This window comes from Streptomyces sp. NPDC096013 (assembly GCF_044763565.1).
Classification (GTDB): Bacteria; Actinomycetota; Actinomycetes; order Streptomycetales; family Streptomycetaceae; genus Streptomyces.
In genome coordinates, this window is record NZ_JBIWGK010000006.1 from 166,624 (window position 1) to 222,738 (window position 56,115).

Here is a 56,115-nt window from a genome sequence, read left to right on the forward strand (position 1 = left end):
CTGTGACGCGGCGTACGCGCTGGCCGACAAGTACGGCTCCGGCTCGACCCGGGCCGCACGCGTCAAGTCGTTCATCGGCAAGATGAACTCCACGGCGAGGACGCTCGGCCTGACGAACACGAAGTTCGACTCGTTCGACGGCATCGGCAACGGCAACAACTACTCGACGCCGCGCGACCTGACGAAGCTCGCCAGCAACGTGATGAAGAACGCCACGTTCAGGACGGTCGTCAAGACCAAGTCGTACAAGGCGAAGACGATCACCAAGACCGGCAGCACCCGCACCATGGCTGCCTGGACCAACACCAACACCCTGCTCAGCAGCTACAGCGGCGCCATCGGCGTGAAGACCGGCTCCGGCCCCGAGGCGAAGTACTGCCTCGTCTTCGCCGCCACGCGCCACGGCAAGACGGTCATCGGCACGGTCCTCGCGTCGACGTCGGTCACCCAGCGCTCGACAGACGCGACCAAGCTGCTCAACTACGGCTTCGCGCGCCTTGGCTGACATCCAGTCAGCTTCCTGACCAGCACAGGCACAGAGGGGCCCGCCGCATCACAGCGGCGGGCCCCTCTGCCGTCCGCCCTTCGCCGCCGTACGGCAATCTCCAGTCGGTGGCTTCTCTAGTCGGTGTCCGTCGCCGCCAGCACAGCGATCCGGCGGTGGTCGGGGGAGAGGGCGACTATGCCGTAGTCGGAGTCGATGTCGCCATGGAACCAGTCCGTGTCGGTCTCGAAGTGGAACCAGTTGGTCTGCCGGGCACGATGCTCCACCTCCTCCGCGCTCGCGCCCGCCGGAGCACCGCTGAGCCCCGCGATCGAACGCCATGCCCACAGACGGCCGTACGCGCCGTGCACGCCCGAGTCGTACATGCCGCCCATCGACGCCGTGGCGAAGAGGAGCCGCCAGATCTCGTCCAGCGGACGGACGGCGATCTCGAAGCGGTCCGTGGGGCCGAGCCCGTCGAGGCAGCCCATGGGCAGGGTCGGCAGCAGAGCCGGCACGCGCTCGGGCGGTACGGCCTCGTCCAGCGGGAACACCCAGGCGCCGAAGTCAGCCCATTCGCCCGCCTGCGGGGCGGCGACGATGCTCTCACGTACGTCCGTCGTGGCCGTGTCGCGCAGGGCGGACCGCTCGGACGTACGGGGTGTCGGCAGGTCCACGCGCCCCTCGGCGGGCAACTGGCTCGGTACACCGTAGGAGGAGCCGTTGAGCGAACGGGTCGGGAAGTCGGCGCCTGACTCCACGTCGATGCGGTGCGTCGGAAGCCAGGACAGCGGATGCCACGGGGGTAGCACGTGCGCCGCGGAACGCAGCGCCGGGTACGTGTCGGTCCGCACGCCACGGAGCACCAACTCGTGCAGAAGGCAGGCCCTCAGCTCGTTCAGGTACTCCCGCCCGCGAGGTTCGAAGACGACGGCCGCGAGGTCGGCGACATGGTGGCGCTCCGCGAGGACCGAGGCGACGAAGGGCAGCAGGGGGCGCGGGCTGCCTGTGGACGGCCGCTTCTCGTCGAGGAACCGGAGGAGGTTGACCAGGCTGTCCCGACCCGGTGTGAAGGCCAGCACCCTTACCACGTTGGCCAGTTGACGCTCGTACTCTCGTACCTGCCGTACGGCGACCACGTGCCGGTCGACCAACTGCTCCCCCAGCTCACGCACATACGATGCGTCCCCCTGCACGGCACGCTGCTCGGCCTGACCCCACTGGAGGTCGCCGGAATCACTCACCCTCGTCGTTCCCTCGCGTGCGCGGTGAACGCGGTCCAAGTGGCGGGGGTGACCTGGAGTATCGGTCCGTCGGGCGCCTTGGAGTCCCGGACGGCGATGGTGGTGGGGATGTTGCGGGCGACCTCGACGCACTCCTGACCGGCATTTCCGCCGCTGTAGCTGGACTTGACGAACTCGAATGCGGGCACGCCGGCTACGTCTCCTTCAGGATCGCGTCGATCAGTCTGACCGAGTTCTGCCCCGCCAGGCCCAACCGCGTGATCCGGTCGAAGAGCCCGTTGTGGTGGTCGGCATCAGTATCGCTCTCCAGCCAGACGGTCGACGAGGTGGTATCCACGTGAACCACGTCCAGGGCACCGGGTTCGGCGAACGACACGATGGTGAAGGCACTCGTCATCCCCGGATGCGCGCCAGCCAGGTAAGGCAGCACCTGGAGCTTCACGTTCGGTCGGCGCGTCATGTCCAGCAGATGCCCGAGCTGGGCTCGCATGACCTCACGCCCGCCTACGAGTTGACGCAGGGCGGCCTCATGCACGACCGCCCACAGTTCCAGCGGGGCCTCCCCATGCAGCCGAGCCTGGCGCGCCATTCGGGACTCGACAAAGGGCTCGATCTCATCCGGGTCCTCCCAGTGGCCGTTGCCGACCGCCAATGCCCGCGCGTAATCCGGCGTCTGCAACAACCCCGGGACGACAGCCAGTTGCCATGTTCGGATGTTGGTGGCGATGTCCTCCAGCGCCACGTACTCGACCATCGCCTCCAGTTGGGGGTACTGGTTCCACCAGCCGTGGGCTTTGCGCCGCTCACGGTCCGCCTTGGCGAGGGCCAGCAGCTTCCCGATCACCACCTCGTCGCTCTCGCCGTACAGGTGGCACAGCGCCCTGACATCGGGATCGCGCATCGGCACCTGACCGCGCTCGATCTTCGCGACCTTGGTCACGGACGCCGTCAGCGCTTCGGCGGCATGTGCCTGCCTCAGGTCACGCGCCTCCCGCATCCGAAGCAGTTCGCCACCAAGCCTGCGGCCCAACACGGTGGTCACCGTCCGCCCGCGGTCAGGGTTGTTGCCCATACAGCGTTCCTTCCCCATGAGTCGGCCCAGTCTGTAGCCCTCTCGAAGCAACCCACAACCGAGGCAGGAATTTTTCTGCCGAGAACTAGTTGCTGCCAATCATCCCGGAACGCTACCGTCAGTAGGCAACAAGCCACCCAGCGACACCAGTTGGCGGAAGTGCACCGCGCTGCCCTCACACAGCACGGCAGAGCCACCCCACCTGGCCCCGTCCCCCATGGAGGTGCCTCCCGGTGACCGACTCCTGTCCTCCAGGACTCCCCAAGCCCCACGACCGCCGCTACGACCACTACGACGCCGTCACCTACACCCCGTACCCGATCAACATCCCCCGCGCCCGCAGACACGTCGCCCACCTCACCGCCACCTGGGGACACCCCCGATCCGCTGGCGACGCGGCGCTACTGGCAAGCGAGTTGTGCACGAACGCCTTACTGCACGGGTGCCTGCGGGACCGTCTGTTCCGCGTGGAGACGTCCCTGACCGGCAACGCCCTGCGCGTCGCGGTGACGGACCCGAGGGGCGAACGGCTCCCGTTCCCTCAAACCTCCACCCCCGATGACCAGTTCGGCCGCGGCCTGCTCATCGTCCGGGCGCTCGCTGCCCGTTGGGCCGTCGAGAGGCTCACCGTCGGGAAGACCGTGTGGGCGGAGCTGAACATCGCGGGGCGCCACGAGACGTAACTCCGCGACACGGCAAGGTCATCCGCCGGCCTGACCGCCTCGCTTCGAGGTCACTGCGAACCGTAGGATTATTGCAACAGCAAGTGACGTGTGATGTCGACGCGACGGGGGCGGAGATACGGCATGGCAGTGCCCGGAACCGGAGCGGGCCAGGGCGGCAACCCTGACCTGCACGTCACATCCGCCGATCTCACCAAGCTCGCCGGTGACCTCGACCACATGCAGGACCACCTCGACAAGCAGGTCAGACGGATGGACGCGGTCGTCGACCGCATCGAGGCCGGCTGGCGCGGGCCGGCGGCGACGGCGTACCGCGAGTTCCACCGCGCGGCGACCGAGGACGCCGTACGCATCCGCGAAGTCATGAAGCTGCTGGAGCAGGCCGTGCGGATGAGCCGGGACGGCTTCTCCGCGCACGACATGGAGGTGCTGGAGCAGATGCGGAGCATCCAGGTGGACGTCGGCAGCGAGGTCGACAAGCTGTCGACGCCCAACACGGAGGCGGGGACGGGAGCCGACGCGGCGCCCCCGCGCAGCAGCCTCGACTCCTTCTGACCCGGCTGACCGCCCTTCTGGCCCTTCTCAACGCGTGCTGCCAAGTGCCGCTCAGCCAGCCATAGTTACCGACCGATATCCAGGGGGATCATGTCGACCGGGGCTTCCGCCGACGACCACATAGCCGTCTCCTTCGCCACGCTCCACGACCTCGCCACCGAGCTGGAGGACATCCTCAAGCAGCTCAACGGCAAACTCGACGACCTCTACGACCGCGCCGAACCGGTCGTCCTGTCCTGGAAGGGCGAGGCCCGCGAGGTCTTCGTAGAGAAGCTCGACGAGTGGGACCGCTCGGCCCAGGATCTGCAGGCCGCGCAGAAGTGGCTGCACGCGTATGTCACCACCGGTCACGCAAATTACGCAGCGGCTCATCGGGCGGTGCTGCGCGGCTGGGGAGGGGTCTGATGAGCACCCCGACGCCTCCGGGGACCACGAAGATCGATGTCACTCCGACCGTCCTGTACGGCGTCTCAACCGGCATAGCAGGCCAGCAGGACCCCCTTGACCGTGGCATCAAGTCGTTCCTCGACGAGCTGGCCCGGTACCCGGACGGCGGCGGGAGGGGTACGGCGATGAAGGAATTCACCACCGCCTATCTGAAAGTCGCCGAGCGCTTCCTGGAGGTCTGGGCGAAGGCCGTGGTGAGTGTGGGAGGAGCCGCTGTCGGCTTCACGTCTACCGCCAACAATTACGCGGCGGCCGACGCGGCAACCCACCCTTCGCCAACGGGACAGCCGACACACCGGCCCAACCCGCCCGTCATCGACAAGGCCCCCACGTACGGTCCCGTCACCGATTTCAAGTGGGGGGACATCGATGCGGGCCAGGACTTGATGCAGGAGGCCCTCGAAGGTCTGGAAGCCGTGGTCCTGGCTGTCATGCGCCCCTTGCTGGAACACGAGTGCCGCTGGGGCAAAGCGGCAACGATCCTCCCGTTGCCCAATCACCTGCGCCTGTACTCGATCTCTCAGGCATGGCGCATGCCGCAGACCACCCTCGGCATGGTGGACGGAACGCTGACGGGCCTCGTCGGCAGCATCACCGACCAGACCGATCAGGACTGGTACAACGCGATGCGGACATTCTGCAGCACGCTGTGGGGAACTTCAGCCTGGGGCAAGAACCGGGAGGGCTACGACTGGGCCAACGACGACGCGAAGAAGAGAGGGAGCAGCCACCCAGTCTTCGCCGTTCTCTTCGACACCTGCGACGCCATGGTCGAGGCGATCTACAACGTCGCCAAGGCGGCGGAGGACGTCCGGGACGATCTGCACCGGATCTACCGCCAGGCCGTTGTCGACAGTCTCAAGCAACTGGATCCCAGAGATCTGGACATCACGGATGCCAAGAGCCTGGTGAAAGGGCTGTGGGAAGCAGGAAAGGGCTTGGTCGCGGACGTCTCTGTCGGGATCGTGCTGAACATCGACGAAGGCGCCCTGAACGACGCGGTGTCGGCCTACAACAACCGAATTCACCGGCAGGTCAGCGAAATCAATACGCTGCTACCGGCCCTGGACGAGGCATACACGAGCGCACCGACCTTCAATGCCGAAACCGCCAGAGCCGAGGCGTTCGGCGCTCGGGCGCTGACGGACTTCAAAGGGGACCCTCTCTACACCGTTCCGGGAGATGACGAGTCCAAGCACCGCTTCCCCGTCGATCTCGCCAATCAAGAAGGACTGGCAGGTTCGCACGTCATCGACAAGCATGTAGGAAAGACGGACGTACAACTGGAGCAAAGGCTTCGCGACCAGGCCAAGGTGCGTCCGGACGGTACGGTCGCGCCCATCGCCGCATCGACTTTCACCGACCTGACATCGGCCCAGCGCTACACGCAGGGCGTCCTCGACGACCCGGGCAACCAGCAGAAGATCGCGAACTGGCTTGCGAGCAACCCGAACCCGGATCGTTCCAAGCGAACTGTGGGACTCACCTTCAACGACACCGTGGGCAGGACCTGGACGCGCGGTGACTCCGCTGCCCACGACTCGCATATCGTCAATGTGACCTTGAAACCCCGTCCTGGCGGACATCCGCCCTATGTAGTCCTCACTTCGATGCCTAGCGACACGGTTCAGTCATGAGGGACAACAAGCCATGAGAGAGCAACAGGTGATCGATTCCGCTTCCTGGAAATCGGCTCTGCTGGAACTGTTCGGCGGGGCATGGACCTTCGCGGCGGCGGGTCCCCGGAGCCATGACGACTGGCGCCGAGACGTGCAGGCCGTCATGACGCTGAAAGCCGAAGACCCGCGAAATTGGGGGTCCTTGAATTTCCCACCACCAGGACCTAACGGCGATAATAGTCAAGAATCACCTTTCGCCGATCTACGTCTCGACGAATTCGACTCTCTCCTCTATCGAGTGGGAAAGAAATCCGCATCCCAACTACTGACGGCTCTGCAAGGAAAATACTACCAATCGTCAAACATCCCCGATTTTGAGAGCCGCAAGGAGCATCTCTTCAAGTGCGCCGATGCGGTTCTCTCAAGATTTTCTGCAGGAGCCGCCTATTACACGAACCTCGCCGCCGCCCGAGTAGACCCGGATGTGGAACTACTGAATCCCGATGCTGAATGGAACTGTATTTCCAAATTCACCACCGACTGTGGCCTGATTGTTGTATCGGACTCCGAAGTAGGAGTTTTCTGGGCCTTCGACGAAGACTGAGAGCCGTCAATAAATGCGCACCCGCACCGCCACCTACCCCGACCACGAAACCGCCCAATGGGCCACCCAACAGACCGTCACCGCCAACGAACAGGCCATCCACCGCTGGCTCGCCCAGTCCACCCGCCCCCGTCTGACCATCGAGGCATCCTGGCCCTCCCGCCCCGAACCGGTCGGACGCGTCCTGCTCCAGGCGATGATGCTGGCCGGACGAGACCCGGTGGACGTCCGCGCGGCCCGAGTGATCCTGAAGCGGGACGCGTCCCGGCCGCACGGGTTCACCGTGCACGCCACGTTCCCCGTCTACCTCTAACCCGCACCCCGCACCCCGCACCCCGCAAACCATGACGACCCACCCGTAGCGACCCGACCCGTAACGACCCGCCCCGTAGCGACCCGATCCGTAGAGGCTGATCCCCGTGCCCCTGAGCCCCCTCGAACACGACCGCCGCTACGGCGAGTTGGACCAGGTGATCCGCGCCTACGCCGGTCAGCCGGCCGACGACACCCCGGACAAGCCGAGCGCCGCACTGGTCGCCTACCTGCGCCACACCTGGCACACCCGCCCCTGGGCCCTCGCCGTCGCGGAGCGGCAGCTGCGGGAGTACGCGGACCATCCGCCGGGCCGACTCCGGCTGCGGCTCGGCGAGTTCTACGCGATCCCGGACGTGGGGCTCCCCGAGGGCGAGATCCAGCAGTGGCTGTACTGCCTCGCCGATCACATCAGGCACAGCGTCGAGGAGGGGGAGGTCCCGCCCCCGGCGACCCCCGCCACCCACTGGGAATGGCACGCCCGCTTCCCGGAACTCGGGCAGTTCCTCGGCGGATGGTTCTCCCAGGACATGCCGGACGAGTTCGACGACCACGACGCGGCGATCGACGACTACCGCACCGCGACCGACCCGCACCTCGTCGCCCGCCTCACCGGCGAACTCCACGAACTCCTCGCCCTGGACCTCGACGAGTCCGACTACGCCCTCGCCGTCGCCGAGCTGGGGATGGAGGTCGACCCGCCCGCGCCGTATTCACCGAGCGGCTGGCTCGCGTCGGCCGCCGACCGGCTGGGCACACCTCGCGCCGACTACCGGCCCCCGACGCAGGCACCGCGGGGCTGAGCCGCGCGTCCCCGGCCCACGGAGATGCGCGGCTCCTCGACCGCTACGCCCAGGTGATCAACCGCTTCGGCTGCTCCAGCACCGCCGCCACGTCCGCCAGCACCTTCGACCCCAGCTCCCCGTCCACCAGACGGTGGTCGAAGGACAACGCCAGCGTGGTGACCTGGCGCGGCTTCACCTTGCCCTTGTGGACCCAGGGCTGGAGTTTGATCGCGCCGACCGCGAGGATCGCGGACTCGCCGGGGTTGAGGATCGGGGTGCCGGTGTCGATGCCGAAGACGCCGACGTTGGTGATGGTGACCGTGCCGCCCTGCATCGCCGCGGGGGACGTCTTGCCCTCGCGAGCCGTGGCGACCAACTCGCTCAAGGACTGGGCCAGTTCCGGCAGGGTCTTCGCGTGGGCGTCCTTGATGTTCGGGACGATCAGGCCGCGCGGGGTGGCCGCCGCGATGCCGAGGTTGACGTAGTGCTTGAGGACGATCTCCTGGGCGGCCTCGTCCCAGGACGCGTTGATGTCGGGGTTGCGCTTGATCGCGACCAGCAGGGCCTTGGCGATCAGCAGGAGCGGGTTGACCCGCAGGCCCGCCATGTCCTTGTCCTGCTTCAGCTCCTCGACCAGCTTCATCGTGCGCGTCACGTCCACCGTCACGAACTCCGTGACATGCGGTGCCGTGAACGCCGAGCCGACCATCGCCGCCGCCGTCGCCTTGCGGACGCCCTTGACCGGGACACGGGTCTCCCGGGACGTGTCGTACGTCGCGGAAGGTGCCGAGGGTGCGACCGCCGCCGCGGGCGCCACCGGGACCGCAGGCGCGGCTGCCTGCGCCGGAGCCGCCGCCGCGTGCACGTCCTCGCGGGTGATCACGCCGTCCGGGCCCGACGGGGTCACCGTCGCCAGGTCGACGCCCAGGTCCTTCGCCAGCTTGCGCACCGGCGGCTTCGCCAGCGGGCGCTGTCCCACGACGTCGGGCGCCGCCGCATGGCCGTTCAGCTCCGCCTGTACGGCCTTCACCGCCGCCTGCACGGTCTCCTGGGCCGGGATCTCCGCCCCCTTGCGCGGGCGGCGCTTGGTGGCGGACGTGGACACTCCGTAGCCCACCAGGACCGGTGTGCGGGCCGCCGGCTTCTCCTCCGTGGCCGGAGCCTCGGGGGCGGCCTCGGCCGGGGCCTCCGCCGGAGCGGCGCCACCCGACACGTCCACCGCGATGATGGACGTGCCGACGTCCACCGTCGTCCCCTCGGGGAAGTGGAGTTCGCGGACCACGCCGTCGTACGGGATGGGCAGTTCCACGGCGGCCTTCGCCGTCTCCACCTCGCAGACGACCTGGCCGTCGGTGACGGTGTCGCCGGGCTGGACGTACCACTTGAGGATCTCGGCCTCGGTGAGGCCCTCGCCCACGTCCGGCATCTTGAACTCGCGTACGGACGCTTCTGTCATCGTCGTCACGACCCTCTCCTCAGTACGCCAGAGCGCGGTCGACGGCGTCGAGCACCCGGTCCAGGCTCGGCAGGTACTCCTCCTCCAGGCGGGCCGGCGGGTACGGGGCGTGATAGCCGCCGACCCTGAGCACCGGGGCCTCCAGGTGGTAGAAGCAGCGCTCCGTGATGCGGGCCGCGATCTCGCCGCCGGAGCCGAAGAACACGGGCGCCTCGTGGACCACGACCAGACGGCGGGTCTTCTCGACCGAGGTCTGGATCGCGTCGAAGTCCAGCGGGGACACCGAGCGCAGGTCCAGGACCTCCAGGGACCTGCCCTCCTCGGCGGCCGCGTCGGCGACCTCCTGGCAGAGCTTCACCATCGGGCCGTAGGCGGCGAGGGTCAGGTCGGTGCCCTCGCGGACCACGCGGGCCTTGTGCAGCGGGCCGGGGATCGCCTCGGTGTTGACGTCGCCCTTGTCCCAGTAGCGTCGCTTGGGCTCGAAGAAGATCACCGGGTCGTCGCTGAGGATGGCCTGCTGCATCATCCAGTAGGCGTCCGACGAGTTCGACGGGCTGACGATCTTCAGGCCGGACACGTGCGCGAAGAGCGCCTCGGGGGACTCGGAGTGGTGCTCTACCGCGCCGATGCCGCCGCCGTAGGGGATGCGGACGACGACCGGGAGCTTGACCTTGCCCAGGGAGCGGGCGTGCATCTTGGCGAGCTGGGTGACGATCTGGTCGTAGGCGGGGAAGACGAAGCCGTCGAACTGGATCTCCACGACCGGGCGGTAGCCGCGGAGGGCCAGGCCGATGGCCGTGCCCACGATGCCCGATTCCGCGAGCGGGGTGTCCACCACCCTGCGCTCGCCGAAGTCCTTCTGGAGGCCGTCCGTGACGCGGAAGACGCCGCCGAGCTTGCCGACGTCCTCGCCCATGATGAGGACCTTGGGGTCGGACTCCAGGGCGGCGCGCAGCGATTCGTTGATCGCCTTGGCCAACGGCAGGTTCTTGAACGTCGCGGTGTCCGCCATGTCACTTACCCCCTTCTTCGTCCGCGAACGACGCCTGGTAGGCGGCGAACTGGGCCCTCTCCTCGTCGACGAGCGCGTGCCCGTCCGCGTACACGTGCTCGAAGATGGCGAACCGGTCCGGGTCCGGCATGGCACGGACCGCTTCGCGCACTCGCCTGCCCAACGCTTCGCTCTCCGTTTCGAGTTCCGCGAAAAATCCCTCGTCCGCGTGGTTTGAGGCCTCGAGATACGTGCGCAGGCGCAGGATCGGGTCCTTCGCCTCCCACGACTCGCGCTCCTCGTCGGCCCGGTACTTCGTCGGGTCGTCGGAGGTGGTGTGCGCGCCCATGCGGTACGTGTACGCCTCGACGAGCGTCGGGCCCTCGCCGTTGCGGGCCCGCTCCAGCGCCCACTTGGTGACCGCGAGGCAGGCCAGGACGTCGTTGCCGTCGACGCGGACGCCCGGGAAGCCGTAGCCCTGTGCGCGCTGGTAGAGCGGGACGCGGGTCTGCTTCTCGGTGGGCTCGGAGATGGCCCACTGGTTGTTCTGGCAGAAGAACACGACCGGGGCGTTGTAGACCGCGGAGAACGTGAACGACTCGGCGACGTCGCCCTGGCTGGAGGCGCCGTCCCCGAAGTACGCGATCACGGCGCTGTCGGCGCCGTCCATGGTGACGCCCATCGCGTAGCCCGTGGCGTGCAGCGTCTGGGAGCCGATGACGATCGTGTACAGGTGGAAGTTGTTCGTGTTCGGGTCCCAGCCGCCGTGGTTGACGCCCCGGAACATGCCGAGCAGGTTGGTCGGGTCGACCCCGCGGCACCAGGCGACGCCGTGCTCGCGGTAGGTCGGGAAGACGTAGTCGTCCTCCCGGGTGGCCCGCCCGGAGCCGATCTGGGCGGCCTCCTGGCCGAGCAGCGACGCCCACAGGCCCAGCTCGCCCTGGCGCTGGAGGGCGGTGGCCTCGGCGTCGAAGCGGCGGGTGAGCACCATGTCGCGGTACAGGCCGCGGAGCTCATCGGGGGTGATGCCGGCGACGTACTTGTCGTACGGGGCGGTCTTCGCGTTCTTGACTCGCTTGCCCTCGGGCGTCAGCAGCTGGACGAGGTCCGGGTCGGCGCCCTTGGCCTTGCTTCCGGCGCTGCGTCGCGGCTTGCGCGTGGCAGTGCTCTCCACGGTCACGTGTGCTCCTCCGTCGGTCCGGCTCCCCGGGTTCGCCGGGTGCCAGTGCGGCTCACCTGCGCCCCACGGACGCACAGGGTGGGTGCGGTTCGTCGGGAGCAGGCGTGACAGGTGCCCCGGCGAGCGCCCTGCACAATGCACGTTACCCAGTGCTCCACATTTCTGTGAAACCCCTCCTGACCTGCGATTTTGCTTGGATTTCCAAGTAAATCGCGAAAGTCGGGAACAAGTCCTGGTCACAGCCTTGCAGGGGGCCGGAACAACGGCACGTTATCCCGCTCACCTCAGGCACGGGAAGAGGCCGTATGTGAGACTTACCGCGTGTCCGGAGACGGAAAAATCAGCGTATTTCTCCTCGATGACCACGAAGTGGTCCGCCGGGGTGTCCACGAACTGCTCTCGGTGGAGGACGACGTCGAGGTGGTCGGCGAGGCCGGGACGGCCGCCGACGCGCTGGCGCGCATCCCGGCTACGCACCCCGATGTGGCGATCCTGGACGTACGGCTCCCGGACGGCAGCGGGGTGGAGGTGTGCCGCGAGATCCGGGCCCTGGACGAGTCCGTGAAGTGCCTGATGCTGACCTCCTTCGCGGACGACGAGGCCCTCTTCGACGCGATCATGGCGGGTGCCTCCGGGTACGTCCTGAAGGCCATCCGGGGCAACGAACTGCTGTCCGCCGTACGGGACGTGGCGGCCGGCAAGTCCCTGCTGGACCCGGTGGCGACCGCCCGGGTCCTGGAGCGGCTGCGCAACGGCGGGCCCAAGCAGGACGACACGCTGGACCGGCTCACCGACCAGGAGCGCAGAATCCTCGACCTGATCGGGGAGGGGCTCACCAACCGGGCGATCGGCGAGCGGCTGCACCTCGCGGAGAAGACGATCAAGAACTACGTGTCGAGTCTGCTGTCCAAGCTCGGCATGGAGCGGCGCTCGCAGGCGGCGGCCTTCGTGGCGCGGAGACAGGCCGAGCAGCAGCGTCAATAGAGATCCCTCCGGGGACCGACAAGCACCCCTCCGGGGACCGGCAAACACCCTTCCAGGGACCGATGCGGCGCCATTGGGGACCAAAGACCCCTCCCCCGGAGGCGTCGCCCACCCGACAGTAAGTGCATGCCCACCGACCGACAGCTGGCCGTCGATCTGCTCGCGCGCACCGACCACGGCCGGGTGGCCACCACCCTGGGGGCGCTGCCCTTCCTGGCGCCCGCCCGTCACATCGTGGCGGACGGGCGGCTGCTGCTGCGGATGCCCCGGAGCCACGGCCATCACCACGCGTGCGTGGACCGTGTCGTCGCGTACGGCGCCGACAACCTGGACTCGGCCGGGCCGGACGACGACCTGTGGTCCGTGCAGGTGATCGGGACGTGCGAGCCGCATGAGCCGACGGCGGAGCAGGTCGAGCGTTTCGGGCCGGCCCGGGGCGCGATGGTGTATCTGCGGATCGAACCGCGGCTCAGCACCCTGCACGCGGCGGACGGCGGCCCGGAACGGCATTTCGGGCCCACCCTGTGACCGAAAGCGACCATCGTCGACCGACCGGTGACTTTCTGTGACAAACCGCAGGTCAACGGCGCACTCCGTGCTCTAGCATCTGCCGCGTGCCGCGCTTACGTGTACCACCCCCCGTGCCCCACGCGCCCCCGCTGGGCGCCCTCCTCCGCCAGTACGCCGCCGGGTCCGCCGTCACCTGCGAACCCGTCGAGCAGGGCCTCCTGAACCGCGGCTACCGGCTCCGCACGACCCGGGGCCGCTACTTCCTCAAGCACCACTTCGACCCCGAGACCGCGGACCCTGCGGCGATCGCCCGCCAGCACACCGCGACCCGGCGCCTGGCCGACCTCGGCGTCCCCGTGGCCCCGCCGCTGCCGGGCCGCGACGGCCGTACCGTCGCCGTCGTCGGCGGCCACGCCTATGCCCTGCACCCCTGGATCGACGGACGGCACCGCCACGGCGGCCAGTTGACCACCGACCAGTGCGGACGCCTCGGAGCGCTGCTGGGGGTCGTCCACGCGTGCCTGGAGCGGGTCATGCCGGGGCGCCGGGAGGAGTGCGCGCCGGGGGCCGACCCCGCCGACACCTTCGCCCTCATCGACGACCTCCTGGGGCACGTCCACCGGCACCGGCCCGCCGACGCCTTCGACGAACTCGCCCGGTACCGGCTCCTGGAGCGGCGCGAGCTGCTGGAGCGGCACGCGGACCGGCGCCCGCCGCGCGGGGGCCTGGTGGGGTGGGTGCACGGCGACTTCCACCCGTTCAACCTGCTCTACAAGGGCGACGCCCCCGCCGCGATCGTCGACTGGGACCGCCTCGGCGTGCAGCCCCGCGCCGAGGAGGCCGTACGCGCCGCCGCGATCTTCTTCGTACGGCCCGACGGGGCGCTGGACCTGCCGAAGGTGCGGGCGTACGCGCACGCGTACCGGCGCACGGCGCGCGCCGAGCCCGCCGAACTGGCCGCCGCCGTGCACCGGGTGTGGTGGGAGCGGCTCAACGACTTCTGGATGCTGCGCTGGCACTACGAGCGCGGCGACACCCGCGCGGACCCCCAGTTCCCGGCGGCGTCCGCGCTCGCCGTGTGGTGGACGCGGGAGTACGACGCGGTGCGCGAGGCGTTCGCGGAGGACACCGACCCGTAGGACACCGCCCTGTAGGAGACCCGTAGCAGGACAGTCGTAGGCCGTGAACGGCACGCGCGCGTGGACCCCCTTTTTCGATGCCCCTCCCGGGAGCCCGTTTCAGGGGCGCACGCGCGCGTGAATTCTCTTCGGTGCCGGGGGCGTTGACCCGCCGGCACCGAGCTGTCAGCCGCCGCCCAGGGCACCGGCGACGGTGCCACTGCTGCCGCCGTTGTCCCCGCCGGCGTCACCCGTGCCGCTGGTGCCGGTCGGGTCCGCCGAGGTCGTCGCGCTCGGGGTGTTCGAGGGCTCCCGGGTGGCCGACGGGGTCGGCGTGTTCGAGGGCTTCTCGCTGGCCGTCTCGGTCGGGGTGTACGAGGGCGTGTCCGACGGCGTGTACTGCGAACCGGACGTCGTGCCGCTGTCGTCGGTGGCCGTCTCGGACGTGGACGCGGTCGCGTTGTCGCTCGGCGACTCCGTCGCCGTGTCGTCGGTCTTGGTCTGCGAGGTGGTCGGCGAGGGCGTGGTGCCCGAACCGCCGCTGCCGTTACCGGTGTTGTTCATGGCCAGCGCGACGCCCGCCGCGATGGCGATCACCGCGAGCACCGCGAGGATCCACAGCTTGCCCCGGCCGCTGCCGTGGTTGCCGTGCCCCTCGAAGCCGCCGTCGTCGCCGTTGCCGTAGCCGCCGGGCAGGATCGGCTGCGGGATCTGCGTGGTCCCGGAGGCGTCGCCCTGGGGCATCACGGTCGTCCCGGCGAAGCCGCCGGGCGGGGTCCCCTGGCCGTTGGCCACGGTCACCGGGCCGGTGTTCCAGGTGCCGGTGTGGCCGCCCTGGTCGTAGAGCATCTGAAGGCCGTACTGGACCAGCCCGCGCATCTCCTCGGCCGTCTGGAAGCGGTCGTCCGGGTCCTTCGCGAGGGAGCGCATGACGAGGCCGTCGAGCTCCGGCGGGCAGACGCCGTTCGACGTCTGGGACGGCGGGACCGGGATGTCCTGGACGTGCTGGTAGACCACCGACAGCGGTGTCTCGCCGGTGAACGGGGGCCGCAGCGCGAGGAGTTCGTAGAGGAGGCAGCCCGTCGCGTACAGGTCGGAGCGGTGGTCGACGGCCTTGCCGAGCGCCTGCTCCGGGGAGAGGTACTGGGGCGTGCCCATGACCATGCCAGTCTGCGTCATCGTCGTCGACGCCCCGTGCAGGGCGCGCGCGATGCCGAAGTCCATGACCTTGACGGCGCCGTTGTGCGTGATGATCACGTTCGCGGGCTTGATGTCGCGGTGCACGATGCCGTGCTGGTGCGAGTAGGCGAGCGCCTCCAGGACGCCCGAGACGATGATCAGGGCCTGCTCGGGCCCGGGCGCCTCGGCGTTGAGGAGGAGGTCGCGGATCGTGCGCCCCTCGACGATCTCCATCACGATGTACGGCACCGACATGCCGCCCACGTAGTCCTCGCCGGAGTCGTACACGGCGACGATCGCATGGTGGTTGAGGCCGGCCACCGACTGGGCCTCGCGCGTGAAGCGCGCCTTGGACGTCGGGTCCTCCGCCAGGTCGGAACGGAGCAGCTTGACCGCGACCGTGCGCCCGAGCCGTACGTCCTCGGCCGCGAAAACCTCGGCCATACCGCCCCGACCCAGTCTGTGGGTCAGCCGGTACCGGCCGTCGCCGACCAGTCCGCCGTTACCCAACAGCTCCGGTGCGTCCGCCATTCCGCCGCCAGCCGCCTCGGGGTCGGACGGGCCCTGAGCGTGCTGCTGTGCCATCAGTCCTCGCCGTCGTTTCTGCCCGCGGTGCGCGCGGTGTTGTTACGGTCTCCGTCGGCCACGCTACAGGCTCGGCGCAAGCCGCCGGTCCGGGATCAGTGCCGGGATCGTCCGGAGACGGACCGGCCATCAAATCGGTATCACGCGTCGTCGTGCAAATTCTGTGTACCGCCGGTACAGCACCTGTAACGCTTCCACGACTCTTCTTTCGCGTACGGTCACGGAACGGGCACCGCGCTTGACGTGTCAGTGCCCTCCGGCAGACTTGGCCGGGAATGGCACTCGATCACTGAGCCGGCGCCGATGGGGGACACGGAAGATGAGCCAGGACGGCGCACAGGGCCGGTACGCGGGGCGCGCGCTCGCGGGCGGCCGCTATCAACTGCGCGACCTGCTCGGCGAGGGCGGCATGGCCTCGGTGCACCTCGCGTACGACTCGGTGCTCGACCGCCAGGTCGCGATCAAGACACTGCACACCGAACTCGGCCGGGAACAGGCCTTCCGCGAGCGCTTCCGCCGCGAGGCCCAGGCCGTGGCCAAGCTCACCCACACCAACATCGTCTCGGTCTTCGACACCGGCGAGGACGCGCTGGACGGCACGACGATGCCGTACATCGTCATGGAGTACGTCGAGGGCCGCCCGCTCGGCTCCGTACTCGACGAGGACGTACGGCAGTTCGGCGCGATGCCCGCCGACAAGGCGCTGAAGATCACCGCGGACGTGCTCGCGGCGCTCGACATCAGCCACGAGATGGGCCTGGTCCACCGGGACATCAAGCCGGGCAACGTGATGATGACCAAGCGCGGCGTCGTCAAGGTCATGGACTTCGGCATCGCCCGCGCCATGCAGTCCGGTGTCACCTCGATGACGCAGACCGGCATGGTCGTCGGCACCCCGCAGTACCTCTCCCCGGAGCAGGCGCTCGGCCGGGGCGTGGACGCGCGCAGCGACCTGTACTCGGTCGGCATCATGCTGTTCCAACTGGTCACCGGGCGGCTGCCGTTCGACGCGGACTCGCCGCTGGCCATCGCGTACGCGCATGTGCAGGAGGAGCCGGTCGCGCCCTCCTCGATCAACCGTTCGCTGCCGCCGGCCGTGGACGCGCTGGTCGCCCGCGCGCTGAAGAAGAACCCGAACGAGCGCTTCCCGAACGCCGAGTCCATGCGCGACGAGTGCCTGCGGGTCGCCTCCTCGCTGCACGCGGCACCGCCGAGCATCGTGCCCGGCGCGCCCGCGCAGAGCGGCGCGGGCGTCGGCTCCGCGGTCTTCCCGCCGGTGGACCAGGCGGCCCCGGCACCCACCGGCCCCGTCCACACGCCGTACCAGCCGGGTCCCTACGGCGGCACGCCCGCGCCGGCCCCGTCCTACGGCTATCCGCAGCAGGCGGGCTACCAGCCGCAGCCCTCCGTCGGGTTCGGGCAGCAAGGCATCTCGACCCCGCCGCCGTACAACCTGACCCCGCAGCACCCGACCCCGGCCTCCGGCGGCGGCAAGAACAGCAAGCCGGTGATCATCGGCTCCGTGGTCGTCGCCCTGGTCGCGGTCGGCGCGCTGATCGCCGCCCTGTCGCTGAACAACGGCGGCGGAAACGACGCGAAGGGCGGCGGCAGCGCGAGCGCGAGCACCTCGGCGAAGGCGGTGGAGGGTCACCGCGACGGCGACACGTCCAAGACGATCGCGACGACGGCGTGCACGGAGCCTGAGGAGTCGTACAACGACCCCAGCAAGATCCAGGTCCCGGACTTCCAGTTCAAATACATCAGCTCGGTCAAGTCCTGTCTCCAGGCCGCGGGCTGGAAGATCAAGATCAAGTCCGAGGACGAGAACACCTACGGCCAGGGCACGGTCATGGACCAGTTCCCCTCGGCCGGCACGGACGCCGACCCCAAGAACATGCCCGAGATCGAACTGGGCGTCTCGACGGGCAACCCGTCCTGAACCCGTGACGCGGAAGGGCCCGGCAGCAGCCGCTGCCGGGCCCTTTGAGCGAGTGGGGATTCCTACAGGTACGGGCCGCCCACGCGACCGGCGCCCGGCTGACCCTCCTCGGCGCCGTCACCGACGCCCGGCGGCAGGGCCCGGCGCATCTGCTCCAGCTGCGCCCGCGCGGCCATCTGCTGGGCGAACAGCGTGGTCTGGATCCCGTGGAAGAGACCCTCCAGCCAGCCCACCAACTGAGCCTGCGAGATCCGCAGTTCCGCGTCGCTCGGCGTCACGTCGTCCGTGAACGGCAGCGACAGCCGCTCCAGCTCCTCCACCAGCTCGGGCGCCAGACCGTCCTCCAGCTCCTTCACGGAGCTGCGGTGGATCTCCTTGAGCCGGGCCCGGCTGGCTTCGTCGAGGGGAGCCGCACGCACCTCCTCGAGAAGCTGCTTGATCATGCTGCCGATCCGCATGACCTTGGCCGGCTGCTCCACCATCTCCGTCACCGGGATCTCGCGGGAGTCCTCGTCCCCGGTGCCACCGAGAGCCATCCCGTCCTGTCCCACGACCAGGATCTGTGGCTTCTCCGGCGACCTTTCGTTCCTCGGCATCTCCATGCGCCCATTCTCTCGCACTCGTCCACCTCGGCACCGTGGCGCCCCCCTCGAAAGGTGATCCACCGTTTCCGCATGGCCGAATCCGGAATGCCGGACAGTCCGCCGGATGTGACGCTTGTCCCGTCGATCTTGCCGCCTCGGCCCGGGAGGGGGTCACGGACGTGACTCCATGGCTGCGTACATGGCCGTCGCTGCGCGCGACGGGACTGCTGCTCGTGCTGGGCACGGGGGCGGTGGTGAACCCGCCCGGGGGTGTGCCGGCGTACGGCGTGGAGGCGGGAAGCGGTGCGGGCACCTCCGGTGGTGCCGGGGACGGTCGCGTCGCTGGTATCGGGGGCGTCGGCGGTGCCGGGGACGGTCGCGTCGCTGGTACCCGGGGTGGTGCCGGGGAGGGTCGCGTCGCGGTCACGGCCTCCGCGTCCGGCTCGGCCGCCGCCTCGGCTTCGCCCTCCGCCGTGCGACCTGTTTCCGGGCCCGACCGCGCCCCCGCCCGTGCCTCCGCCGAACCGTCCAGGGCGGGCAGCGCGGCGGGCGAGGGGCGGGAGCGGCCGGGCCGTACGGCGGAACCGAGCGCAGATGAGGACGAGGACGAAAGCGGGGGCGCGGACGGGGGCGGCGACGGCGGTGACACCGCCGGGCTGAAGGCCGACGGGAACGATGACGGTGGCGCCTCGGACAGTCCCGCGCCCGACGACTCCGCGACCCCCCAGCAGGCGGAACCCACCCCGTCCTCGCCCCAGACCGTCGCTCGCGCCACCGGCTCCGCCGAGCCCGTACTGCGAATCCTGCCGCTGGGCAGCGGCCTGATCCTCATCGGGCTCGGCCTGGGCCTCGCCTTCATCGCCCTCCGGGTCCGCCGGAGCTAGGGCCCGGCGGTTCTACGGTTCTACGGTTCTACGGCGCTACGAGCAGCACCTTTCCGATGTGCCCGCTGTCCTCCACCACCTGGTGCGCGGTGGCCGCCTCGCTCATCGGCAGTTCCCGGTCGACGACCGGCCGGATCTGCCCGGCCTCGATCAGCGGCCACACATGCTCGCGTACGGCGGCGACGATGGCCGCCTTCTCGGCGAGCGGGCGGGCCCGCAGCGAGGTCGCGCTGATCGCGGCCCGCTTGGCGAGGAGCGCGGCGATGTTCAGCTCGGCCTTGATGCCGCCCTGCATCCCGATGATCGCGAGCCTGCCGTTGACGGCGAGGGCCTGGACGTTGCGGTTCAGGTACTTGGCGCCCATGTTGTCGAGGATGACGTCGGCGCCCGCACCGTCCGTGGCCCGCTCGATCTCCGCGACGAAGTCCTGCTCGCGGTAGTTGATCAGGATGTCGGCGCCCAGCTCGGCGCAGTAGTCGAGCTTGTCCTTGCTGCCGGCGGTGACGGCGACCTTCGCGCCCACGGCCTTGGCCAGCTGGATCGCCATGGTGCCGATGCCGCTGGAGCCGCCGTGCACGAGGAGCGTCTCGGCGGGGCGGAGGTGGGCGACCATGAAGACGTTCGACCAGACCGTGCAGACCACCTCGGGCAGCGCCGCCGCCTGCTTCAGGTCGAGACCGGCGGGCACGGGCAGCAGCTGCCCGGCCGGGACGGCGACCTTCTGGGCGTAACCGCCGCCCGCGAGGAGCGCGCACACCTCGTCGCCGACCGACCAGCCGGAGACCCCGGCGCCGATGCCGACGATCCGGCCGGAGCACTCCAGGCCGGGGTAGGAGGGTGCGCCGGGCGGCGGGTCGTAGAAGCCCTGGCGCTGCATGATGTCGGCGCGGTTGACGGCGCTGGCCACCACCTCGACCAGGACCTCGCCCTCGCCGGGTACCGGATCCGGGACCTCGCCCCACACCAGCGCTTCGGGTCCACCAGGTTCGGGAATCGTGATCGCATACATGAGGCCGACGCTACTCCTCGTCCTACGGCCGACCGCCGAAGGCGGGTCACTGTCCTACGGCCGACCGTCGAACGCGGGTCACTCAGGCAGCGGCCGGGTGTCCGGCGCGACCTGCGAACCCGGCGAGACCCGCACGATCGTGATGAGCCGGTCGGTCAGCTGAAGGGTCCCGATGGCCGGGTCGTCGTAGCCGAGCACCCGGTGTCCGCGGACGACGCTCACCACGAGGTCGTCCGTCTCGCGCGGGGTCCTGCCCACCTCGGCCTTTATGACCGGGCGTTCGGTCATGTCGAGGCCGCTGCCCTGCTGGATGAGGTCCTCCATGACCATGCCGGCGGCGGGGCTGAGCACGGACAGGCCGAGCAGCCGGCCGGCCGCGCTGGCGCTGGTGATGACGGCGTCGGCGCCGGACTGCTTGAGCAGCGGCGCGTTCTCCTCCTCGCGGACGGCTGCCACGATCTTCGCGGCGCGGTTGAGCTGCCGGGCCGTGAGGGTGACCAGGACGGCCGTGTCGTCGCGCTGGGTGGCGATGATGATCTGCCGTGCCTTGTGCACCTCGGCACGCTTGAGGACATCGCTGCGGGTGGCGTCCCCGACGACCCCGACGTAGCCCTGGCTGCTCGCCGCCTCGATCGCCTTGCCGCTGGGGTCGACCACGACGACCTGTTCCTTCTTCAGTCCGGTCGCGCACACGGTCTGGATCGCGGACCGCCCCTTCGTCCCGAAGCCGATGACGACGGTGTGATCCCGCAACGTGGACCTCCAGCGGTTGAGACGCCATTCCTCCCGCGTGCGTTCGGTGAGGACTTCGAGGGTGGTGCCGACCAGGACGATCAGGAACAGCACACGCAGCGGGGTGACGACCAGGATGTTGGTGAGCCGGGCGCTGTCGCTGACCGGGGTGATGTCGCCGTAGCCGGTGGTCGAGAGGGTGACCGTGGCGTAGTAGAGGGCGTCGAGGAAGTCGACCGAGCCGTCCGAGTTGTCGTTGTAGCCCTCATGGTCGGCGTAGACGATCAACGCGGTCGCGATCAGCAGGAACAGCGCGATGGACAGCCGTTTCGCGACCTGCTGGAAGGGGTGCTCGACCACTTTCTTCGGGAGTTCCACCCGATGGGTCACGAGATGCTCGTCCGCCTGGCGGGCGATCGCGTCATGGCCCGACTGTTTCACGTGAAACACACCCCGATCCCGGCCACAGCCCAGGGAAGATCGATGAGTTCGGCCCGCTGCCCCTGCCGCGCACCACCCGGCGGTACGACCGCGAGCGCGTCGGCCGCCGCGATCCCGCGCAGCATGGCCGGGCCGTTGAAGTGCAGCGGCACGGCACCCTCGCCGCGCAGCACGGCGGGGATGAGCCGGGTGTCGTACGGGTGCCCCTGCACCGCGTCCTGGAGGGGCAGCGCGTACGGCTCCGGAGCGGGGCGGGCGGACAGGGTGCGCAGCAGCGGTTCGGCGAGGGTGAGCAGGCCGGAGATCGCGGCGAGGGGGTTGCCGGGCAGGCCGACGAGGTGCTGGTCGTCCTTGATGCGGGCCAGCAGCATGGGGTGACCGGGGCGCACCTTGACGCCGTCCACGAGGAGTTCGGCGCCCATGCGGCGCAGGATGGGGTGGACGTGGTCGACCGGGCCGGAGGCGGTGCCCCCGGTGGTGACGATGAGGTCGGCGGTGCTGCCGGTGATGGCCTTGTGCAGCGCCTTCGCGTCGTCGCCGAGCCGGCGGACCGCGGTGACCTCGGCGCCGAGCGCGCGCAGCCAGGACGGCAGCATCGGCCCGAGCGCGTCCCTGATGAGCCCGTCCCGGGGCAGCCCTTCGGTGAGCAACTCATCGCCCAGGACGAGGACTTCGACCCGGGGCCGGGGCACGGCGGTGACCGTGTCGTACCCGGCCGCCGCGGCGAGGCCGAGCACCGCCGGGGTCACGAGGGTGCCGCCGGGCAGCAGCTGGTCGCCGCTGCGGCATTCCTGGCCGCGCGGGCGGATGTCCTGGCCGTGGCCGACGTCCCGGGCCGCGTGGAGGCGGCCCTTGTCGTCGGTGCGGCCGTGCTCGCTGCGGATGACGGCGGTGGCGTCCGCGGGGACCCGCGCGCCGGTCGCGATCCGTACGGCCTCGCCGTCGCTCAGCGGCTCGGCCTCCGCGTGCCCGGCGAGCAACCGCTCCTCGCGTACGGCCCAGGGGCCGGGGCCCGCGACCGCCCAGCCGTCCATGGCCGAGGTGTCGAACGAGGGCAGGTCGCTCAGGGCGACGAGCGGTGCGGCCAGGACGAGGCCGAGGGCAGCGTCGAGGGTCACGGAGACGGGGGCGCGGCGGGTGCCGGACCGGGCGGCGCGGCCGGCGATCTCACGGGCCTCGGGCCAGGGGGTGGCCTTGTGCGGGGCGGTGTCGGGGTGGCGCGCGGTGGTGTGGGTCTGCGGGGTGCCCTGCGGTTGCGGGGAGGGCACGGCGGCTTCCCCGGAGCCGGTGCTGCGTTCGTTCACGAGGGCGAGTACCTCCTCGACGTCGAGGTCCTCGGCGTCGGGGGCGTGCTCACCGGCGTGAACACCGCGCGCGGTCATCCGGCGACGTCCGGACCCGGGGCGGCCTGCCAGGCCTCGGCACCGGACGCGGTACCGGATGCGGTGTCGGGCCCGGCGCCGGGTGTGGCCTCGGACGGGGCTTCCGGTGTGTCCTCGTCGGCCCAGCGCAGCGCGAGGGCGGCGGCCTTGCGGGAGGCCTCCGCGACGGCTTCGGGGCCGCCCTTGGCCTGCGCCGCCGCGTAGCCGACCAGGAAGGTGGTCAGCGGTGCCGCGGGCCTCGCCACCCCGTGGGCGGCGTCGCGGGCGAGGTCGAGCAGGATGCCGGTGTCGACGTCCAGGTCGATGCCCAGTTCGTCCTTGACTGCGGAAATCCATTCATCCAACACGTGCCCATGCTCCCTGATGCGTGCCCTGGCGGTGACGAGGTCGTCCCAGGTGTCGCAGTCGAAGGACGCGACAGGATCGGGGACGCGGGTGAGTGCGAGCGCGGCGGTCAGCCGGCGCAGCGGCAGCCCGGTGAGGCCGCCGCCCGCTGCGGAGCCGCTGGTGGAGGCAGCCGAGGCGAGTGCGGTCAGCTCGCGGCGGAGCGCCGAGGCGAGATACGCGGCCACGAGCGGCTGGTCGCGGCCGTCGGCGTCGGTGAGCAGCGCCCCTTCGGCGCCGCTGGTCCGCAGCGCGGTCAACAGCCGCCGTACGGTGGCCGGTTCGAGGAACGGCAGGTCGGCCGAGAGGACCACGACGGTCTCGGCGGTGGTGCGGCGCAGGCCCGCGTCGAGCGCGGCGACCGGGCCCGCGCCGGGCGGCTCCTCGCGCGCCCAGCGCACCGGCCGGGCGGTCGGCCTCGGGTCCGCCACGACGACGGTGGTCCCGGCGTCCGCGCAGGCGCCGAGCACCCGGTCGAGCAGCGCCCTGCCGCCCACCCGGAGGCCCGGTTTGTCGGCGCCTCCGAGTCGCCGGGCGGCACCACCGGCGAGCACGACGGCGTCGTAGGAGGCGTCGTGAGCGGCGTCGGGGGGCTCGTACGCGGTCACCCCCCGAGTATGCGGCCCCTGTGATCACAGGGAACTCGCCCGCGCCGCCGTGATCACAGGTTGCGCAACAGCACCGCCGGCTGTTCCACGCAGTCCGCCACATACCGCAGGAAACCGCCTGCCGTGCCGCCGTCGCACACCCGGTGGTCGAAGGTGAGCGAGAGCTGTACGACCTGCCGGACCGCCAACTCCCCTTCGTGCACCCAGGGTTTGGCGACTATGCGGCCGACGCCGAGCATGGCCGCCTCGGGGTGGTTGATGATCGGCGTGGAACCGTCCACCCCGAACACCCCGTAGTTGTTGAGCGTGAACGTCCCGCCGGTGAGGTCCCCCGGCGTCAGCGCCCCGGACCTGGCCGCCTCGGTCAGCCGCGCGAACTCCGCGCTCAGCGCCTCCGCGTCCCTCGCCTGCGCGTCCCGCACGACGGGCACGACCAGTCCGCGCTCGGTCTGCGCGGCGAAACCGAGGTGCACCCGGTCGAACCGGACGATCTCCCTCGCCTCCATGTCCACGCTGGAGTTCAGCTCGGGGAACCGGGCCAGCGCGGCCGTGCAGATCCTGGCGAGCAGCGCCAGCACGGAGATCTTGGGGCCCCCGGCGGTGTTCATGGCGGCGCGGGCGCGCATCAGCTCCGTCGCGTCGGCGTCCACCCAGCAGGTCGCGTCGGGGATCTCACGGCGGCTGCGGGAGAGCTTGTCGGCGACGGTGCCGCGGATGCCGCGCAGGGGGGTGCGGGTGACTCCGTCGGTGGGGAGGGTGGGTGCCGTCTCCGGGGCGGGGGCCGTGGGCCGGGCCGTCGGGTCGGGGAGGGTGGCCGGGGGCAGGAGGGTCGCTTCCTGGGCGATCGCCTCCTGGGCCGCCGCCGCGCGGAGCGCCTGTTCGACGTCCGCCCGGAGGATCAGGCCATCGCGTCCGGAGCCGGTCAACTTCCGTAGTTCCAGGCCGTTCTCGCGCGCGAGGCGCCGGACGAGGGGGGAGATCACCGGGACGGGGCCGTCGTCGCGGCCGGGGGTCTCGGCGGCGGGGGCGTCCGCCACCGATGTCACGACGTCCGCCGCCATCCGCCGCACCCTGCGGCGTCGCGCGGGAGGCGCTCCGGTGCCGTAGCCCACCAGCACGTTCCCCGAGCCCTCGGGCTCCGGCCCGTCATCGGACGCCGGTGCGCCCACCGCGACCGTCAACAGGGGCGAGCCGACGGGCAGTTCGGTGCCCTCCTCGCCGAAGCGGGCCGTGACCACGCCGCCGTAGGGGCAGGGGACCTCGACCATCGCCTTGGCCGTCTCGACCTCCACGACCGGCTGGTCGATGGCGACGACGTCACCGACCTCGACCAGCCAGCGCACGATCTCCGCCTCGGTGAGACCCTCGCCGAGGTCGGGGAGCTTGAACTCCAGCACCTGTGCCATCAGTTGTCCGCCTCCCACTGGAGCCGGCCCACGGCGTCCAGGATCCGGTCGACGCCGGGCAGATGGTGCCGCTCCAGCATCGGCGGCGGATACGGGATGTCGAACCCGGCGACGCGCAGCACCGGCGCCTCCAGGTGGTGGAAGCAGCGCTCGGTGACGCGGGCCGCGATCTCGCCGCCCGGGCCGCCGTAGCCGCCCGACTCGTGCACGACGAGGGCGCGGCCGGTGCGCCGTACGGACGCGCAGACCGTCTCGTCGTCGAACGGCACCAGGGAGCGCACGTCGACGACCTCGAGGTCCCAGCCCTCGGCCCGGGCGGCCTCGGCGGCTTCGAGGCAGACGGGCAGGGACGGGCCGTAGGTGATGAGCGTGGCGCTGCGGCCCGGGCGGCGCACGACCGCGCGGCCGATCGGGTCGACGGGGGACGGCTCGTCGAGGTTCCAGGTGTCCTTGGACCAGTACAGGCGCTTGGGCTCCAGGAAGACGACCGGGTCGTCGGAGGCGATGGAGGCGCGCAGCAGGCCATAGGCGTCGGCGACGGTCGCGGGGGTGACGACATGGAGGCCGGGGGTGGCCATGTAGTACGCCTCGGAGGAGTCGCTGTGGTGCTCGACGCCGCCGATGCCTCCCCCGTAGGGGACGCGGATGGTGATCGGGAGGGGCATGGCGCCGCGGGTGCGGTTGCGCATGCGGGAGACGTGGCTGATCAGCTGCTCGAACGCCGGGTAGGCGAAGGCGTCGAACTGCATCTCCACGACCGGGCGCAGGCCGTACATCGCCATGCCGACGGCCGTGCCGAGGATGCCGGCCTCGGCGAGGGGGGTGTCCGTGCAGCGGTCCTCGCCGAACTCCTTGGCGAGGCCGTCGGTGACCCGGAACACGCCGCCGAGGGTGCCGACGTCCTCGCCCATGACGTGCACGGTGGGGTCTTCCGCCATGGCGTCGCGCAGCGCGCGCGTGAGGGCCTGCGCCATGGTGGCCGGTTTGAGGGCGACGGTGGTCATCAGTGGGTCCCCTCCCGCTCGGCCGCCAGCTCCGCCGCCAACTGTTCGCGCTGCTCGCGCAGTTGAGGGGTGGGCTCGGCGTACACGTCGGCGAACAGGTCCATGGGGTCGAGCACCGGGTCCTGGTTCATGTGCGCGCGCAGCTCGGCCGCCATGGCCTCGGCTGCGTCGCGCGCGGCCCTGATGCCGTCCTCGTCGATGAGTCCGCGCTCGGTGAGCTCGTGCTCCAGGAGGGCGATCGGGTCGTGCGCACGCCAGGCCTCGACCTCGGCGTCGCCGCGGTAGCGGGTCGCGTCGTCGGCGTTGGTGTGGGCCTCCATGCGGTACGTGATGGCCTCGACGAGCGTGGGACCACCACCCTCGCGCGCGTGCCGTACGGCGTCGGCGACGACCTCGTGCACGGCGACCGCGTCGTTGCCGTCGACCAGGCGGCCCGGCATGCCGTAGCCGACCGCCTTGTGGGCCAGGGACGGGGCCGCGGTCTGCTTGGCGAGGGGGACCGAGATCGCGAAGCCGTTGTTCTGGACCAGGAAGACGACCGGGGCCTGCCAGACGGCGGCGAAGTTCAGCGCCTCGTGGAAGTCGCCCTCGCTGGTGCCGCCGTCGCCCACCAGGGCGAGCGCGACCACGTCGTCGCCCTTGAGGCGGGCCGCGTGGGCGAGGCCGACCGCGTGCGGGAGCTGCGTGGCGAGAGGGGTGCTCAGGGGGGCGATGCGGTGCTCGCGCGGGTCGTAGCCGGTGTGCCAGTCGCCGCGCAGCAGGGTCAGGGCCTGCACGGGGTCGAGGCCGCGGGCGACGGCGGCGAGCGTGTCCCGGTAACTGGGGAAGAGCCAGTCCTGCTCCTGGAGGACCAGCGCGGCGGCGACCTCGCAGGCCTCCTGGCCGGTGGTGGAGGGGTACACGGCGAGGCGGCCCTGCTTGGTGAGGGCGGTCGCCTGCGCGTTGTACCTGCGGCCGCGCACCAGCTCCGCGTACAGCCGGCGCAGCAGCGCGGGGTCGGCCTGCGCGGCCGCCTCGGTGCCGAGCACGCGGTACGGCGAGGCGTCGGGCAGCAGCGGCGCGGGGTCCGTGCGCGGCTGCCAGGCGGGCGGCGGTGTGGGCCGGTACGCGCCCCGCTGCTCCATGACCGTCATGACGGCACCTCCTCGGGGGAGTGGCTCGGAGAGGCGCGTCGGACGTGCCGCGCCTCCCTACCGATTGTTCGGTCGTCGGCACATTTTGGCTACAGGCACCTCCAGGCTGTGGACAAACGGTTCTCCACAACCTGGAATGAACGCAGTACGTCCATGGTAGGGAGGCGGGGGGACATGGCACCTGAACAAATGGCCGAAGGCCCGGACGACAGCAGCGCCCTGCCGCCGCCGCGCCCGCTCGACGCCATCGATCAGGACATCCTGAAGATGCTCCAGGCGGACGGCCGCGCGTCGATAAGGTCGGTCGCCGAACGGGTGCACGTCTCCCGCGCCAACGCCTACGCGCGGATCAACCGGCTGATCGAGGACGGCGTCATCCGCGGCTTCGGCGCCCGGGTCGACCACGAACGCGCGGGACAGGGCACCTCTGCCTACATCACCCTGAAGATCGTGCAGAACTCCTGGCGCACGGTCCGCGACCAGCTCAGAGCGCTCCCGGGGACGTCGCACATCGCGCAGGTGGGGGGCGACTTCGACGTCCTGCTGCTGGTGCACACCCTGGACAACCGGTCCCTGCGCGAGCTGGTCCTCAACCGGCTCCAGGCGATCCCCGAGGTGCTCAGCACGCGGACGCTGCTCGTGTTCGAGGAAGAGGACCTGGAGCCCCAGGGCTGAGCCGGGAGGTGAGGGCTTGCACGGACCGAGGGGGCTGGGACGGACCCGGAGTCTGGACGGCCCGGAGGCCGCTCAGCCCCGGCTCTGCGCGCGCAGCCCGGAGAAGACCAACTGGGCCACCGCGTCGGTCACTTCGCGCTCACCCATGCCCCGGGCGTCGGGCCGGTACCACTCCACGATGGAGTTGATCATCCCGAAGACGAGCCGGGTCGCGAGCCGCACCTCCACGTCACCGCGCACATCGCCGTCGGCCGCCGCGGCCTTCAGCAGATCGGCCACCCGGTGGTCGAAGTCCCGCCGCCGCTCGAGCGCCCACCGCTCGGTGCCGGTGTTGCCGCGCACCCGCAGCAGCAGCGTCACGTACGGCAGCTCGGAGGTCAGCACCTCGACCATCCGCCGCACGACGTACTCCAGCCGCTCGACGGCGCGCCCCACGCGCGCGTGCTCCTCGTCGAGGATTCCGAAGAGGCCGTCCAGGGCGCGGCTGACCGCGCGGCGCAGCAGCTCCTCCTTGCCGGTGACGTGGTGGTAGATCGACGACTTGGAGATACCGGCCGCCTTGGCAAGGTGCTCCATGGAGGTGCCGTCGTAGCCGCGCTCGATGAAGACCTGGACGGCGACGGAGAGGAGGGTCTCCGGGGTGTACGTGTCGCGCTTGGCGGTGGTCATGGGGTGCCCTCCCGCTTCTCGGTGGCGTACGCGTGGCGGTAGAGCGCCAGGGACGGCGCGTATCGTCCCGACGGATCACGCAGGTGCAGGTCGTCCAGGAGGTCGTAGGCCCAGCTGCGGCCCAGCCTGCGGCTCCATTCGAACGGGCCCAGAGGGTAGTTGACACCCAGGCGCATGGCGGTTTCGATGTCCTCCTCGGTGGCGACGCCCTTGGCGACGGCGTCGTGCGCCAGGTCGACGATCCGGGCGACCGTGCGGGCGACGATCATCCCGGGGGCGTCTCCTACGACGCTGACGTCCTTGCCGAGCGCCTGGAAGAGGCCGATCGCCTCGGTGAGGGTCTGTGACGCGGTGTCCTGGGAGGCGGACAGGGCGATGCGGCCGGCCCTGCGGTAGTCGAGGGCGAGGTCGAAGTAGACGACGTCACGGAACTCGACGGAGGTCTGTCCGTCGGCGAGCGCCAGCTGGCCGCCGCCGGGGAGCACCATCCGGGTGCCGTGGTCCTCTTCCTCCTCGCGGACGACGATGCCGGCCTCTCGGATCAGCGCGACCAGGTCGGCGGCGGGGCCGAGGTCGCCCTCCACGACGACGTAGGCGGGCGCCTGGGCCGGTTCCGCGGTGTGCGGCTCGGGCCGCTCGGCGTCGTCCCCGTGGTCGTACCAGCCCTGTCCGGTCTTGCGGCCGAGGCGTCCCGACTCGATCAGGCGGCGCTGCGCGAGGGAGGGCGTGAACCGCGCGTCCTGGAAGAATGCCTGCCACACGGAGTGGGTGACGGACTCGTTGACGTCCTGCCCGATGAGGTCGGTCAGTTCGAAGGCGCCCATCTTGAACCCGCCGGACTCGCGCAGCACGGCGTCGATGGTGGCCGGGTCGGCGGCCTGTGCCTCGTAGACCGCGAAGGCCTCGGCGTAGAACGGCCGGGCGATGCGGTTGACGATGAACCCGGGGGTGTCCGCGCAGGCCACAGGTGTCTTGCCCCAGGCGCGGGACATCTCGTACGCGCGCGTGGCCGACGTGACGTCGGTGGCGAACCCGGAGACGACCTCGACGAGGGGGAGCAGCGGGGCCGGGTTGAAGAAGTGCAGGCCCACGAAGCGGCCGGGGTTGCGCAGGGCGGCGCCGATGGCCGTCACCGAGAGGGACGAGGTGTTGGTGGCGAGCAGACAGTCCTGGCCGACGACGTCCTCCAGCTCGCGCATCAGCTGCTGTTTGACGTCCAGCCGCTCCAGCACGGCCTCGACGACCAGGGTGCAGTCCGCGAGGTCGGCCAGGGCCTCGGCGGGCAGCAGACGGTCACGTGCGGCGTCCCGGTCGGCGGCGGTGAGCCGGTCCTTCTCGACGAGCCGGTCGAGCCGGGCGACGATCGCGGCGGCCGCGTCCCGGGCCCGCCCGGGGACGGCGTCGTGCAGCCGTACGACGTGGCCCGCGGTCAGCGCGACCTGGGCGATGCCCTGGCCCATGGTGCCGGTGCCGACGACGGCCACGGGGCTGCTGAGGTCCAGTGCTGTCATGTGCGCGATCCTCCCGCACGGGGTTTTCCACAGATGCGGCGGACCCCCTTGTCCCGACCGATCGTTCGGTTACTCTAACTCTGACCGCCTGTTTCCGCCCATGTTCCTGCCCAGGTCATGAGTGTGTAGACGAGTTCTTGAGACGAGGAGTTGGTCCCGCATGGCCGCCGAACTGACCACGCCCGAGCTGATCGCCCGGCACCGGCCCACCCTGGACCAGGCGCTGGAGTCCATCCGCACGCGCGCGTACTGGTCGCCGCACCCCGAGCACCCGAAGGCGTACGGCGAGCACGGCAGCCTGGACGCGGCCGCGGGCAAGGCCGCCTTCGACGCCCTCCTGGGCACCCGCCTCGACCTCGGCCAGCCGGGCACGGACGACTGGGTGGGCGGCGAAGTGTCGCCGTACGGCGTCGAGTTGGGCGTGACGTACCCGCACGCGGACCTCGACGTCCTGCTGCCGGCGATGCGCGCCGGGCAGCGTGCGTGGCGGGACGCGGGCGCGGAGGCGCGTGCCGTGGTCTCCATCGAGATCCTCAAGCGGATCAGCGACCGGACGCACGAATTCGCGCACGCGGTCATGCACACCAGCGGCCAGGCCTTCATGATGGCGTTCCAGGCGGGCGGCCCGCACGCCCAGGACCGCGGCCTGGAGGCGGTGGCGTACGCGTACGCGGAGCAGGTCCGCACGCCCGCCGTCGCGGAGTGGACCAAGCCCCAGGGCAAGCGCGACCCACTGGTGATGAACAAGCGGTTCACGCCCGTGCCGCGCGGCACCGCCCTGGTCATCGGCTGCAACACTTTCCCCACGTGGAACGGCTATCCGGGCCTGTTCGCCTCCCTCGCCACCGGCAACGCGGTCCTGGTGAAGCCCCACCCGCGCGCGGTGCTGCCGCTCGCGCTCACCGTGCGGATCGCGCGCGAGGTGCTCACCGAGGCCGGCTTCGACCCGAACCTGGTGGCGCTGGCCGCCGAGCGCCCCGGCGAGGGCATCGCCAAGACGCTGGCCACCCGCCCCGAGATCCGGATCATCGACTACACGGGGTCGACCAGCTTCGGCGACTGGCTGGAGGCCAACGCCCGCCAGGCGCAGGTCTACACGGAGAAGGCCGGGGTCAACACGGTCGTCGTGGAGTCGACCGACGACTACAAGGGAATGCTGTCCAACCTGGCGTTCTCGCTGTCCCTGTACAGCGGCCAGATGTGCACCACCCCGCAGAACCTGCTCATCCCCCGCGACGGCATCACCACCGACCAGGGCCCCAAGTCCTACGACGAGGTCGTCGCCGACCTCGCGCGCGCGGTGGACGGTCTCCTGGGCGACGACGCCCGTGCGAACGGACTGCTGGGCGCGCTGGTCAACCCGGACGTGAAGGCCCGCCTGGAGGCGGCCGCCGGCCTGGGCGAGGTCGCCCTCGCCTCACGGGAGATCGCCAACCCGGAGTTCCCCGACGCGGTCGTCCGCACCCCGGTGATCGTGAAGCTGGACGGTGCGAAGCCGGATGACGAGGCCGCGTACATGAGCGAGTGCTTCGGGCCGGTCTCCTTCGCCGTCGCGGTCGATTCGGCGAGCGACGCGGTGGAGTTGCTGCGGCGGACCGTGCGGGAGAAGGGGGCGATGACGGTCGGGGCGTACACCACCGACGAGGGGGTCGAGCGGGACGTCGAGGAGGTCTGCCTCGAAGAGGCCGCGCAGTTGTCGTTGAACCTGACGGGTGGGGTGTTCGTCAATCAGACCGCCGCGTTCTCCGACTTCCACGGGTCCGGCGGCAACCCCGCCGCCAACGCGGCTCTGTGTGACGGGGCCTTCGTCGCGAACCGGTTCCGGGTGGTTGAGGTTCGTCGGGACGCCTAGCAGTTCGGGGGCGGGGTCGCTCTGCGAGTAGCGGTTCGTCGTGGCTGGTCGCGCCCACGCGGCGGAGCCGCGAAGTGACACGGCCCCGCGCCCCTTCAGGGCGTTCCGACGCTCCAGTGGTACAAGGCCATCGCCACGCTCGTCGCCAGGTTGTAGCTGGAGACCTGGGGGCGCATCGGCAGGGACACCAAGTGGTCGGTGTGGGCACGCAGTTCGGGGGACAGGCCGGTGCGTTCGGAGCCGAAGGCCAGGACGGCGTCGTCCGGGAGTTCGAGACCCCGGATGTCGTCACCCTCCGGGTCGAGTGCGAACACCGGGCCGGGCGGGAGTTCGGCGACCGTCAGACGCTCCACGGCGGTCGCGTAGTGCAGGCCCGCCCCGGCGCGCACGACCGTGGGATGCCAGGGGTCGAGGGTTCCGGTGGTGACCACTCCGGTCGCCCCGAAACCGGCGGCGAGGCGGATCACGGCGCCGGCGTTGCCCAGGTTGCGCGGGTTGTCGAGGACGATCACGGGTGCGCTGCGAGGCGTGTGAGCGAGCTGCCGGAGATGGGCCTCACGCGCGGGGCGTACGGCCAGGGCGGCGACCCCGGTGGGGTGCGGGCGCGGCACGAAGGAGCGGTACGTGTCCTCCGGGACCTCCGTCAGCAGCGCGTCCAGGGTGTCCCGTACGTCGGGTGCCAGGTCGTCGGCGAGGGCGAGAGCCGCCCGGCGGTCCGTGGCGACCGCCACCGGGACGTCCGCCCCGAAGCGCAGCGCGTGCTTGAGCGCGTGAAAACCGTCGAGCAGCACGGAGGTTCCGGCGAGCCGCCGCCAGGCGGCCACGGCGGAATCGGGGGCGATGGCGGTCATGCCGTGCAGCCTACGTGGCCGCGCTGCTGCCCTCCGGGCCCACGCGGGTGTGCTCGGGGTCGTCCGGCGGCGGGACGGAGTCGCCTCCTCCGGGGAGCGGTTTCGGGGTGCCCGACGAAAACAGCCGTCCACGCGCGTGTGCCGCCCAGCCGCCGAGCCGGAGCAGGAACGACGTCGGCAGGAAGACCGCGTCCGTCGCGATCATCGCCAGGGAGAAGAACGGCAGCCCCAGGACCACGGCGATGACGGCGTGCTCGGTCATCATCGCGGCCAGCAGGACGTTCTTGACGCGCCGGTTGAAGAGGGTGAACGGGAAGGCGACCTGGACGATCACGGTCCCGTAGGTCACGAGCATGACCATCGTGCCGTTGCCGGCCAGCAGGTCGGCGAGGCCGGGCCAGGGGGAGAAGTAGTCCAGGTGGAGCGGGTAGTAGACGGCGGTGCCGTCCTGCCAGCGGGAACCCTGGATCTTGTACCAGCCGGCCGTCGCGTAGATCAGACAGGCCTCGCTCGCGATCACGAACAGGGCGCCGTTGTGGACGACGTTCGCCACGACGTCGAGCAGCACCTGGGGCTCGTACGACCTCGCGTAGCGTCCGATCGCCCACCACAGGGCCTGTGCCAGCCACACGCCCCACAGGAGCGCGGGCACGAACCATGCGCTGTCGAACCGGCCCCCCGAGGTCACCGCGACGAGCACCGCGCCGAGCACGACCCACAGGACGGGCCCGACCCGGTCGGAAACCCACTCCCCACGCGCGCGTGCGTCCCGCGTACGCGCGGCCCTGCGTGCGTCGAGGGACCAGACCTGGCCGCAGCGGGTGAACACCAGGTAAATGGACATCAGGTGCAGGACGTTGTCGCCGCCGTCGCCCATGAAGACGCTGCGGTTCTGGAGCGAGAGCACGCCGACCATGAACAGCACGGACATCGTGCGGGTGCGCCAGCCGAGCAGCAGCAGGACGCTCGCCAGCACGGCCAGCGCGTACACCGCCTCGAACCAGAACTGCCCGTCCGACCACATCAGGGCGGTGAACGCGCCGTTGTCCGCGACCAGTCGGTGGGCGAGGTCCCAGCTCCACGGGCCGTCGGGGCCGTAGAGCTCCTGGCGGTGGGGCAGTTCGCGGAGCAGGAACAGCAGCCAGGTGCCGGCGAAGCCGATGCGGATGACGGCGCTCTGGAAGGGGCCGAGGGCCGACTCGGTGACGCGGGCGATGCCCCGGGAGACCGAGAGTGCGAAACCGTTCACCGGACGCCTCCCGCGGCCTCGTCGGCCGGGACCGGCCACCAGGGCAGCAGGCGGTACTGGGGGGTCGTCGACACCTGCTCGTCACTCCACTCGGGCGGGGGCACGTTGGTGGTGCGGGAGCGGATCTGGACCCGCTGGACCACGCCGCCCTTGCCCGCCGCGTCGTCCCGGCCCAGGCGCAGCACGACGATGCGGCGCAGATACGTCTCCGCGAGTGTGCCGCGCAGGCCGATCGGTCGGTTGGCGTTGTCGTGCGTGGCGGTGAGGAAGTCCCAGGCCCGGCGCAGTTCGTTCTGCTCGGTGTGGCTCGGCAGCAGATTGCCGTCGATGGCAGCGCCGTCCTCGGCCGACAGGTCGTACCAGCCGGTCGTACGGGTCGAGCCGTCCGCGCTCCGGACGTCGGCACGCACCTGGACCTCGATGTTCTGCTGGAGCGGGTTCGGCGCGAAGAGCTTCCAGTTCTGCTCGAACTCCGGGTAGATCCATTCGTCGATCGCCTTGCCGTGCTGCTTCGTCACCGTGTTCGACGGCGCGACATGCAGGAACACCATCCCGAGATGCACGAGCGCGCCCACCGCGACAACGGCGACCGCGAGCGCGGCGGCGACCTGATAGCGCAGGGACAGAGCGGAGACACCAACCCGGGCGTCCGGGTTCGGGGCGGTGAGGGCGTCCGAATACCGGCCGGTGGAGAGGTCCGCGGGAGCGGCGGGATCGTACGACGCCGCCGACTCCGACTGCGACTCCGGCGCCGGTACCGGTTGCTGTCGCGCCGGTGGGCCGGGGGGCGGCGGGTGAGGAAGCTGCTGGGCGGGCACGCGCGGCCATCCGGAGGTGGCTGCCGTGTTCGGGTTCTTCGGGGCGGCGGCGGGCGGGGGCGAGGTCTCCGGGGTGACGGGCGGGGACGGGACCTCCCGGGCGGCGTGCGGAGGAGGCTCTGCCGAAGCGGCGGGCTTGCGTGGTCCGTCAGGTCCGGCTGGAGGCGTGCGGGGCCTCTCAGGTACGGCGGGGGGCGTGTGTGGCTCCTCAGGTACCGCAGGAGGCGTGTGCGGCCCCTCATCGGAGGTGGGCGGGCGTGACCCCTCCGACGAGGCCGGCTCGCGCTCGCCCCTGCCGGAGGCGGGCGTCCGCTCATCCTCGCCGGAGGCGGGAACCCGCGGCCCCTCCTCGGAGGCGGGCGGCTGCTCGCCCTCGTCGGAGGCGACCGTCTGCTCGGTCTTGTCGGAGACAGACGCGGGTGGCTCCCCTACGGAGGCATGCTCGTGCTCACCGCCCTGGGAGGCAGGCGGCTGCTCGCCCCCGTCGGAGGCGGGTGGGCGTGACCGCTCTGCGCGCGCCGACTTCCCCTCGTCCTCGTCGGAGACGGGCGCGTGCTCGCCCCGCTCGGGGGCGTTCGAGCCTCCGTCGTTCGCGTCCATTCCGCCCCGTTTCCGGTCCCGTCCGTCTTCCGGCCAGCTGCCGCCGTCCACCGCGCCGGCCCGGCCGGACGGCCCGCGACGCTCCACACCTACCGCGCCCCGGTGTCGCACGGAACGGTACTCAGGCGCACGCCCCGGGCACAGTCCTGTGCCTCACAGGCCACGCACGTTGTCCACAGCGGCTGCCCGCAGGTTATCCACAGCCGTTGACGCCTCTCCCCGGCGGATCCCACCATGGAGTCCCTGGACCGAACGATCGGTCGACATGTCCGGCGGCGCCCGCGCGGGGGAGCCGCCGGACATGTCGACCGCCAGTACACACCCCGGAGGTGCACCCGTTCCCTTCTTCTAGAACCTGTTCTATCTTGACGCTCCGTCGGATCTGGTCGGACGGACGCCCGGCTGTCGGCCGGTGTGCGCGTGCGGGAGGGCAGGGACCGTGGACTTCACCTTCAGCGAGGAGCAGCAGGCGGCGGCCGAGGCGGCGGCGGGGGTGTTTGCCGATGTCGCGCCGGACGGTGTGCCCAGCCCGGCGGACACCACGGGCGCCGTGGCCGAGGACTTCGACCGCGCGCTGTGGGCCAGGCTCGCCGAGGCGGACCTGCTGAGCCTGCTGATCGACGAGGCGTACGGCGGCGCGAGCCTGGACGCGATCGCACTCTGCCTGGTGCTTCGCGAATCGGCGAAGGTGCTGGCCAGGGTGCCGCTCCTGGAGAGCAGCGCGGCCGCGGCGACCGTACAGGCGTACGGCGGTGAGGAGTTGAGGTCCGCCCTGCTCGCCCGGGCCGGCCGCGGCGACCTCGTGCTGACCGTCGCCGCGAACGGCCGCACCGGCCACGACCCGGCCGAACTCGCCGTGACGGCACGGCGGGACGGTGACCGGTGGGTGCTGGACGGGGTGCAGACGGCGGTGCCGTGGGCGTACGGCGCGGACCTGGTCGTCGTACCGGCGCACACGGACGCCGACCGGACCGTCCTCGCGCTGGTCGCCCCGGACCGCGAAGGCGTCGTCCTCGCCGAGCAGATATCGACCACGGGCGAACGGCTCGCCGAACTACGCCTGGAATCCGTGCCTATCGCCCGGGTCGACGTCATCGACGCCGAGGGGGCCTGGGAGTGGCTGCGGGACCTGCTGACCGCCGGCACCTGCGCGCTGTCCCTCGGCCTCGGCACCGCCGTGCTGCGCATGACGGGCGAGTACACCAGCCGGCGCGAACAGTTCGGGTTCCCCGTGGCGACCTTCCAGGCCGTCGCCGTACAGGCCGCGGACCGCTACATTGACCTGCGCGCGATGGAGGCCACCCTGTGGCAGGCCGCCTGGCGGATCGCCTCGGACGCACCGGGCGCGCTGCCGGCCGCGGCGGACCTGGCCGTGGCGAAGATCTGGGCGGCGGAGGGGGTACGACGGGTCGTGCAGACCGCGCAGCATCTGCACGGCGGATTCGGCGCCGACACCGACTATCCCCTGCACCGGTACCACGCCTGGGCCAAGCACCTGGAACTGTCGCTCGGCCCGGCGGCGGCACACGAGGAGGCGTTGGGGGACCTGCTGGCGGCCCATCCGCTGGGATAGTCCGCGCCGGGACCTACGCTCCTGAACCCCTCAGGAGCGGCCCCGGCCCCCTTAAGTCCTGGAGCAAGAAGCAAGTCCTAGAGCACGAAGCCCGGTTGGCCCTCGTCCGTGACGACGGGGCGGCCCGCGGCGGCCCACACTTGCATGCCGCCGTCGACGTTCACCGCGTCGATGCCCTGCTGGGCCAGGTACATGGTGACCTGCGCCGAACGCCCGCCGGAGCGGCAGATCACATGGACCCGGCCGTCCTGCGGCGCCGCCTCGGTCAACTCGCCGTACCGGGCCACGAATTCACTGATGGGGATGTGCAGCGCTCCCGTGGCGTGACCTGCCTGCCACTCGTCGTCCTCGCGGACGTCCAGCAGGAAGTCGCCGTCCTTGAGGTCCCCGACCTCGACCGTGGGCACACCAGCTCCGAAACTCATGCCCCGACGCTACCCGACGGACCTTCCGGCGCGCCCGGCTCCCCGAGGAGTGCCGCCAGCTCGGCCTCCCGCTCGGCGACCTGGGCCAGCAACTGCTCGGCGATCTCGTCGAGCAGCCGGTCCGGGTCGTCCGGGGCGAGCCGGAGCATGGAGCCGATGGCGCCCTCCTCCAGCTCGCGGGCGACGAGCGTAAGGAGTTCCTTGCGCTGGGCGAGCCATTCGAGGCGGGCGTAGAGCTCCTCGCTGGGGCTCGGGCCGCGCTCCGCCGGGGCCGGTCCCGCCGCCCACTCCTCGGCCAGCTCACGCAGCAGCGGCGCGTCACCGCGGCTGTAGGCGGCGTTGACCCGGGTGATGAACTCCTCGCGCCGCTTGCGCTCGTCGTCGTCCTGCGCGAGGTCGGGGTGGGCCTTGCGGGCCAGCTCGCGGTAGAGCTTGCGGGCTTCCTCGCTGGGGCGCACCCGCTGCGGGGGCCTTACCGGCTGGTCCGTGAGCATCGCCGCGGCCTCCGGGAACAGGCCGTCGCCGTCCATCCAGCCGTGGAACAGTTCCTCGACCGCGGGCATCGGCATCACCCGGGCCCGCGCCTCGTCCGCCTTGCGGATGTCCTCGGGGTCGCCGGTGCGCGCGGCCGTGGCCTCGGCGATCCGGGCGTCCAGCTCGTCGAGTCGGGCGTACATCGGGCCGAGTTTCTGGTGGTGCAGCCGGGAGAAGTTCTCGACCTCGATGCGGAAGGTGTCCACCGCGATCTCGTACTCGATCAGTGCCTGCTCGGCGGCGCGCACGGCCCGCTCCAGGCGTTCCTCGGGGCGGGGCGTCGCGGTGTCCGCGCGGTGGGCACCGGCCGGGCGGGGGTTGGCCGCGTGCGAGTCGGCCGAGGAGGCGCCGGTCTCATCGGCGCCGGTGCCCCGGGTGTCCGGGGTTTCCTCGGTGCCCTCGTGCGCGGAACCGTCGCCCGCCACGGCTCCGGCGGCGGACGGCACCTCGGCACCCGTCTGCTCCGGCGCCGGTTCACCAACGGGCGCGGACTGGGACTGCTCAGCTTCCGGGGTCGTCACCCGCCCAGCCTAGGCCACGGCCCGCCGGGCCACGGGGCATCGGGTGGGCCGGGGCCTTGTGGACTCTGGGTGACCTCGGTGGCGGTGCGGGATGGGGGTGCTGTGGGTGCCTCGGGGGCCGCAGGTGCCTGATGGACCGAGGGGCATGGGTGCCTCACGGACCAAGGGGCATGGGTGCCTCACGGACCAAGGGGCGCGGGTGCCTCACGGACCAAGGGGCAGGTGTGCTTCCGGTTCAACTCCCCCGCCCTCGATCACAGAGGGCATCCACATCCACATCCAGACCCGCTGCCGCTCCGCTCGCCCCTCACCTCGCCCTTCACCTCGCTGCTCGCCGCTCCCCCCTCCGCTCACCCCTCATCTCTCACCGCCACCGCCCCCGCCCCCGCCCCCTACACCCCCATCTCCGCCGGAATCCGCCCCGACCGCACCGCCCCCACCAACTCCGCGTGGTCCGCCTCGGTCCGGTCGGCGTAGGCGACGGCGAACGTCGCTATCGCCTCGTCCAGTTCGTCGTTCTTGCCGCAGTACCCGGCGACCAGGCGGGGGTCGGCACTGTGGGCGTGGGCGCGGGCCAGGAGGGCGCCGGTCATGCGGCCGTAGTCGTCTATCTGGTCGGCGGCGAGGGCGGCGGGGTCGACGCTGCCCTTGCGGTTGCGGAACTGCCGTACCTGGAACGGCAGTCCGTCGACGGTCGTCCAGCCCAGCAGGATGTCGCTGACGACCTGCATCCGCTTCTGCCCGAGCACCACCCGCCTGCCCTCGTGCGGGACCTGCGGGGCGTCGAACCCGGCGGTCAGCAGGTGCGGGACCAGCGCCGAGGGGCGGGCCTCCTTCACCTGGAGGACGAGGGGTTCGCCGCGGTGGTCCAGGAGCAGCACGACGTACGACCGCGTGCCCACGCTGCCGGTGCCGACGACGCGGAAGGCGACGTCGTGGACCGTGTGCCGGGCGAGGAGCGGGAGGCGGTCCTCGGAGAGGGTGTCCAGGTACTCCTCCAGGGAGGCCGCCACCGCCGCGGCCTCCGCGTCCGGAATCCGGCGCAGCACCGGCGAGGCATCGACGAAACGGCGGCCACCGTCCTCGACGGCCTCGGTCGACCTGGCCGCGAACCGTCCGCTGGTGTTGCCCCGTGCCTTCTCGGAGACCCGGTCCAGCGTGCCGAGCAGGTCACGGGCGTCGGCGTGGGAGACCAGCTCCTCATCCGCGATGGCGTTCCACGCGTCCAGCACCGGGAGCTTGGCCAGCAGGCGCATCGTGCGGCGGTAGGAACCCACCGCGCCGTGCGCCGCCTCGCGGCAGGTGTCCTCGTCGGCGCCGGCCTCCCGGCCCGCGAGCACCAGCGAGGCGGCGAGCCGCTTGAGGTCCCACTCCCAGGGGCCGTGCACGGTCTCGTCGAAGTCGTTCAGGTCGATGACCAGGCCGCCGCGGGCGTCGCCGTAGAGCCCGAAGTTGGCCGCGTGGGCGTCGCCGCAGATCTGGGCGCCGATCCGGGTCATGGGGGTGCGGGCGAGGTCGTGGGCCATGAGCCCCGCCGAACCGCGCAGGAACGCGAAGGGGGTGGCCGCCATCCTGCCCACCCGTATCGGCGTGAGCCCCGGGATACGGCCGCGGCCGGACTCCTCGACCGCGGTCACCGCGTCCGGGCGGTCGTCGTCCAGATCGAGAGCGGCGTGCGCGCTGCGCGGGACGCTCGCCCGCAGCGCCTTCCCCTCCTCCTTGGGCGACCCCGCCACGGGCCACGTGGCGAAGCCCCGCACCCCGGGCAGCCTGCGCCCCACACCGATGCCTGCCTCGGCCATGCCGACCGCCTCCCCCGTAACCACATCCACGCTCACACGTGCGCTCGCCCGAACATCAACTCGCGACGACCGTACCGCCGCCGCCGAAGACACATCAGACCCTGTGGACAACTCCGGGCCTGTGGAAAACCGGGGGCGCCGAGTTCGGTGAGGCGGCCGTAGGGCCGGGTCCGGGCTCAGTACGCGACCGGCCGAGCCGCGCGAGCGTGCCCCACCGGCCTCACAACCCGCGTCCGACGGCCCTCAGCACCCGCCCGACTGCCACCCCTCACGCAAGTGCACCTGGGCCCACTCGCCCAGTTCCCGCAGGGCCGGACCCAGGGCCTTCCCCGACTCCGTCAGCCGGTACGAGACGCGCAGCGGCGGCCCCTCGTCGACCTCGCGGACGAGGAGGCCGGCGGCGCCGAGTTCGGTGAGGCGGTCGGAGAGCATGCGTTCGCTGATGCCCGGGATCGCCCGGCGCAGGTCGGCGAAGTGGACGGGCTGTGCCATCAGGACGGCCACGATCGGCCCGGTCCAGCGCTTTCCGAACAGCTGGAAGACACGGGTGATGCCGTCGTCGACCTTCTTGCACTGCCCCATGTCGTGACTCATGTCGTGACTCTGCTCGACCGCCATGCCCTCAGGGTACTGCCCTGCCGTACGGGGATGAAAAAAAGTAAGTACCTGTGTTATTCATAGTCGAGTACGAAAGCTCAGCTACTGAAAACCCAGACGAGACCACCGCGCCCAGCGCGTGCTCGCTTCCCCCTGGAGACCCTCATGGCCACGCTCCTGCACATCGACTCCTCCGTGTTCCCCGCCGGCGCCTCCGCCTCCCGCGCCGTCGCGGACGCCTTCCGCACGTCCTGGGAGGAGCAGCACCCGGAGGGCACGGTGATCCACCGCGACCTCTCCACGAACCCCGTCCCGCACATCACCGTCGACGCCCACACCGCCGGATTCGCGGACCCGGCCACGCACACGCCGGCGCAGGCAGCGGCCTTCGCCGAGCGCGTACGGCTCATAGAGGAGTTGGAGCAGGCGGACGCGGTGCTGATCGGCGCCCCGATGTACAACGCCACGATCCCCTCGACCCTGAAGGCGTGGCTGGACAACGTGATCCTCATGGGCCGCACCGCGGGCACCGAGGACTCGAAGCTGAAGGGCATCCCGACGGTCGTGATCGCCAGCCGCGGCGGCGCGTACGGGCCGGGCACCCCGCGCGAGGGCTACGACTACGTCCAGAACTACCTGAAGGCGATCCTCGTCGACGCCCTCGGCCTGGACGTCGAGTTCATCGTTCCGGAGCTGACCATGGCCCCGCAGAACCCTGCGATGGCCGACCTGGTCCCGCTCTACGAAGCGTCCCGCGAGCGCGCCCTCGACGACGCGGCCACCAAGGCGAAGGAACTGGCCGAACGCCTCGCCGCCTGACCTGACCCCTGCCCCCGGCCTCCGCCTCAGGTAAGGACATCGTGTGATTGTCCTCACCCGAGGCGGGCCTAACCGAGGAGCTTCAGGGAAGCCGACGCCTAGACCGTTCCACGCCCTGCCACGACACCACAGCACCGCGACACCGCGAAACCGCGGGGGACGACCTCACTCACTCCCCCCGCCCCTCTTCCGCATCCACGCCTGGCAGAGCCACCGCGCGAGCGCTCCCACCAGGACGGCGACGACGATCGCCCCCCAGTCGATGACGTGCGGAAGCCCGGGGAAGAAGGCGAAGAAGGCGAGCGCGAGGACGAGGCCCGCCACGAACGCGACGATCCCGGCCGACCGCCGTCGCGTCTCCTCGGGCTGTTCCGGCCCCTGCTGCTGATCGATCATGAACGGCTCACTTCGTGATGTGGTGGCACTGACTCACCCGCCGCACCCCGTTGACGTAGAGGTGCGCACACGCCCTTCCATAACGAGGCAGGGTCTGGGGAGAGTTGTTCCGCATCGGATCGATCTTGCACTCGGGGTGCGTCCGTCCCCGGGACCTCCGATAGGTCCTGTTGTCGGTGTCGCCGTACGTGAAGTCGATGCGCCAGTTGCAGAATCCGCTGCTCAGCGCGCCGACGAAGGCGCAGTCGACGCCCGCGTTCTGATACGTGATCCTTCGCCCGCTGCCCCTGAGGATGTGAGTGAACAGGCAGCCTGTCGGAATCTTCACCGCCATGCCGCCGACGCTGTACTCGAAGGTCCTCACAGGAGTCGTCCCGACGGCTCCGGCCTGAGCCACCGAGGCACTCGTCAGCACGAGCGCACACGTGGCGGCGAGAGCGGTTAACAATCTGGATCGATACAGCGCGACCATGAAAAATCCCCTTCCGGCAGAGCATCTCTTCCGACCGGAAAGAACTCCGTCGCAGCGATCATGTTTCTGGCCGATGGGATGGTTCACCGACTTGAGTGATCAAGAGGTAGTGCGCTGACCTGCTGATTCGTTCCTTCGACCCGCTCGCCGAGCCGTATGTCGGGCACCTTGGACAGAGGCCCCTTGCACACGGTTCAGGCGTGACTCCGCGACCGGATCGCACAGCCCCCCAGCCGAAGCGGCGCAGCCGGGCCCGCTCGGCGTACCAGGTCGCGGCAGCGGTCACGGGTGACACCGGCCACATCAGCGACCATGTCGAAGCCCGGCTCAACCGGAAACACCGGGCAGACCCCGCGGTGATCAGCTGCTGACGAACGATGAAGCTGTTCGCCCGGAGAGTGAGACAGCCCACACTCCACCGCCCTCGAAAATCAACGGCCCCAGACTCCCCGCCCGGCCGCCCACCCGTGTCATCAACCGTGTAATCACGATCACACCGCGCCCGCCCCACCCCGACGCTCCGCCGAAGCCACCTCACCGTGAACACAAAGAAGTCCCCCAGGTCCGAGACCTGGGGGACTTCTGTCTGTGCGCGAGGGGGGAGTTGAACCCCCACGCCCTTTCGGGCACTGGAACCTGAATCCAGCGCGTCTGCCTATTCCGCCACCCGCGCATTGGGTGTGTCCTCGGGCCCTTGCCCCTAGGGGGTTGGCGCCTTCCGACATGCAGAAGATTAGCACGGTGCACGGGGTGGATTCACATCCCTTTCCCCTGAGCAGAAGCCCCACGCGGGACCCTGGCGCGGCCCCGGCGGAGACCCCGGCACCAGCCCCACGCAAGACCTCGCCCAAGCCTCGCCCAAGCCCGGCCCCGGACCCCCGTACAGGCACGAAGCCAGGCCGCGACCGACCCCGACTCACGACCCCGCCCACACCCCGCACCCGCTCCCATCAGCACCCCTGCCCCTCACCACCCCCTCCCCACCGCACCCGGCCCCTCACCCGAACCCCCGCCGAGAACCCCGCCACCACCCCACCCAACGCCCAGCCCAACGCCCAACGCGACAGCCACCCGACACCCGCCGAACACCCAGGAGACCCCCTCCCGCAGCCCCGCCCAAAGGCCGCCAACCACCCGCCCAGCACCCCCGACCCCCCTCTGCAAACCCTCCGCCTCAAACCCCGCCCTACCCCCACAAAACCCCACCATCACGCCGAAAAACCCCAACAGCTCTCCGACGAACACCCCCGACCCCCACCACGTATCAACGTGGACCCCTCCACGTATCAACCTCGTACCGGTAACCGCCATCTCCCCAGGAGGCGGGCAAGGTCCACAGCCAGGTGCGGGACACTTGTCTGCGGCCCCCTCTACGATCCTGGGCAGGAGTAGTGCACAGGTAGTGGTGCAGAAGGAGTTCGACCGGGCCGACAAGGGGGAACCAGCCGATTTACCGGCGCGTGGATACGATCAGTAAGCAGTACCAAGGAAGTCAGCACAGCGGTAAGCACGGCAGTCTGTACGACAACCAGTGCGGCAACGACGGAGGAGGTGCCCCGTGGGAGTCCTGAAGAAGTTCGAGCAGCGCCTCGAAGGTCTGGTCAACGGCACCTTCGCCAAGGTGTTCAAGTCCGAGGTCCAGCCGGTCGAGATCGCCGGCGCGCTCCAGCGTGAGTGCGACAACAACGCGACGATCTGGAACCGCGACCGGACCGTCGTACCCAATGACTTCATCGTGGAGCTGAGCACGCCGGACTTCGAGCGGCTCAGCCCCTACTCCGGCCAGCTCGGTGACGAGCTCGCCGGCATGGTGCGCGACTACGCCAAGCAGCAGCGCTACACATTCATGGGACCCATCAAGGTCCACCTGGAGAAGGCGGACGACCTCGACACCGGTCTGTACCGCGTGCGCAGCCGTACGCTCGCCTCCTCCACCAACCAGCAGGCTCCCGGCACGCCCGCTCCGGCGGCGCCGCCGGCAGCGGGACGGCCCGGCGGGTACGGCTATCCGCCAGCCGCCCCCGCGAGCGCCCCGCCGCCCATGCCGTCCGCACCGCCGCCCGGCGCCCGCGGCTCGGCGCCGTACCTCCAGCCGGCCCCGGCCGCCCCGGCGGCCGGCGCACGCATGCGGTACTGGGTTGAGATCAACGGCGCCCGCCATCAGATCTCCCGCGCGACGTTGGTGATGGGCCGAAGCACCGAAGCCGACGTGCGGATCGACGACCCCGGCGTGTCCCGCCGGCACTGTGAGATCCGGACCGGAACGCCCTCGACGATCCAGGATCTCGGGTCCACCAACGGCATCGTGGTGGACGGGCAGCACACCACCCGCGCTACGCTCCGCGACGGCTCGCGGATCGTCGTGGGCAGCACCACCATCATTTACCGGCAAGCCGAAGGGTGAAGCGGGGGCAATGTCAGAGCTGACCCTCACGGTCATGCGGCTGGGTTTCCTGGCCGTACTGTGGCTGTTCGTGATCGTGGCCGTGCAGGTCATCCGCAGCGACCTGTTCGGAACGCGTGTCACACAGCGCGGCTCGCGACGGGAAGCCGGACGACCGCAGCAGCAGGCCGCCCGGCAGGCGGCACCTCCGCAGCAGCGCCAGCAGCAGCCGAGCGGGGGCGGCCGGCGGGGCCGTAACGCCCCCACCAAACTGGTCGTCAGTGAGGGAATCCTCACGGGCACCACCGTCGCGCTCCAGGGCCAGACCATCACCCTGGGCCGGGCGCACGATTCAACGATCGTGCTGGACGACGACTACGCCTCCAGCCGCCATGCCAGGATCTACCCGGACCGCGACGGCCAGTGGATCGTCGAGGACCTCGGATCCACGAACGGCACGTACCTGGACCGGTCCCGGCTGACGACCCCCACACCGATTCCGCTGGGCGCGCCGATCCGCATCGGCAAGACCGTCATCGAGCTGCGGAAGTAGTACGAAAATGAGCGAGCGGAGCGAGCACGCAGCGGCGGACCGCCTGGCGGACCCCGGCGCGCTCCCGACCGGAGGGTGGGCACCGTGCGGATGTACCCGGAGCCGACGGGCGAGGTGCGCATGAGTCTGTCACTGCGCTTCGCCGCCGGATCGCACAAAGGCATGATCCGCGAGGGCAACGAGGACTCGGGCTACGCCGGTCCACGCCTCCTCGCGATCGCCGACGGGATGGGCGGCCAGGCCGCCGGTGAGGTCGCCTCCTCGGAGGTGATCTCGACCATCGTCTCGCTCGACGACGACGTGCCGGGCTCCGACATCCTCACCTCGCTCGGCACCGCCGTGCAGCGGGCCAACGACCAGCTGCGCATGATGGTCGAGGAGGACCCCCAGCTGGAGGGCATGGGCACCACGCTCACCGCCCTGCTGTGGACCGGGCAGCGGCTCGGCATGGTCCACGTCGGCGACTCCCGCGCCTACCTGCTGCGGGACGGGGTGCTGACCCAGATCACCCAGGACCACACCTGGGTGCAGCGGCTGGTCGACGAGGGCCGGATCACCGAGGAAGAGGCCACCACCCACCCGCAGCGCGCCCTGCTCATGCGCGCGCTCGGCAGCGGTGACCACGTCGAACCGGACCTGTCGATCCGTGAAGTCCGCGCCGGCGACCGGTACTTGATCTGCTCCGACGGGCTGTCGGGCGTCGTCTCCCACCAGACGATGGAAGACACCCTCGCCAGCTACCAGGGCCCCCAGGAGACCGTGCAGGAGCTGATCCAGCTCGCCCTGCGCGGCGGCGGCCCCGACAACATCACGGTGATCATCGCCGACGTCCTGGACCTCGACACGGGTGACACCCTCGCCGCGCAGCTGTCGGACACCCCGGTGATCGTCGGCGCGGTCGCCGAGAACCAGCTCCACCAGCACGACAACGGCATCATGCAGACCCCGGCGGGCCGCGCCTCCGGGCTCGGCCGCCAGGTGCCCGGACAGAACGGCGGGGGCGGCGAGTTCGGCCCGCCCGGCTCCGGCGACACCACCGGCTACGCCCCCGAGGGCAGCTTCGGGGACTACACCGACGACGACTTCGTGAAGCCCTCCAAGGGCCGCAAGTGGTTCAAGAGATCCTTCTACACGGTGCTCGCGCTCGCGGTCATCGGCGGCGGCCTGTACGGCGGCTGGCGCTGGACGCAGACGCAGTACTTCGTGGGCGCCAACGGCGAACACGTCGCGCTGTACCGGGGCATCAGCCAGGACCTCGCGTGGGTCTCGCTGTCGAAGGTGGAGAAGGACCACCCCGACATCGAACTCAAGTACCTCCCGCCCTACCAGCAGAAGCAGGTCAAGGCGACGATCGCCGAGGGTGGTCTCCAGGACGCCCAGAAGAAGATCGACGATCTCGCCGTGCAGGCCTCCGCGTGCAAGAAGGAGGCCGAGCGGAGCAGCGCGACCAAGAAGCCCGCCGGCACCACGGGAACCACCAGCACCTCGCTCACGTCCAAGGCCACGTCGAAGCCGACTCCTTCGGCCACGGCTTCGACGTCACCGACCCCGTCCCCGACCCCGTCTGCGACTCCCAGCCCCGGTCCCAGCCTCTCGGAGGAAGAGCAGCAGGTCGTCTCGCAGTGCAGCAAGTAATAGGCAAGCCGTGAGAGGCCCCGTCACACGATGAGCAGTTCTACCAACACGCCGTCGCACCACACGTCCACGATCGGCTCCATCGGCGCACCGAGCCGGCGTAACACCGAGCTGGCGCTCCTGATCTTCGCCGTCGCCATCCCGGTGTTCGCCTACGCCAACGTGGGCCTGGCCATCAACGACCAGGTGCCGTCCGGGCTGCTGAGCTACGGCCTGGGCCTCGGCCTGCTGGCCGGCGTCGCGCACCTGGCCGTACGCAAGTTCGCGCCGTACGCGGACCCGCTGCTGCTGCCGCTGGCGACGCTGCTGAACGGCATGGGACTCGTCATCATCTGGCGGCTCGACCAGTCGAAGCTGCTCCAGTCGATCAACCAGGCGGGCAACGCGGCGCCGCGGCAGCTGATGTACACCGCGATGGGCATCGGACTGTTCGCCGTCGTCCTGATCTTCCTCAAGGACCACCGCGCCCTCCAGCGCTACACGTACATCTCGATGGTCGGCGCGCTCGTCCTGCTGCTGCTGCCGCTGGTGCCGGGCCTCGGCGCCAACATCTACGGCGCGAAGATCTGGATCTCGGTCGGCGGATTCTCCATCCAGCCCGGTGAGTTCGCGAAGATCGTCCTCGCGATCTTCTTCGCCGGCTACCTGATGGTGAAGCGCGACGCGCTCGCGCTGGCCAGCCGCCGCTTCATGGGCCTCTACCTGCCGCGCGGCCGCGACCTCGGCCCGATCCTGGTCGTCTGGTTCATCTCGATCCTGATCCTGGTCTTCGAGACCGACCTCGGAACCTCGCTGCTGTTCTTCGGCATGTTCATCATCATGCTGTACGTCGCCACCGAGCGGACCAGCTGGATCGTCTTCGGTCTGCTGATGTCCGCGGCCGGCGCGGTCGGCGTGGCCACCTTCGAACCGCACGTCCAGCAGCGTGTCCAGGCGTGGCTCAACCCGATGAAGGAGTACACGCTCAGCAAGACCGTCCCCGGGCACTCCGCGCAGTCGATGGAGGCCCTGTGGGCCTTCGGCTCCGGCGGCACCCTCGGCACCGGTCTCGGCCAGGGCCACTCCGACCTCATCCGGTTCGCCGCCAACTCCGACTTCATCCTCGCCACCTTCGGCGAGGAACTGGGCCTCGCCGGCATCATGGCGATCCTGCTCATCTACGGCCTGATCGTGGAGCGCGGCGTCCGCACCGCCCTCGCCGCGCGCGACCCGTTCGGCAAGCTCCTCGCCGTCGGCCTCTCCGGCGGTATGGCCCTCCAGGTCTTCGTCGTCGCGGGCGGCGTGATGGGCCTCATCCCGCTGACCGGTATGACGATGCCCTTCGTGGCGTACGGCGGCTCGTCCGTCATCGCCAACTGGGCCCTCATCGGCATCCTGATCCGGATCAGCGACACCGCGCGCCGGCCGGCCCCCGCGCCCGCCCCCAGTCCCGACGCCGAGATGACCCAGGTGGTCCGCCCGTCATGAACAAGCCCCTGCGCCGGATCGCGCTCTTCTGCGGCCTCCTGGTCCTCACCCTGCTGCTGCGCGACAACTGGCTCCAGTACGTCAAGGCCGACGGCCTCAGGGACGACCCGAACAACCGCCGTGTCACCATCGCGCGCTACTCCACCCCGCGCGGCGACATCATCGTCGACGGCAATCCGATCACGGGCTCCACCGAGACCAGCACCTCCGGGCTGAACGACCTGAAGTACAAGCGGACGTACAAGAACGGCGCGATGTGGGCGCCGGTCACCGGATACGCCTCGCAGGCCTTCGGCGCCAACCAGCTGGAGTCCATCGAGGACGGCATCCTCACCGGCAACGACGACCGGCTCTTCTTCCGCAACACCCTCGACATGATCACCGGCAAGCCGAAGTCGGGCGGCAACGTCGTCACCACCCTCAACGCGGCCGCGCAGAACGCCGCGTGGAAGGGGCTGAAGAACCAGGGCGGCAAGGGCGCCGTCGTCGCCCTCGACCCGTCCACCGGCAAGATCCTGGCGCTGGCGTCCTACCCGTCGTACGACCCCTCGTCGTTCGCGGGGAACTCGACCTCCACGGACTCCAAGGCCTGGCAGAAGCTCCAGAAGAAGTACGACCCGAACGACCCGATGCTGAACCGCGCGCTGCGCGAGACCTACCCGCCGGGCTCGACCTTCAAGGTGGTCACCGCGTCCGCGGCGCTCCAGAACAACCTGTACTCGTCCGCCGACCAGGCCACCGACTCGCCGCTGCCGTGGACCATGCCGGGCACCACGACCCAGCTGAAGAACGAGGGCAACATCCCCTGCAAGAACGCGACCCTGCGCGTCGCGTTGCAGTACTCCTGCAACACCGTCTTCGGCAAGGTCGGCTCCGACCTCGGCAACGACAAGATGCTGGCCGAGGCGAAGAAGTTCGGCTTCGACGCCGAGCAGTTCACCCCGGTCCGCTCCAGCGCCTCGGTCTTCTCCGACAAGATGAACCAGTCGCAGACCGCGCTCTCCTCGATCGGCCAGTACAACACCGCCGCGACCCCCTTGCAGATGGCCATGGTCGCCTCCGCGGTCGCCAACGACGGCAAGCTGATGAAGCCGTACATGGTCGACAAGCTCCAGTCGTCGAACCTCGACACGATCGCGCAGACCGAGCCCCAGGAGATGAGCCAGCCTCTCTCCTCGAAGAACGCGCAGATCCTCCAGTCGATGATGGAGACGGTGGTCGAGAAGGGCACCGGCACCAGCGCGAAGATCCCCGGCGTCACCGTCGGCGGCAAGACCGGTACCGCTCAGCACGGTGTCGAGAACAGCGAGAACCCGTACGCCTGGTTCCTCTCCTATGCCAAGCTCTCCGACGGCAGCTCGCCGGTCGCCGTGGCGGTGGTCATCGAGGACGACAAGGCCAACCGTGACGACATCTCCGGCGGCGGCCTCGCGGCCCCGATCGCGAAGAGCGTTATGGAGGCGGTCATCAACAGCAAGAAGTGACTCCGCTCACGTCCCCTTCACATCGGTGCACGTTGCGATACCGGTCCTGTATCGGGTGACGGGCTTGGCCAGGTCACACAAAGCCAGCCGGGTACGGTAGGCCCGGACGGCTAGCCTCCGACCGCACATCCGTGCGGGTCGGGACCGACGGAGAGGGCTGGTAGGGAACTATGGAAGAGCCGCGTCGCCTCGGCGGCCGGTACGAGCTGGGCCAAGTGCTCGGCCGTGGTGGCATGGCGGAGGTCTACCTCGCCCATGACACACGCCTCGGCCGCACGGTGGCGGTGAAGACGCTGCGCGTCGACCTTGCGCGCGACCCTTCCTTCCAGGCCCGGTTCCGCCGGGAGGCCCAGTCGGCCGCCTCGCTCAACCATCCCGCGATCGTCGCGGTCTACGACACGGGCGAGGACTACGTCGACGGGGTCTCGATCCCGTACATCGTCATGGAGTACGTCGACGGTTCCACCCTCCGTGAGCTGCTCCACAGCGGTCGCAAGCTGCTGCCGGAGCGGGCCATGGAGATGACCATCGGCATCCTCCAGGCGCTGGAGTACTCACACCGCAACGGCATCGTCCACCGCGACATCAAGCCGGCCAACGTCATGCTGACGCGCACCGGCCAGGTCAAGGTGATGGACTTCGGCATCGCCCGCGCGATGGGCGACTCCGGCATGACGATGACGCAGACGTCCGCGGTCATCGGCACCGCTCAGTACCTCTCGCCGGAGCAGGCGAAGGGCGAGCAGGTCGACGCCCGTTCGGACCTCTACTCGACGGGCTGTCTCCTCTACGAACTGCTGACGGTACGGCCGCCCTTCGTGGGCGACTCCCCGGTCGCGGTGGCGTACCAGCACGTACGCGAGGAGCCGCAGCCGCCGAGCGTCTTCGACGGGGAGATCACGCCGGAGATGGACGCGATCGTCCTGAAGGCGCTCACCAAGGACCCTAACTACCGCTACCAGTCCGCCGACGAGATGCGCATGGACATCGAGGCCTGCCTCGACGGACAGCCGGTCGGCGCGACGGCGGCACTGGGTTCGGTCGGCTACGGCGGTTACGGCGACGACCAGGCCACCACGGCCCTGCGCTCGGACGCCGGCGCCACCACGATGCTTCCCCCGATGAACCCGGACGACGGCGGCTTCGGCTACGACGACCGTCCCGACCGGCGCCGCCAGCAGAAGAAGAAGACGAACACCTCGACGATCCTGCTGGTCGTTGCGGCGGTCCTGGTGCTGGTGGGCGCGATCCTGATCGGGAAGTGGGCGTTCAGCGGGAACGACACGTCGAACGACAACGTCAGCACCCCGAACTTCATCGGCCAGACGCAGACTGCCGCCAGGACCATGGCGGACAACATCGGCCTGAAGCTGTCGTTCACGTCGCAGACCTGCGAGAACCAGACCAAGGGCAAGATCTGCAAGCAGGACCCGAGCCCCACCACCTCGGTCAAGAAGGACTCCACGGTCAACCTGGTCGTCTCGACCGGGGCGCCGAAGGTCGTCGTACCGAGTGTCGTGGGCCAGAGCTTCGACGACGCCTCCTCCACGCTCACCGGTGACAAGTACCAGTTCAAGGTGGAGAAGAAGGAGAAGGTGTCCGGCGAGGACCCGGGGACCGTGCTGGAGCAGGACCCGGCGCTGGGTGCGGAGGTCGAGAAGGGCACCACCATCACCCTGACCGTCGCCAAGGCCCAGGCGAAGTCCACGGTTCCCGACGTCAGCGGGAAGAGCTGTGACGACGCCAAGGCGCAGATGCAGCAGAACGACCTCGTCGGGAACTGCACCGAGGTGGCGACCACCGACACGAACCTGAACGGCAAGGTCGTCGCGACCTCGCCCACGGCCGGGACGCAGGTCGACAAGAACTCGGCGGTCAACATCCAGATCGGCAAGGTCTCCCAGACCCAGGTCCCGAACGTCGTCGGCCAGACGGTGAAGAACGCCAAGCAGATCCTTCAGCAGAACGGCTTCACCAACATCCAGTTCGCCGACAACAGCGACCAGAGCGACAACGCGATCGTGACCCAGCAGGACCCGGGTCAGGGCAACCAGGTCAACGACCCCGGCAGCACGCAGATCACCCTCACCAGCGTGGGCACCGGGAACGGCAACGGCAACAACGGTGGCGGCGGCTTCTTCGGAGGCCTGAACGGCTAGCCCCGGAACGCGAAGAGCCCCGGCGCCCTGTGGAGGGTGCCGGGGCTCTCTCGTATCCGCGGACCGCCGCGCCTCGGTGTGCGCGCCGCGCTACGGCCGTGCCATCAGCGGAGTTCCTTCGGCGGTGTCCGCGCGCTGTCCACCGTGTCGACGCGGACCAGCTCGCCCCACACCACGTACCGGTACCGGGACGTGTACACCGGCGTGCAGGTCGTCAGGGTGATGTAGTGGCCGGCCTTCTTCCTGCCGGACTCCGCGGGGATCTGGGCGAGCGTCTTGACGTTGTACTTCGAGGTCTCGGGAAGGATGTCGTAGACCTTGTAGACGTACCACTTGTCCTTCGTCTCGAAGACGATCGGGTCGCCCTTCTTGATCTTGTCGATGTTGTGGAACTTGGCGCCGTGGCCGTCGCGGTGGGCGGCGAGGGTGAAGTTGCCGTTCTTGCCGGTGGTGGGGAGGGCGGCCTTGATCGGGTCCGTGTAGTAGCCGGCGACGCCGTCGTTGAGGACGCTCGTCTCGGTGCCCTTCTCGACCAGCACCTCGCCGTTCTTCATCGCGGGCACGTGCAGGAACCCGATGCCGTCCTTGGTGTCGAGCGCGCCGGGACCGGTGTCCTTGTCCTTGGACCAGTTGTTCCGGACCTTGTCGCCCTGCTTGTCGGCCGTGCGGTCGGCGACGACGTTCGTCCACCACAGGGAGTAGACGACGAACAGGCCGAGGATCAGGCCCGCCGTGATGAGGAGTTCACCGAAGACGCTGACGGCCATCGCCATCCGCCCGGGGCCGCGGGGGCGGTCGGGCGGGGAGGCGGGCGTGTCGGTCTGCTCTTCGGTGTCGTCGGTGGTCGCTGCCACGTTCAGTTGCCCCTACTCGATGAGCGCATCCGGCTTGCCCTTGCTGCGCGGCCGTTGCTCGACCATCTTGCCCCAGACGATCAGCCGGTACTTGCTGGTGAACTCCGGCGTACAGGTCGTCAGCGTGATGTAGCGGCCGGGCTTGGTGAACCCGGAGCCCTTGGGGATGGGGTCGATGACACTGGTGTTGCTCGGCGACGTCACGGGCAGCGTCTTCGTCATCTTGTAGACGTAGTACGTGTCCTGGGTCTCCACCACGACCTCGTCGCCCGGCTTGAGCTGGTTGATGTACCGGAACGGTTCGCCATGGGTGTTGCGGTGCGCGGCGAGCGCGAAGTTGCCGGTCTTCGCGTCGGGCATCGCGGTCTTGAGGGCGCCCTCGCTGTAGTGCCCGACCATCCCCTTGTCGAGGACCTTCTTGTTGCTGACGCCCTCGGCGATCGGCGCGATCACGTCCAGCTTGGGGATGTGCAGGATGGCGAAGCCCTGTCCCGGCGAGAACTCCCCGGGCGCGCGCTTGCCGCTGGCCCAGTCGTTCTGTAGCTGGCTCGCCTCGCTGCCGGCCTGCGCGTGCGCCCGGACGTTCGTCCACCACAGCTGGTAGGTGACGAACAGCAGCATCAGCACGCCGGTGGTGATGAACACCTCGCCGATCGCCCGGCTCGCGACGACCGCGGCCCCCGGCTTGCTGGCCCGCTGCCGCCGCCGCGCCTCGACCCGGGAGAGGGGTGCGCCGCCACCGGACGAAGCCGGTGCCGATTCCGAGGCCGTCGAGGCCTCGGCGGTCTCGTCCGCCGCGCCGCCGGCCCCATGACGCCCGTGCCGCCCCTTGGCGGCCTTCCTGCGGGCCGCACGGCCCCCGGTGGGGGTTCCTGTGGCGGACGAGGCGGCTGTGGCGTCAGACGCCGATATGGACCCGCCGCGGCCCGTCCCCTCCTGCGGGAGGTCCGCCAGCCGCAGCGCGACGGTCTCTTCGTCGATCGGACCGTACGGCACCCCGGGCGCACCCTGCGCCTGCGCGCCGTGCCACTGGTCGAACCCGCTCTGCTCCGCGTACGGCTGCTCCCCGTACGCGGCCTCGGACTCGCGCTCGGGGCGCAGCGCGGTCACGCCGTGGCCCTGCCCACCACCGGGGCGAGCCCCGCCGACCTCGCCACGGCACCCTGGTCGCCGCACTCCACCAGCCAGTTGGCCAGCATCCGGTGGCCGTGCTCGGTGAGCACCGACTCCGGGTGGAACTGGACGCCCTCGACGGGCAGTTCGCGGTGGCGCAGGCCCATGATGATGCCGTCGTGCGTTCTCGCGGTGACCTCGAGTTCGGCCGGGACCGTGCCCGGCTCGGCCGCCAGCGAGTGGTAGCGGGTCGCCGTGAAGGGCGAGGGCAGTCCGGCGAAGACGCCCTTGCCCTCGTGCTCGACGAGGGAGGTCTTGCCGTGCAGCAGTTCGGGGGCGCGGTCCACGACGCCGCCGTAGGCCACCTGCATCGACTGCATGCCGAGGCAGACGCCGAAGACGGGCACCCCGGTCGAGGCGCAGTGCCGCACCATCTCGATGCAGACGCCGGCCTCCTCGGGGGTGCCGGGGCCGGGCGAGAGGAGGACGCCGTCGAAGCCGTCCTGGGCGTGCGCGGGCGACACCTCGTCGTTGCGCAGCACCTCGCACTCGGCGCCCAGCTGGTACAGGTACTGGACCAGGTTGAAGACGAAGCTGTCGTAGTTGTCGACGACGAGAATCCGTGCACTCACTGGTTGTCCACCGTCACATCGTTGAAGGGCAGCAGCGGTTCGGCCCACGGGAAGACGTACTGGAACAGGATGTAGACCACGGCCAGGGCCAGGACGAGCGAAATCAGCGCCTTGACCCACGCGTTGCCCGGCAGATGCCGCCAGATCCAGCCGTACATGCCGTCCCTTCCGTCGCGCCACGGCACCAGACTCACGCCGTACGTCACCAGACTAACGGCGCAGCGCGTCCGGTTTCCCGGCCTCCACAGGCTGTGTGGAGTCCAGGTGTGCCCAGACGATCAGCCGGTGGCTGTGCCCCCACTCCGGATCGCACGTGGTCAGCGTGAGATAGCGGCCCGAGGCCGTGTACCCGGATGTACGTGGCACAGGATCGATCACCTCAATGTCGGTGGGCACTGTTTTGTAAGGCCCTTTGTCGATCCGATACGTGAACCAGGTGGTCCCGTCCGTCAGCACCACCGCGTCGCCCACGCGGAGCTTCGGAAAGTCCACGAAGGGGTTCCCGTACGTCCGCCGGTGCCCGGCCACCGCGAAGTTCCCGACCTGCCCCAACTGGGCGGTGCCCGCGTAGTGTCCGAGCCCCTTCTTGAGGGTGCTGACGTCGGTGTCCTGGAGAACCGGCTTGTTCCACGTGAAACCCAGCCGCGGGATGTACATGATCGCGAAAGGCCTGCCGTCCTTGTACGCGGCCGCTTTCGCCGGAGCGGGCGAGGCGGCGGGCGCCGGGGCGGGGGACGTCTTGGGGTGCGCGGTCTGCCGCGACCACTGGTTCTGCAGCTGATGGATCTGGTCGCTCATCGTGTGGTCGGCCTGCACGCCGGTCCAGAACAAGACGTAGACCACGAAGAGGACGATCAGAGTGCCGACGGTGATGCAGAGTTCGCTGACGCTTCTGACGATCACGCGCACCGGCAGCTCCCGTACGGACGCCTACTCCACTGGCTTCGCGTAGTGCAGATCCACTGTGCCCGAGTACCCGGGAAGAGTCACCGTCCCGTCGTCGGTCACTTTCCACCCGAGACCGTAGACATCGACGTACACCATGTAGTTCTGGATCGCCTTGGACGCCGTCAGCGCCGCCTGAAGCTTCCCCGGGTCTCCGACCGCCGTGATCTTGTACGGCGGTGAGTAGACCCGGCCCTGGAGGATCAGGGTGT

General features: G+C 70.2%; 55 protein-coding genes and 1 tRNA gene (2 of these 56 cut by a window edge). 23 read left to right on the top strand and 33 right to left on the bottom strand.

The annotated features are described in order from the left end of the window. Positions 1–505: the 3' portion of a serine hydrolase gene (locus ACIRB1_RS21565; RefSeq protein WP_352179947.1), read on the top strand. The gene continues 407 nt to the left of window position 1, outside the view; the window shows 505 of its 912 coding nt (coding positions 408–912); the start codon falls outside the window, past its left edge; its stop codon occupies positions 503–505. A 116-nt stretch (positions 506–621) separates the two neighbouring features. On the opposite strand, the gene ACIRB1_RS21570 is transcribed toward ACIRB1_RS21565, so the two are convergent. Genes ACIRB1_RS21570 through ACIRB1_RS21580 form a run of 3 tightly spaced genes read right to left on the bottom strand, consistent with a single transcriptional unit; the run spans position 622 to position 2,800 of the window. Next, a complete protein-coding gene (locus ACIRB1_RS21570; RefSeq protein WP_403466603.1) occupies positions 622–1,728 on the bottom strand; it encodes a DUF6183 family protein in 1,107 nt (368 codons plus the stop codon). Continuing rightward, positions 1,725–1,916: a DUF397 domain-containing protein gene (locus ACIRB1_RS21575; RefSeq protein WP_403466604.1), complete on the bottom strand. Its 192-nt coding sequence runs from the start codon at positions 1,914–1,916 to the stop codon at positions 1,725–1,727. Before ACIRB1_RS21575 ends, ACIRB1_RS21570 begins: the two co-directional genes overlap by 4 nt. A gap of 5 nt (positions 1,917–1,921) precedes the next feature. After that, positions 1,922–2,800: a helix-turn-helix transcriptional regulator gene (locus tag ACIRB1_RS21580; RefSeq protein WP_328830449.1), complete on the bottom strand. Its 879-nt coding sequence runs from the start codon at positions 2,798–2,800 to the stop codon at positions 1,922–1,924. A 233-nt stretch (positions 2,801–3,033) separates the two neighbouring features. Here ACIRB1_RS21580 and ACIRB1_RS21585 point away from each other — a divergent pair, with 233 nt between their 5' ends. The 7 genes from ACIRB1_RS21585 to ACIRB1_RS21615 all read left to right on the top strand — a co-directional run bounded on the left by ACIRB1_RS21585 (position 3,034) and on the right by ACIRB1_RS21615 (position 7,823). Next, the gene (locus tag ACIRB1_RS21585) at positions 3,034–3,483 is read left to right on the top strand and encodes an ATP-binding protein (protein ID WP_403466605.1); all 450 of its coding nucleotides are present in this window, start codon (positions 3,034–3,036) and stop codon (positions 3,481–3,483) included. 123 nt (positions 3,484–3,606) lie between these two features. Continuing rightward, entirely contained in the window at positions 3,607–4,038 is a 432-nt protein-coding gene (locus ACIRB1_RS21590; RefSeq protein WP_352179943.1) for a WXG100 family type VII secretion target, read from the top strand. 90 nt (positions 4,039–4,128) lie between these two features. Then, positions 4,129–4,443 carry a WXG100 family type VII secretion target gene (locus tag ACIRB1_RS21595; RefSeq protein WP_403466606.1) on the top strand — a complete coding sequence of 105 codons (315 nt, stop codon included), beginning with the start codon at positions 4,129–4,131 and terminating at the stop codon, positions 4,441–4,443. Beyond that, positions 4,443–6,122, top strand: a complete 1,680-nt coding sequence (locus ACIRB1_RS21600; protein ID WP_403466607.1) for an RNase A-like domain-containing protein — start codon at positions 4,443–4,445, stop codon at positions 6,120–6,122. Before ACIRB1_RS21595 ends, ACIRB1_RS21600 begins: the two co-directional genes overlap by 1 nt. A 13-nt stretch (positions 6,123–6,135) precedes the next feature. Continuing rightward, positions 6,136–6,708 carry a hypothetical protein gene (locus tag ACIRB1_RS21605; RefSeq protein ID WP_403466608.1) on the top strand — a complete coding sequence of 191 codons (573 nt, stop codon included), beginning with the start codon at positions 6,136–6,138 and terminating at the stop codon, positions 6,706–6,708. Positions 6,709–6,721: 13 nt separating this feature from the next. Further along, complete coding sequence (locus ACIRB1_RS21610; protein WP_403466610.1) at positions 6,722–7,021, top strand: RNase A-like domain-containing protein; 300 nt, start codon at positions 6,722–6,724, stop codon at positions 7,019–7,021. Positions 7,022–7,127: 106 nt separating this feature from the next. Further along, positions 7,128–7,823, top strand: coding sequence for a contact-dependent growth inhibition system immunity protein (locus tag ACIRB1_RS21615; RefSeq protein WP_403466611.1), 696 nt, complete (start codon positions 7,128–7,130; stop codon positions 7,821–7,823). 43 nt (positions 7,824–7,866) lie between these two features. Here the strand turns inward: ACIRB1_RS21615 and ACIRB1_RS21620 are convergent, their stop codons facing one another. The 3 genes from ACIRB1_RS21620 to pdhA (ACIRB1_RS21630) are packed head-to-tail and all read right to left on the bottom strand — an operon-like array spanning position 7,867 to position 11,432. Continuing rightward, on the bottom strand, positions 7,867–9,270 hold the full coding sequence (locus tag ACIRB1_RS21620) for a dihydrolipoamide acetyltransferase family protein (RefSeq protein ID WP_403466612.1): 1,404 nt from the start codon (positions 9,268–9,270) through the stop codon (positions 7,867–7,869). Between the two features lie 10 nt (positions 9,271–9,280). Next, positions 9,281–10,273 (bottom strand): alpha-ketoacid dehydrogenase subunit beta, encoded by a 993-nt coding sequence (locus ACIRB1_RS21625; RefSeq protein WP_403466613.1) that lies wholly within the window; start codon positions 10,271–10,273, stop codon positions 9,281–9,283. A 1-nt stretch (position 10,274) separates the two neighbouring features. After that, positions 10,275–11,432 (bottom strand): pyruvate dehydrogenase (acetyl-transferring) E1 component subunit alpha, encoded by a 1,158-nt coding sequence (gene pdhA / locus ACIRB1_RS21630; protein WP_403466614.1) that lies wholly within the window; start codon positions 11,430–11,432, stop codon positions 10,275–10,277. A gap of 321 nt (positions 11,433–11,753) precedes the next feature. Between pdhA (ACIRB1_RS21630) and ACIRB1_RS21635 the strand changes: the two genes are divergently transcribed. From ACIRB1_RS21635 to ACIRB1_RS21645, 3 genes are all read left to right on the top strand, one after another. Beyond that, complete coding sequence (locus ACIRB1_RS21635; RefSeq protein WP_352179934.1) at positions 11,754–12,416, top strand: response regulator transcription factor; 663 nt, start codon at positions 11,754–11,756, stop codon at positions 12,414–12,416. 126 nt (positions 12,417–12,542) lie between these two features. Then, positions 12,543–12,944, top strand: a complete 402-nt coding sequence (locus tag ACIRB1_RS21640) for a pyridoxamine 5'-phosphate oxidase family protein (protein WP_403466615.1) — start codon at positions 12,543–12,545, stop codon at positions 12,942–12,944. Between the two features lie 113 nt (positions 12,945–13,057). Next, positions 13,058–14,065, top strand: coding sequence for a phosphotransferase (locus tag ACIRB1_RS21645; protein WP_403466616.1), 1,008 nt, complete (start codon positions 13,058–13,060; stop codon positions 14,063–14,065). Positions 14,066–14,230: 165 nt separating this feature from the next. Here ACIRB1_RS21645 and ACIRB1_RS21650 read toward each other — a convergent pair whose 3' ends face one another. Beyond that, positions 14,231–15,808: a protein kinase gene (locus ACIRB1_RS21650; protein WP_403466617.1), complete on the bottom strand. Its 1,578-nt coding sequence runs from the start codon at positions 15,806–15,808 to the stop codon at positions 14,231–14,233. A gap of 319 nt (positions 15,809–16,127) precedes the next feature. Between ACIRB1_RS21650 and ACIRB1_RS21655 the strand changes: the two genes are divergently transcribed. Next, positions 16,128–17,747: a protein kinase gene (locus tag ACIRB1_RS21655; RefSeq protein ID WP_403466618.1), complete on the top strand. Its 1,620-nt coding sequence runs from the start codon at positions 16,128–16,130 to the stop codon at positions 17,745–17,747. A gap of 62 nt (positions 17,748–17,809) precedes the next feature. Here the strand turns inward: ACIRB1_RS21655 and ACIRB1_RS21660 are convergent, their stop codons facing one another. Beyond that, positions 17,810–18,349 (bottom strand): bacterial proteasome activator family protein, encoded by a 540-nt coding sequence (locus ACIRB1_RS21660; RefSeq protein ID WP_352179930.1) that lies wholly within the window; start codon positions 18,347–18,349, stop codon positions 17,810–17,812. A gap of 161 nt (positions 18,350–18,510) precedes the next feature. Between ACIRB1_RS21660 and ACIRB1_RS21665 the strand changes: the two genes are divergently transcribed. After that, positions 18,511–19,215 (top strand): hypothetical protein, encoded by a 705-nt coding sequence (locus ACIRB1_RS21665; protein WP_403466619.1) that lies wholly within the window; start codon positions 18,511–18,513, stop codon positions 19,213–19,215. A gap of 28 nt (positions 19,216–19,243) precedes the next feature. Here the strand turns inward: ACIRB1_RS21665 and ACIRB1_RS21670 are convergent, their stop codons facing one another. The 7 genes from ACIRB1_RS21670 to pdhA (ACIRB1_RS21700) all read right to left on the bottom strand — a co-directional run bounded on the left by ACIRB1_RS21670 (position 19,244) and on the right by pdhA (ACIRB1_RS21700) (position 27,314). Beyond that, positions 19,244–20,224, bottom strand: a complete 981-nt coding sequence (locus ACIRB1_RS21670) for an NAD(P)H-quinone oxidoreductase (RefSeq protein WP_403466620.1) — start codon at positions 20,222–20,224, stop codon at positions 19,244–19,246. Positions 20,225–20,302: 78 nt separating this feature from the next. Further along, positions 20,303–21,397, bottom strand: a complete 1,095-nt coding sequence (locus ACIRB1_RS21675) for a potassium channel family protein (RefSeq protein ID WP_403466621.1) — start codon at positions 21,395–21,397, stop codon at positions 20,303–20,305. Further along, positions 21,394–22,779, bottom strand: a complete 1,386-nt coding sequence (locus tag ACIRB1_RS21680) for a molybdopterin molybdotransferase MoeA (RefSeq protein WP_403466622.1) — start codon at positions 22,777–22,779, stop codon at positions 21,394–21,396. Before ACIRB1_RS21680 ends, ACIRB1_RS21675 begins: the two co-directional genes overlap by 4 nt. Next, positions 22,776–23,771 (bottom strand): NTP transferase domain-containing protein, encoded by a 996-nt coding sequence (locus ACIRB1_RS21685; RefSeq protein WP_403466623.1) that lies wholly within the window; start codon positions 23,769–23,771, stop codon positions 22,776–22,778. Before ACIRB1_RS21685 ends, ACIRB1_RS21680 begins: the two co-directional genes overlap by 4 nt. 53 nt (positions 23,772–23,824) lie before the next feature. Continuing rightward, positions 23,825–25,177 carry a dihydrolipoamide acetyltransferase family protein gene (locus ACIRB1_RS21690; RefSeq protein ID WP_403466624.1) on the bottom strand — a complete coding sequence of 451 codons (1,353 nt, stop codon included), beginning with the start codon at positions 25,175–25,177 and terminating at the stop codon, positions 23,825–23,827. After that, entirely contained in the window at positions 25,177–26,181 is a 1,005-nt protein-coding gene (locus ACIRB1_RS21695; RefSeq protein ID WP_403466625.1) for an alpha-ketoacid dehydrogenase subunit beta, read from the bottom strand. Before ACIRB1_RS21695 ends, ACIRB1_RS21690 begins: the two co-directional genes overlap by 1 nt. Then, a complete protein-coding gene (pdhA, locus tag ACIRB1_RS21700) occupies positions 26,181–27,314 on the bottom strand; it encodes a pyruvate dehydrogenase (acetyl-transferring) E1 component subunit alpha (RefSeq protein WP_403466626.1) in 1,134 nt (377 codons plus the stop codon). The genes ACIRB1_RS21695 and pdhA (ACIRB1_RS21700) overlap by 1 nt, the downstream gene beginning before the upstream one ends. A 189-nt stretch (positions 27,315–27,503) precedes the next feature. Here pdhA (ACIRB1_RS21700) and ACIRB1_RS21705 point away from each other — a divergent pair, with 189 nt between their 5' ends. Continuing rightward, entirely contained in the window at positions 27,504–27,989 is a 486-nt protein-coding gene (locus tag ACIRB1_RS21705; RefSeq protein WP_266776580.1) for an Lrp/AsnC family transcriptional regulator, read from the top strand. 72 nt (positions 27,990–28,061) lie between these two features. Here ACIRB1_RS21705 and ACIRB1_RS21710 read toward each other — a convergent pair whose 3' ends face one another. Together ACIRB1_RS21710 and ACIRB1_RS21715 are read right to left on the bottom strand one after the other, a co-directional pair. Then, a complete protein-coding gene (locus ACIRB1_RS21710) occupies positions 28,062–28,658 on the bottom strand; it encodes a TetR/AcrR family transcriptional regulator (protein WP_403466627.1) in 597 nt (198 codons plus the stop codon). Further along, a complete protein-coding gene (locus ACIRB1_RS21715; protein ID WP_403466628.1) occupies positions 28,655–30,169 on the bottom strand; it encodes a 3-hydroxyacyl-CoA dehydrogenase in 1,515 nt (504 codons plus the stop codon). Before ACIRB1_RS21715 ends, ACIRB1_RS21710 begins: the two co-directional genes overlap by 4 nt. 160 nt (positions 30,170–30,329) lie before the next feature. On the opposite strand from ACIRB1_RS21715, the gene paaN reads away from it, so the two are divergent. After that, positions 30,330–32,021 (top strand): phenylacetic acid degradation protein PaaN, encoded by a 1,692-nt coding sequence (gene paaN / locus ACIRB1_RS21720; RefSeq protein ID WP_352179912.1) that lies wholly within the window; start codon positions 30,330–30,332, stop codon positions 32,019–32,021. Positions 32,022–32,116: 95 nt separating this feature from the next. Here paaN and ACIRB1_RS21725 read toward each other — a convergent pair whose 3' ends face one another. From ACIRB1_RS21725 to ACIRB1_RS21735, 3 genes are read right to left on the bottom strand one after another with little or no spacing between them, the layout of a single operon-like run. Beyond that, positions 32,117–32,872 carry a TrmH family RNA methyltransferase gene (locus ACIRB1_RS21725; RefSeq protein WP_352179911.1) on the bottom strand — a complete coding sequence of 252 codons (756 nt, stop codon included), beginning with the start codon at positions 32,870–32,872 and terminating at the stop codon, positions 32,117–32,119. A gap of 10 nt (positions 32,873–32,882) precedes the next feature. After that, on the bottom strand, positions 32,883–34,121 hold the full coding sequence (locus ACIRB1_RS21730) for an HTTM domain-containing protein (RefSeq protein WP_352179910.1): 1,239 nt from the start codon (positions 34,119–34,121) through the stop codon (positions 32,883–32,885). Beyond that, positions 34,118–34,939 carry a DUF5819 family protein gene (locus ACIRB1_RS21735; RefSeq protein ID WP_403466629.1) on the bottom strand — a complete coding sequence of 274 codons (822 nt, stop codon included), beginning with the start codon at positions 34,937–34,939 and terminating at the stop codon, positions 34,118–34,120. The genes ACIRB1_RS21730 and ACIRB1_RS21735 overlap by 4 nt, the downstream gene beginning before the upstream one ends. 1,039 nt (positions 34,940–35,978) lie before the next feature. Here ACIRB1_RS21735 and ACIRB1_RS21740 point away from each other — a divergent pair. After that, the gene (locus tag ACIRB1_RS21740; protein ID WP_403466630.1) at positions 35,979–37,112 is read left to right on the top strand and encodes an acyl-CoA dehydrogenase family protein; all 1,134 of its coding nucleotides are present in this window, start codon (positions 35,979–35,981) and stop codon (positions 37,110–37,112) included. A gap of 77 nt (positions 37,113–37,189) precedes the next feature. Here ACIRB1_RS21740 and ACIRB1_RS21745 read toward each other — a convergent pair whose 3' ends face one another. From ACIRB1_RS21745 to ACIRB1_RS21760, 4 genes are all read right to left on the bottom strand, one after another. Further along, positions 37,190–37,519: a rhodanese-like domain-containing protein gene (locus ACIRB1_RS21745; protein ID WP_043675918.1), complete on the bottom strand. Its 330-nt coding sequence runs from the start codon at positions 37,517–37,519 to the stop codon at positions 37,190–37,192. 14 nt (positions 37,520–37,533) lie between these two features. After that, the gene (locus ACIRB1_RS21750) at positions 37,534–38,592 is read right to left on the bottom strand and encodes a J domain-containing protein (RefSeq protein WP_403466631.1); all 1,059 of its coding nucleotides are present in this window, start codon (positions 38,590–38,592) and stop codon (positions 37,534–37,536) included. Positions 38,593–38,984: 392 nt separating this feature from the next. Next, on the bottom strand, positions 38,985–40,394 hold the full coding sequence (locus ACIRB1_RS21755; protein ID WP_403466632.1) for a DUF2252 domain-containing protein: 1,410 nt from the start codon (positions 40,392–40,394) through the stop codon (positions 38,985–38,987). A gap of 243 nt (positions 40,395–40,637) precedes the next feature. Then, positions 40,638–41,012 carry a helix-turn-helix domain-containing protein gene (locus ACIRB1_RS21760; RefSeq protein WP_352179906.1) on the bottom strand — a complete coding sequence of 125 codons (375 nt, stop codon included), beginning with the start codon at positions 41,010–41,012 and terminating at the stop codon, positions 40,638–40,640. Positions 41,013–41,156: 144 nt separating this feature from the next. Here ACIRB1_RS21760 and ACIRB1_RS21765 point away from each other — a divergent pair, with 144 nt between their 5' ends. Next, complete coding sequence (locus ACIRB1_RS21765) at positions 41,157–41,810, top strand: NAD(P)H-dependent oxidoreductase (RefSeq protein ID WP_352179905.1); 654 nt, start codon at positions 41,157–41,159, stop codon at positions 41,808–41,810. A gap of 165 nt (positions 41,811–41,975) precedes the next feature. Here the strand turns inward: ACIRB1_RS21765 and ACIRB1_RS21770 are convergent, their stop codons facing one another. From ACIRB1_RS21770 to ACIRB1_RS21780, 3 genes are all read right to left on the bottom strand, one after another. After that, positions 41,976–42,206: a hypothetical protein gene (locus ACIRB1_RS21770; protein WP_403466633.1), complete on the bottom strand. Its 231-nt coding sequence runs from the start codon at positions 42,204–42,206 to the stop codon at positions 41,976–41,978. Between the two features lie 7 nt (positions 42,207–42,213). After that, the gene (locus ACIRB1_RS21775) at positions 42,214–42,570 is read right to left on the bottom strand and encodes a hypothetical protein (protein WP_403466634.1); all 357 of its coding nucleotides are present in this window, start codon (positions 42,568–42,570) and stop codon (positions 42,214–42,216) included. Between the two features lie 697 nt (positions 42,571–43,267). Continuing rightward, positions 43,268–43,351 (bottom strand) — tRNA-Leu (locus ACIRB1_RS21780). 885 nt (positions 43,352–44,236) lie between these two features. Between ACIRB1_RS21780 and ACIRB1_RS21785 the strand changes: the two genes are divergently transcribed. From ACIRB1_RS21785 to pknB, 6 genes are all read left to right on the top strand, one after another. Beyond that, on the top strand, positions 44,237–45,082 hold the full coding sequence (locus ACIRB1_RS21785; RefSeq protein ID WP_352179875.1) for a DUF3662 and FHA domain-containing protein: 846 nt from the start codon (positions 44,237–44,239) through the stop codon (positions 45,080–45,082). A 10-nt stretch (positions 45,083–45,092) separates the two neighbouring features. Further along, positions 45,093–45,614 (top strand): FHA domain-containing protein, encoded by a 522-nt coding sequence (locus ACIRB1_RS21790; protein ID WP_019055182.1) that lies wholly within the window; start codon positions 45,093–45,095, stop codon positions 45,612–45,614. Positions 45,615–45,704: 90 nt separating this feature from the next. Next, entirely contained in the window at positions 45,705–47,249 is a 1,545-nt protein-coding gene (locus tag ACIRB1_RS21795; RefSeq protein ID WP_352180096.1) for a Stp1/IreP family PP2C-type Ser/Thr phosphatase, read from the top strand. A gap of 30 nt (positions 47,250–47,279) precedes the next feature. Next, positions 47,280–48,716: an FtsW/RodA/SpoVE family cell cycle protein gene (locus ACIRB1_RS21800; protein WP_352179874.1), complete on the top strand. Its 1,437-nt coding sequence runs from the start codon at positions 47,280–47,282 to the stop codon at positions 48,714–48,716. Then, on the top strand, positions 48,713–50,200 hold the full coding sequence (locus ACIRB1_RS21805; RefSeq protein WP_352179873.1) for a penicillin-binding protein 2: 1,488 nt from the start codon (positions 48,713–48,715) through the stop codon (positions 50,198–50,200). Before ACIRB1_RS21800 ends, ACIRB1_RS21805 begins: the two co-directional genes overlap by 4 nt. Positions 50,201–50,370: 170 nt before the next feature. Continuing rightward, on the top strand, positions 50,371–52,359 hold the full coding sequence (pknB, locus tag ACIRB1_RS21810) for a Stk1 family PASTA domain-containing Ser/Thr kinase (protein WP_403466635.1): 1,989 nt from the start codon (positions 50,371–50,373) through the stop codon (positions 52,357–52,359). Positions 52,360–52,463: 104 nt separating this feature from the next. Here the strand turns inward: pknB and ACIRB1_RS21815 are convergent, their stop codons facing one another. The 6 genes in view from ACIRB1_RS21815 to ACIRB1_RS21840 are tightly spaced (at most 21 nt apart) and all read right to left on the bottom strand, a layout consistent with a single transcriptional unit that may run on beyond the window. Continuing rightward, a complete protein-coding gene (locus ACIRB1_RS21815) occupies positions 52,464–53,213 on the bottom strand; it encodes a class E sortase (protein WP_352179871.1) in 750 nt (249 codons plus the stop codon). 12 nt (positions 53,214–53,225) lie between these two features. Beyond that, positions 53,226–54,323, bottom strand: coding sequence for a class E sortase (locus ACIRB1_RS21820; RefSeq protein WP_403466636.1), 1,098 nt, complete (start codon positions 54,321–54,323; stop codon positions 53,226–53,228). Next, positions 54,320–54,958 carry an aminodeoxychorismate/anthranilate synthase component II gene (locus ACIRB1_RS21825; protein WP_403466637.1) on the bottom strand — a complete coding sequence of 213 codons (639 nt, stop codon included), beginning with the start codon at positions 54,956–54,958 and terminating at the stop codon, positions 54,320–54,322. The genes ACIRB1_RS21820 and ACIRB1_RS21825 overlap by 4 nt, the downstream gene beginning before the upstream one ends. Next, positions 54,955–55,164 carry a hypothetical protein gene (locus tag ACIRB1_RS21830; RefSeq protein WP_352179869.1) on the bottom strand — a complete coding sequence of 70 codons (210 nt, stop codon included), beginning with the start codon at positions 55,162–55,164 and terminating at the stop codon, positions 54,955–54,957. The genes ACIRB1_RS21825 and ACIRB1_RS21830 overlap by 4 nt, the downstream gene beginning before the upstream one ends. 4 nt (positions 55,165–55,168) lie before the next feature. Further along, entirely contained in the window at positions 55,169–55,867 is a 699-nt protein-coding gene (locus ACIRB1_RS21835; RefSeq protein WP_403466638.1) for a class E sortase, read from the bottom strand. A 21-nt stretch (positions 55,868–55,888) separates the two neighbouring features. Beyond that, positions 55,889–56,115: the 3' portion of a DUF881 domain-containing protein gene (locus tag ACIRB1_RS21840; protein ID WP_403466639.1), read on the bottom strand. It continues 553 nt past the right edge of the window; only the last 227 of its 780 coding nucleotides appear in the window; the start codon falls outside the window, past its right edge; its stop codon occupies positions 55,889–55,891.

Coding starts and splice junctions, on each gene's coding strand:
- ACIRB1_RS21580 (WP_328830449.1), bottom strand. CDS start 2,800: ATGGGCAACAACCCTGACCGCGGGCGGACGGTGACCACCGTGTTGGGC.
- ACIRB1_RS21590 (WP_352179943.1), top strand. CDS start 3,607: ATGGCAGTGCCCGGAACCGGAGCGGGCCAGGGCGGCAACCCTGACCTG.
- ACIRB1_RS21595 (WP_403466606.1), top strand. CDS start 4,129: ATGTCGACCGGGGCTTCCGCCGACGACCACATAGCCGTCTCCTTCGCC.
- ACIRB1_RS21600 (WP_403466607.1), top strand. CDS start 4,443: ATGAGCACCCCGACGCCTCCGGGGACCACGAAGATCGATGTCACTCCG.
- ACIRB1_RS21605 (WP_403466608.1), top strand. CDS start 6,136: ATGAGAGAGCAACAGGTGATCGATTCCGCTTCCTGGAAATCGGCTCTG.
- ACIRB1_RS21610 (WP_403466610.1), top strand. CDS start 6,722: ATGCGCACCCGCACCGCCACCTACCCCGACCACGAAACCGCCCAATGG.
- ACIRB1_RS21625 (WP_403466613.1), bottom strand. CDS start 10,273: ATGGCGGACACCGCGACGTTCAAGAACCTGCCGTTGGCCAAGGCGATC.
- ACIRB1_RS21640 (WP_403466615.1), top strand. CDS start 12,543: ATGCCCACCGACCGACAGCTGGCCGTCGATCTGCTCGCGCGCACCGAC.
- ACIRB1_RS21650 (WP_403466617.1), bottom strand. CDS start 15,808: ATGGCACAGCAGCACGCTCAGGGCCCGTCCGACCCCGAGGCGGCTGGC.
- ACIRB1_RS21655 (WP_403466618.1), top strand. CDS start 16,128: ATGAGCCAGGACGGCGCACAGGGCCGGTACGCGGGGCGCGCGCTCGCG.
- ACIRB1_RS21660 (WP_352179930.1), bottom strand. CDS start 18,349: ATGGAGATGCCGAGGAACGAAAGGTCGCCGGAGAAGCCACAGATCCTG.
- ACIRB1_RS21670 (WP_403466620.1), bottom strand. CDS start 20,224: ATGTATGCGATCACGATTCCCGAACCTGGTGGACCCGAAGCGCTGGTG.
- ACIRB1_RS21680 (WP_403466622.1), bottom strand. CDS start 22,779: ATGACCGCGCGCGGTGTTCACGCCGGTGAGCACGCCCCCGACGCCGAG.
- ACIRB1_RS21690 (WP_403466624.1), bottom strand. CDS start 25,177: ATGGCACAGGTGCTGGAGTTCAAGCTCCCCGACCTCGGCGAGGGTCTC.
- ACIRB1_RS21695 (WP_403466625.1), bottom strand. CDS start 26,181: ATGACCACCGTCGCCCTCAAACCGGCCACCATGGCGCAGGCCCTCACG.
- pdhA (WP_403466626.1), bottom strand. CDS start 27,314: ATGACGGTCATGGAGCAGCGGGGCGCGTACCGGCCCACACCGCCGCCC.
- ACIRB1_RS21705 (WP_266776580.1), top strand. CDS start 27,504: ATGGCCGAAGGCCCGGACGACAGCAGCGCCCTGCCGCCGCCGCGCCCG.
- ACIRB1_RS21710 (WP_403466627.1), bottom strand. CDS start 28,658: ATGACCACCGCCAAGCGCGACACGTACACCCCGGAGACCCTCCTCTCC.
- ACIRB1_RS21715 (WP_403466628.1), bottom strand. CDS start 30,169: ATGACAGCACTGGACCTCAGCAGCCCCGTGGCCGTCGTCGGCACCGGC.
- paaN (WP_352179912.1), top strand. CDS start 30,330: ATGGCCGCCGAACTGACCACGCCCGAGCTGATCGCCCGGCACCGGCCC.
- ACIRB1_RS21725 (WP_352179911.1), bottom strand. CDS start 32,872: ATGACCGCCATCGCCCCCGATTCCGCCGTGGCCGCCTGGCGGCGGCTC.
- ACIRB1_RS21755 (WP_403466632.1), bottom strand. CDS start 40,394: ATGGCCGAGGCAGGCATCGGTGTGGGGCGCAGGCTGCCCGGGGTGCGG.
- ACIRB1_RS21760 (WP_352179906.1), bottom strand. CDS start 41,012: ATGGCGGTCGAGCAGAGTCACGACATGAGTCACGACATGGGGCAGTGC.
- ACIRB1_RS21765 (WP_352179905.1), top strand. CDS start 41,157: ATGGCCACGCTCCTGCACATCGACTCCTCCGTGTTCCCCGCCGGCGCC.
- ACIRB1_RS21770 (WP_403466633.1), bottom strand. CDS start 42,206: ATGATCGATCAGCAGCAGGGGCCGGAACAGCCCGAGGAGACGCGACGG.
- ACIRB1_RS21790 (WP_019055182.1), top strand. CDS start 45,093: ATGTCAGAGCTGACCCTCACGGTCATGCGGCTGGGTTTCCTGGCCGTA.
- ACIRB1_RS21795 (WP_352180096.1), top strand. CDS start 45,705: ATGTACCCGGAGCCGACGGGCGAGGTGCGCATGAGTCTGTCACTGCGC.
- ACIRB1_RS21800 (WP_352179874.1), top strand. CDS start 47,280: ATGAGCAGTTCTACCAACACGCCGTCGCACCACACGTCCACGATCGGC.
- ACIRB1_RS21805 (WP_352179873.1), top strand. CDS start 48,713: ATGAACAAGCCCCTGCGCCGGATCGCGCTCTTCTGCGGCCTCCTGGTC.
- pknB (WP_403466635.1), top strand. CDS start 50,371: ATGGAAGAGCCGCGTCGCCTCGGCGGCCGGTACGAGCTGGGCCAAGTG.